Raw genomic sequence first — 53659 nt, forward strand, 5'->3', positions numbered from 1 at the left:
ATTCTCCAAGACCAGGACGGCATTGTGCGAGCCGACATTCCGTTCCGCCGCGCCGAAGCGAAGTACTCCTTCGAACAGACAGGCGTAACGGCGACCGTCTTTGGCGGCGCTCTAAACGGCCAAACCTTCACTGACCCCGCCGATGTGAAGCGTCTCGCCCGCAAGGCCCAGCTCGGCGAAGCCTTTGAATTCGACCGCGAGAAGTACCACTCCGATGGCACCTTCCGCAGCTCACCGCGCGGCTGGTTCACCTTCGGCCACGCAGTATTCGCCCTGCTCTTCTTCTTCGGCCACATTTGGCACGGTGCCCGCACCCTCTACCGCGATGTGTTCGCCGGCATCGATCCAGACCTGGGCGAACAGGTTGAATTCGGTCTGTTCCAGAAACTGGGCGACCGTTCCACCCGTCGCCTACCCGAGGGCTACGTGCCCCCGGCCGGTTCCACCCTCAGCTGAACCCAGGAGAAACAATGGAAAGCTTTGCCTACATCCTGATCCTGGCCCTGGCCATTTCAACCCTGTTTTTCGCCATCGCCTTCCGCGATCCCCCGAAAATCGGCAAGTGATCTAGCCGTTCCCTTTGCATCTATGACTCCGCCCCTGAGCAATCAGGGGCTTTTTTATGGCAAAAGAAGCTGCCAATTAGGGCAATTAAGGGCTGGTTAACCCCTTCCCAAATCCGAAAATGCTGTTTAACTTTAAAAACTTCACCCGGAACCTCGGGGATGCAATGCCCCTCTTGCCAACACACCGATAGCCGGGTGCTCGAATCACGGGCAGCCGATTGCGGCCGCAGTGTGCGCCGCCGTCGGGAGTGCCTCAACTGCGACTTTCGCTTCACCACCTATGAGCGGGTGGAAACGGTGCCGATCACCGTGGTGAAACGCAATTTCAACCGCGAAACCTTCAACCGCAGCAAGTTGCTGCACGGCGTGCTGCGGGCCTGCGAGAAAACCGGCCTGGCCCACTCCCGCCTAGAGGGTGTGGTGGATGAGATCGAACTGCAGCTGCAGCAACGCAGTGGCCGCGAGGTCAGCAGTGCCGAGATAGGCGAAATGGTGCTCCAACAGCTGGCCGAGATGAGCGAGGTGGCCTATGTGCGCTTCGCTTCGGTGTATGGCCAGTTCAAGGGCATCAGCGACTTTGTCTCCACCCTCGAACGGCTGAACAAGCGCGCCAAGAGCTCTGCCAAAGCCAAGCCCTCCTTGGCAGCCATTGGCTAACTGGACCCAGCCATTGGCTAACTGAGCCCAGCAGTTGCGTCAAGGGCTATTGGCTACAATGGGAGATTGCGTCTGAACTGCTGGCGGGCAGTCCGGGCGAATCCTTCGCACTGCCCCAGGGCAGACCGCCAATCCCCCCATGACCGTGACCCCTTCCGAAGCAAGCCCTGAGGCAAGCACCCAAGCCATCGAAAGCGAGATTGAAGCAGCGCTCGATGCCATTGACGAGCTCGACCTCAGCATTCCGGAAGACGTTCCCACGGCCGATGACCCCAGCAGTCGCGCCAGCCGCAATGACACCGATGGGGTGGGTTTCACCCTCGATGAATTCGCTTCGCTGCTGAGCAAGTACGACTACAACTTCAAGCCCGGCGACGTTGTCAACGGTACGGTTTTTGCCCTCGAATCGAAGGGCGCCATGATCGATATCGGCGCCAAAACCGCCGCCTTCATGCCCCTCCAGGAGGTCTCGATCAACCGGGTTGAGGGCCTGAGCGATGTGCTCCTGCCCGGCGAGATCCGTGAGTTCTTCATCATGAGTGAGGAGAACGAAGATGGTCAGCTCTCGCTCTCCATCCGCCGGATCGAATATCAGCGGGCCTGGGAGCGGGTTCGCCAGCTGCAGAAGGAAGACGCCACCATCTACAGCGAAGTGTTTGCCACCAACCGTGGTGGTGCCCTGGTGCGGGTAGAAGGCCTGCGGGGCTTCATCCCCGGCAGCCACATCAGCACCCGCAAGGCCAAGGAAGAACTGGTGGCAGATTTCCTGCCCCTCAAGTTTCTAGAGGTCGACGAGGAGCGCAACCGCCTGGTGCTCAGCCATCGCCGCGCCCTGGTGGAGCGGAAGATGAATCGCCTGGAAGTTGGCGAAGTGGTGATCGGCACGGTTCGTGGCATCAAGCCCTACGGCGCCTTTATCGATATCGGTGGGGTGAGCGGCCTGCTGCACATTTCCGAAATCAGCCACGAGCACATCGAGACACCCCACACGGTGCTCAATGTGAACGATCAAATGAAGGTGATGATCATCGACCTCGACGCCGAACGCGGTCGGATCTCGCTTTCCACCAAGGCCCTCGAACCGGAACCCGGCGACATGCTCACCGATCCGGCCAAGGTGTTTGAAAAGGCTGAGGAAATGGCCGCCCGTTACAAGCAGATGCTGCTGGAGCAAGCCGAAGATGGTGAATCGATCGATGTCAACGACGACTGAGCCCACCCCTAACCAACCCAGATAAACCAAATGGCCGAGATTCTGCTCCGAGGCACCAATCTCGGCCCCGTTAGTGGGGTCCTATTCGATAAGGATGGCACCCTCAGCCTCAGCGAAGCGAAGCTGATCACCCTGGCCAAGGCCAGGGTTTTTCTTTGTCTTCAGAGGGTCGATCCAGGCCAGCAACCCGAGCTGCAAAACCTCTTAGAGCGGGCCTATGGGCTCAGTGCCTGCGGCACCTTGCTCCACCCAGCTGGCACTACAGCCGTGGCCCATAGGGATCACAATCTGATTTCAACTGCCACCGCCCTGGCCCAGGTGGGGCTGGGCTGGCCCGAAGCCCTGGCCACCAGCGAGGCCGTATTTGCCGAAGCCGATGCCAATGCCGAAGCCGATGGCCAACGCCGTCCGCACGGCAGGCCCACCAGCGACACCACCGCCGGGCTGCTGCCCCTACTGGGCCAATTGCAGGCAGCCGGAGTGCTCTGCGCCGTAATCAGCAACGACGACGTTGCCGGAATCGAGCACTTCCTCGCAAGCCACCAGCTGAGGCCTTTTTTTGCTGGCATCTGGAGCGCCGAACACCGGCCCCGCAAACCGGATCCAGGGGCCATCCATGGCCTCTGCGCCGAATTGGGCCTGGCCGTGGAGCAGTGCCTGCTCATCGGGGACGCCAACAGCGACCTGCAAATGGCTGTGGCAGCAGGCATTCCCCAGCACAGATCCCTCGGTTACACCGCCGCCTGGAGTACGCCGCCGCCCTTGGCTGAATCCCACCCCCTGATTCACCACTGGAATGAATTGACGGTGCTGGCTGCGCCGGGCAAATAGGGGGTGACTCGGCCGAATAGAGTTGGTTGCTGTAGCTCAGCAACCAAGGCAGCAACCGGCATGGGTACAAGCACCAGGTACGTCTTCACCTCCGAATCGGTCACCGAGGGGCATCCCGACAAGATCTGCGACCAGGTGAGTGATGCCGTGCTCGATGCCCTCCTAGCCCAGGACCCCGCCTCAAGGGTGGCCTGCGAAACCGTAGTGAACACCGGTCTTTGCCTGATCACAGGCGAAGTGACCACCACCGCCCGGGTTGATTTCAACAGCCTGGTGCGGGGCGTGATCAAACAAATTGGCTATTCAGGGGCCCGGGCCGGCGGTTTTGACGCCAACAGTGCCGCCGTGCTGGTGGCCCTCGACCAGCAATCTCCCGACATCGCCCAGGGTGTCAATGAGGCCGACGACCACGACGGTGACCCCCTGGATCTGGTGGGTGCGGGCGACCAGGGAATCATGTTTGGCTACGCCTGCACGGAAACCCCTGAGCTGATGCCGCTGCCGATCAGCCTGGCCCACCGGCTGGCCAGGCGCCTGGCCGAAGTGCGCCACAACGGCACCCTGGGCTACCTGCTGCCCGATGGCAAAACCCAGGTAAGCGTTGTCTACGAAGACGACCTACCCGTGGCGATCGACACGATCCTGATCTCCACCCAGCACACCGCTGAAATCGAGGTGCCAGGCGCGGCACCGATCAGCGAGGAGAAGGCCATGCGCGAACAGATCGCCGCCGACCTCTGGCGCCATGTGGTGGAGCCCGCCACCGCCGACCTAAACCTCAAGCCAAACCAGGCCGACACCCGTTTTCTGGTCAATCCCACGGGCAAATTCGTGGTGGGCGGGCCCCAGGGCGATGCGGGCCTGACCGGCCGCAAAATCATTGTGGATACCTATGGCGGCTATGCCCGCCACGGCGGTGGCGCCTTCTCGGGCAAAGATCCCACCAAGGTCGATCGCTCCGCCGCCTACGCAGCCCGCTATGTGGCCAAGGCCCTGGTGGCAGCAGGCCTGGCCCGCAAAGTGGAGGTGCAGTTGAGCTACGCGATTGGCGTGGCAAAACCGGTGAGCATCCTGGTGGAGAGCTTTGGCACCGGCGCCATCGGCAATGGGGAGCTCACCGCCCTAGTGCAGGAGCACTTCGACCTGCGGCCAGGCGCGATCATCGAAACCTTTGGCCTGCGCAACCTGCCCCAACAGCGGGGCGGCCGCTTCTACCAAGACGTGGCTGCCTATGGCCACTTCGGCCGCAGCGACCTCGACCTCCCCTGGGAAAACGTCGACAGCATCGCCGCCACCCTGAAGCAGGCCACCGCCCACCACTAGCGAACGCAGCCAATGGCAATGGCCCTGGGCATAGACCTGGGCACGGGCGGGCTGCGGCTGGCGCTGGTGGATGGGGCAGGCGAAATTGCCGCCCAAATCAGCGGCCCTTACCCAAGCCCCTTCCCCGATCCCCAAGGCTGGCGCCAGGGCCTACGGGCCCTATCTGCCGAGCTGCCCAAGAAAATGATGGCCCAGGTGGTGGCTGTGGCAATCGATGGCACCTCCGGCACCCTGCTGCTCTGCCGCCCCGATGGCAGCCTGTTGGGCGGAGCCCTGGCGGAGGCCCTGCCCTACGGCCAAGCCTGCCCCGAGCACTCAGCAGCCCCGGGCGGCGCCAGCTCCAGCGCGGCCCGGGCCCTGGCCCTGCTGGCAAAAGCGGAAGCGGCGGCAGCACGGGGGCCCTTTTTGCTGCGCCATCAGGCCGACTGGCTAATGGGTTGGCTGCTGGGGGATTGGCGCTGGGGGGAAGCCGGCAACAACCTGCGCCTGGGCTGGGACCTAGGGCAGCAGCGCTGGATCGAGGCCATTGCCAGCCAAGCCTGGGCGAGCTATCTGCCCGAAATCAGACCCAGCGGCACCGCCCTGGGATCGATCTGCCCTGAGGCGGCCCGGCAGCTAGGGCTGGCCCGGGAAGTTGTGGTGGTGGCAGGAACCACCGATGGCAATGCCTCCGCCCTGGCAGCAGAACCCGGGCCAGGAGACGGGGTCGCCATCCTCGGCACCACAACGGTGCTCAAGCAATGGGCCGATGGGCCCCTAACCGGGCCTGGCATCAGCAACCACCAGATCGGCGGTCGCTGGCTTGTGGGTGGGGCAGCCAATGCCGGGGCGGGGGTTTTGCTGCAGTTTTTTAGCCCCGGCCAAATCGAAGAGCTCAGCAACCAAATTGATCCCCGGCAAAGCACGGGCCTGAAGCTCAGGCCCCAGCCGGGCAAGGGCGAGCGATTTCCGGTCGATGATCCAGAGCTGGAGCCGGTGCTCGGGCCCAGGCCCATCTCCGATGCCCACTTTCTCCAAGCCCTGCTGGAGGGCCTCACCGATCTGGAGCTGCGGGGTTGGCAAACCCTCGCAGACCTCGGCGCCCCCAGGGTGGATCGGGTGCTGAGCGTGGGGGGCGGAGCCCGCAATCGCCAATGGCGCCAGATGCGCAGCCTGGCCCTTGGCAAGCCCGTGCTGCTCAAGCCCCAGGCATCGGCAGCGGCGGCTATGGGGCGGCTGGCCCTGGCTTCATGGCAACAACCCTCTGGGGGAATGGAATCTCAATGCCCTCCCGCTCAAATGTCTTCCACACCTCAATCCCCACCTCACTAGCCACACTGATCCCATCCATCGGCCTCTCAATCCAATAGCGAATTGCGTAGGTAATACAGGATTCGTCGTAGCGCAAAAGCAGGCCCTTGGGCTTTGGCTTCGTCAGAACCCGCGGCACCTTTGCTGCCGTGGCCTCCAGTAGGGCAATAACCAGATCTGGTGGATGGTGATAGGCGGCCCCAACTAGCACCTGGCCGCGGCGGTGAGTATCACGAATGCCGCTGTAGGTCACCATCGACTGGGTGAAAAAATCCTGGTTAGGTACAACCAGCTCCACATTGTCGCGATCCCGCCAGAGGGTGGTGGCGCGCAAGCCAAGCTCCAATACCTCGCAGGGATCCTCACCACCGCCAACGGATTCGAGCAGCAACACATCACCGGGACGCACGGAACCCTCCAGCAACAGCCAAAGGCCACTGATGAAGTTGCTAAATATTTCCTTGAGACCAAATCCCAAACCCACCGACAAGCCACCCCCCACGGCCGCCAAAAAAGTGGAATTAACGCCCACATAGGCCAGGATTAATACCAGGCCCATGCCCACAATCAAGTAGCGAATCAGCAGGGCAGTTGCCCGATAGGTAGCGGTGTTGAGTTGAAACAGGCGACGGATTATCCAGGCCAGGGTCCATGCGGGAACGGCAGAGCCGGAGGCGAGGAAATAGGTGCCGAAAACCAGCAATACCAATGCACCAAATGAGAGGGAATTTCCCCCCCAGCTCAGCACTGGTAACTGCCAAAGATCGTCAATATCATTAAATTGGCTATAGAGTCCAAAAGCTCCCAGTACCACTAATAGGGGCCGCAGCACCCGCAGATCAAGGCGCTGGACAACTGCCGGAGGAAAGCGCCGGCGGGCGAACAGGATGACTACATGACTAATTACCCAGGCGGCCACATAACGATTAACAAATAATGCCAACCCCGCCACACCGGTCAGGGCATTTAGGGATCGGGCCGCAATTGCTAGAAGCAGCCAGAGCAAGATCTCGTCGGCCAGTGGCTTGAGGATGGTCAGAAAAGCAAATCGCCCCTGGAAAAACCAGGGTCTTTTCTCCAACCTGAGCCAAGACTTCAGTACCAGCCACAGGCTAATAGCCAAAAATAAGGCTAAAAACTGCTGCCAAACATCCTGCCTCTGCAGGTTAGAGAAGAGGTCGTCTAAGACAATCAGCAGATCATTCATGGCTTGAGCAACTCCTCGAATTGCGGGGCCACCTCAGCCGGCAAACTGTAACCACTAATAACCTGACCAAGCAACTTTTGCAGCTCGGGCGCCACCCGGGCCAATCTCTCTTGGCTGGCCATGCTCAAGGGCACTTCAGTTGTGGAAGACTGCTCAATAACCCGCAAGCCCGTATAGGCCTTAGATGGCAGAGATGCATAGGGATTTACGGGCAATATGGTTCCCATTTGCAAAGCCAAGTTGCGTTGCTGGATTGCATTTACGCCAAACAGGGCTAGATCCTTGGCCAGGTACTGCTGGCGAGCGCTCGACTGACTCCCAAAGGCCCAGATACTCAGATTCAGCCCAGGCGCCGGAGAAACATCTGGCCCAGTCGGCATAACCCCCACCCCAAGGCGGGATCCCAGGGCTTTTTTCAAGCTAGGCAAGGAGCGGCTTTGGCAAGGTATCCAGGCGAAATTGCCCTTAATTAGGCCATTGTGCAATATATTTTTATCTTCCACAAAACTAATGCCGGGCTGGGAGCTCGCAAGCCGAATCCACTCCAAAAATGCCCGAACAGAGCCGGGCCTACTGGTCCCTTTCCCCTCTACAAAAGCATGGTTACCGAATCCAGACAAAAGCCAGAGAAGTTGTCTAAAATCGGCATCCATTCCCATCGAAACATTGGAGCTGCCCAGCTTGATTAGCCCATCAAAGCTTCGGGGGGAGCGGGCCAGCTTATCGGTGTCAAAGCAGGCTAAATTTGGGTAGGCAAAAATTGGCAGTGCCAAGTATCCATTAGCAACCTCGAAGGGCTTTAGGAGCTTGGATCGCCATTCTCGGCGCTCATTGCTAGTGAGCGTTACGGCGCGAATATAATTTTTTTGCCTAAAAGTCAGGAGGCTGGTCCCGCCTGTGGATGTCTGCAAAATCATCAGATCTGGCAGCAAACCACGGGCATATAAATCCTGCAGCCTGTTATCTAGCTGGGCGCTACTTACCTTTGACAGCTTAACCTGCACATTGGGGTTAAAGCTGCGAAAGTCAGCGATTCCCTTGAGTAGCCCCTGGCGGGATATGGCCCTGTCCTGGGGATCCAGTTGGTCCCTCTGCTCCACCAGCACCGAAATGGTGTTGGCCCCTACTAATGAGCTGGGGGAACCACAGCCAGCCAGCAGCAGGCCCAATAGTGGGCATGCCGCCAAGGGCAGTCGAAATCTGGCTGCAGGCACCGACAACCATCGGCTTGGGAACCGTCAAGATAGGGCCCAGATTGAAATGAACCAACCATGGGTGAGCGGCTGCGAACGGTGATTTCCATGGGCCTTTTTCTGGTTCTGGCCGGCTATGTGGGTTTCAGTGGAATTCGGCTTGGCCTTTTGCTGTGGCAGCGCTTTAACTCCGGCTGACCCCAGAATCATCAAAACTCTTACTCCGCCTAAGGAAGCCAGCCATGGACACCGCCCCAAAGCAACCTGACCCGCTCACCCCAGCCGTAAGCGACCGGATCTGTCTGCACATGAATGACGATCACGCCGCTGCCGTACTCGCCTACGCCCGCCACTACGCCGGCATCGAAGGGGCACAAACGGCCCGGATGGTCGCCATCACCCCGGAGGCCATGGAACTGGAGGTGGATGGCAATTCCGTCGCTGTGGGCTTCGACCACCCGCTCAGCGATAGCGAAGACGCCCATCGCACCCTGGTGGCCATGCTCCGCTCCCTGCCCAAGTAGGTGGGAAGCCTGGGCTAGCAGCGCTCAAGCGCCAATGGCCGCGAACCTTTCAGCCCTGTTGGGCTGGATGCCCCTGGAGTGGCTAGCAACTCCAAACCCCAAACCCAGCGCCGCCCGAGCCCCCAGGCCCAACCTGGAACTACCGGAGGAGGCCCTCAAAGGCAGCACGCCCCTTACCTGGTGGGCTGCGGGCAGCTACGGCGGGGAGCTGAGGCGGCAGCTACTTTTCTGGCGCAAGCAAGCCAAATGCGAGCAGCGCCTCGACCTACTGGATCCCCTGCTGGAGGCGGCCCTGCCCCAGCTGGCTAGGGCCCTGGAGGATCACCTGCTGAGGCTGCATCGCCCGGGCAAAGGTGGCCTGCTGGTGCCGATTCCGAGCTGGAAACGCCACGCCAATCCCCTGCCTGGCCACCTGGCCCAGCGGCTGGGAGCAAGCCTGGGTTGGCGCCAGTCGGCCCTGCTCAAACGCAGCAGGCCGGTCCTGGGCCAGCACCACCTGGGCCGCCAGCAACGCTGGAGCAACCAGGCGGACGGCTTCTGTTGCCAGGAGCCACCCCAGCAGCGATTGGGCCCGCGGCCGCCAATCCTGCTAATCGACGACATCCTCACCACCGGGGCCACCCTCTGCGCCGCCGCCGCCTGCTTGGAGCAGAAGGGTTGGAGGGTGTTGGGGGCCGCCTGCCTGGCACGCACTCCGGCCCGGGGAGCTGCTGCAGGTGTAAGAGGTCGGTGATTTAAGATGATTAAGTCGCCCAGGCGACGGGCCGGGATAGCTCAGTTGGTAGAGCAGGCGACTGAAAATCGCCGTGTCCGCAGTTCAAATCTGCGTCCTGGCATTTGCTTAAGTTCCGGCCAATCCGATGCCCCTGCCCCTCCAGTAATGCGACAGCCACCTTCCCTCGGCAGTCAGCAGGCTCAGATTTTCAACAATGCCGACAGCTTCGCCCAGGCCTTTGATGAGGCCTGGCAGCGCCACGGGGAGAGGCAGCCCGGGCACGGCCTGGATCGGGAGACCAAATTGGCCCTAATCCTTGAACAGGTAAAGGAGCATCCTTTTCGGCTCAGTGAGCCGGAATTGTCATTGCAGGTAGCCACCTTTCGGTTACGGCTGCTCGGTCTCTGAGGATCCCCATGGCAAGCCAACTAGCCCGCTTTGTGCGGATGCTCAGTGGGGGCTTCAGCAACCAGGAGCAGGCCTTTGAGAATCCGCCGCTATACGCCCACATCTTGGTGAAATTCCGGCCCCTGCCCCAGCTGGAGCCCGGGTCGTTGTTGCTGGAGCAGAGCTACGCCATCAATCCCGCAGCCCCCTATCGAATTCGGGTACTTCGGGTGGAAAATTACTGCGGTGATCAGCCGGCCAGCCTGGTCATCCACAACCAAGCCCTCGTCGACGACCAACGCTTCTGGGGTGCCGTAGACGACCAGGACCTACGCGACCAAATCCGTACAGCAGATCTTAAAAACCTAGGGGGCTGTGCCTACCTGGTCAACGAAGAAGGGGATGGCTTTATGGGCGAGGTGGAACCTGGCTGCCGTTGCCTGGTGGAGCGCAAGGGAAGCGTTGCCTACCTGGTGAGCCGCCTGGAGCTCGATCCCCAGGGCATGCGCACCATCGACCGGGGCCACGATCCCCAAACCCACGAGCATCTCTGGGGCTCCTTACCTGGCCCGTTTGAATTCAGCCGCACGGCCGACTACGGCAGCGAGGTGCCGGATACCTGGCTGAGGGCCTGGAATTAGGCGAAACCAGGCCGATGCCTAGGCGCAGAGTTCGTCCATGAAGGGCTGCTCGGCCTCCTCCTGGAAATGGGACTGGAACTCCTGCTCAAATTCCCGGGCGGAGAACAGATCCTGCTCCAGCTGCTCCGGCTGGGCCACGGATTCAGGGGCGGTGAGCAGACCCTCGATTCGGGCCAGGCGTTCTTCGGTATCGCCCAGGCGTAGCTCGGTGTCGGCGGCCATGGCCCCAGAGACCTCGCTTTCACCAGCCTGCAGGGATTGGAGCTGCTGCTCCTGGGACTTGAAGCGCTCCTCCAACTCGAGCATCCGAAAGGTGAGCGCCTCGGCCACCTCGGAAAGGGTCTGCAGCTGGTCGGCCAGCCGCAGGGTGCAATCAGCCAGCTTCAACTCAGAAGCCATGGGCCAGGACGCGGGGATTGGCCGGATGGTATCGGCCTTGAATCAATGCGCTAGGGGGTTAGCCGAGGTGGAGGTCCACCAAAACTCATCCCTGGCGGGCGGTGCTCAACATTGCGATCGCAATCCAGAGCACTAGGCCAGTCAAGGCGAAGCCACCGGTAGCAACCGTGTATTGCCAAATCCGCTGCACGGCGGGAGTTGGCTGATTTGCAAGCCAGGCAGGGCGATCCCAGCCAGTGGGCTGACCAAACGAACCGCCGCCGGCGGGAGCCCTGCGGGCCATGGCATTGCGCCAGTAGGCCTCGTAACGGGGGGCCTGTTGGTTGAAGGGCATGGTGCCCACTGCCTGACCGGCCAACACCCGCGAACGCTGGTAAGGAACCATGTCTTCGCCGAAGTTTTCAAGATATTCCTGCGAATTGAGCAGGGCATCCACAAAACCAGCCATGCCCTGGCTAGCAATCACGATCGACCAGGCGATCTTCTCCTCCTGGCCGTGGACAGGACGACCCAAAACCCTGCCAACAACCTGCTCAACCACTCGATAATTGCTGTTGCAACGGTAGAAATCCCTCTGGAACTTCTCAGACAGCAGCAACTGGCGCACGAAGCCCCGGGTGGTGATCTGACCAGAGCAGAGTTGCGATTCGAGCTCCCGGTCCCGATCAACCTTGAAGGCGTGGAAATAGATCTGGCGATAGGCCTGCTCTACCAGTGCCTTGGCCGCTGCGCGGTCGCCCTGAAGCAGGGCCGTGGCGCTTTGGCGGGTCATCTCCTCGCCTGCGAGCTGGAAGCTGCTAACCCGAGCGTTATTGGTAAGCGGCTTGACTGCTAGTAGGGGGAGAGGCATCACTGGGAAAATGGAGTAGCACACCTTATCCGCTAATGCGAGCCAAGCTCCTTCTAGGCACAAAAGCCTACAAGGAATTACATGCAGCCCAGCCCTGGCCTGCCCAGCCGAAATCCAGTGACCCTTTGTAAAGCTGGCAGTACTAGCTGCTGGTCTTGCTGAAAAATGGCCTGGTGCTCAGCACTTGATGCCCACCTGTCTTGGTCAGCCACGACATTTGAGGTATCAGTCCCCCTTACCCACCCTTCCGACTCTTCGTCGAGACAAGGAGCTCCCAAAATGTTCGACGCCTTCACCAAGGTTGTTGCCCAGGCCGATGCCCGTGGCGAATTCATCAACGCCGGCCAAATAGACGCCCTGGCCGCCATGGTTGCCGAAAGCAACAAGCGCATGGACACGGTGAACCGCATCACCTCCAACGCATCCGCCATCGTCACCAACGCGGCCCGCAATCTCTTCGATTCGCAGCCCTCCCTGATCGCCCCCGGCGGCAACGCCTACACCAGTCGCCGCATGGCTGCATGCCTGCGCGACATGGAGATCATCCTCCGCTATGTCAGCTACGCAATCTTCACCGGCGACGCTTCCGTCCTGGAAGATCGCTGCCTGAATGGCCTGCGTGAGACCTACCTCGCCCTCGGCGTCCCCGGTGCATCCGTGGCAGAAGGAGTCCGCAAGATGAAGGACGCCGCCATCTCGATCGCCAACGATCGCAACGGCATCACCCCTGGCGATTGCACAGCCCTGATGTCCGAGGTAGGCACCTACTTCGATCGGGCCGCAGCAGCTGTCGGCTGATCGCCAACTGAATGGCAACCCAGCTGCCTATCAAGCCAGCACTTGGTTAAGAACATTAATCCTTCCCTTCAATGAAGACCCCCCTCACCGAAGCCGTAGCAGCCGCCGATTCACAAGGTCGCTTTCTCTCCAATACCGAGTTGAATGCAGCCTTTGGTCGCTATGAAAAGGCAGCCAATGCCCTCTCAGCAGCCAAGGCCCTAACAGCTAAGGCAGACCAACTTGTCAACGGCGCTGCCCAAGCTGTTTACAACAAGTATCCCTACACCACCCAGCAAACAGGCAGCAATTTTGCCTCCGATGCCCGTGGCAAGGCCAAGTGTGCCCGCGACATCGGCTATTACCTGCGCATGGTCACCTACTGCCTCGTGGCAGGCGGCACCGGCCCCATGGACGAGTACCTAATCGCCGGCCTGGATGAGATCAACCGTTCTTTTGAACTCTCCCCCTCCTGGTACGTGGAAGCCCTGAATTACATCAAGGCAAACCATGGCATTTCAGGCGAGCCTGGCACCACCGCCAACAACTACATCGATTACGCTATTAATTCCCTAATCTAAAAGCATTTAGCTTTTTGGTTAATTTGCACCAAAGAGCTCCTTAGGGAGCTCTTTTTCATGGACATTTTTGCAAAGCATACGCACACCTTACCCTGGCCCCATGAACGACCCATCCTCAGACCTGAGGTCATTACTAAGTACCTATCAAGGCCAGGAAGACATCCAAGTAGATGCATTGCAGCCAGATCTTCGCCTTAATCTCCTAGACACCAACATTAAACTTTGGGGCACAACATATCAACAAATAGCAGGCACAGGCGATAATCTACTGCTTGCATGCAATAACTCAACGGGACCAGTCGAGGAAGCAGTCCTGACATGGGTAGTGGGAGCAGCCATACGCAGCCTTAGGGTGGAAGGCAAGGACCAATTCACCGATCTGCTTAAGTGCCTTGGCATAAAGCCTGAATTAATATCGAGCCTTCTCTGCAATTGCCCGGGAATATCTGGTAAAGCAATATGGGCTATTTATTTAGAGCGCCACGGATACCTGGTGGCGACACCCATACTCTCCGCAGGCCTGGGGCTTGTGGTGGCAAATCAAGATCAGATCAAACAAGCAAACTGACATGTACAACTGGAAAATCCCTGAGCTGCAGGGGCCCTCAGAGATTGAGGGAACGGCAAATCCAGACTGCCGGGGTGCGGACTGGAGGGGATTAAAACTTGGCGCTGCAAATCTGGGCGGTGCCAAGCTATGCCGCGTGGACATGCGAGGTACGGACCTCGAGCACTGCAATCTTGAAGGAGCAGATTTACGACTGGTTCGATATGACAAGTTCACCAAATGGCCCCAAAATTTTGACTTCTGCAGCTCTGGAGCAGTAGGTCCAAGAGCAAAGCTCAGCGGCAGCTTTCTTAATAGTGCGGATCTCTCGGGCCTAGATCTGCAAGGCGCCAACCTGATGGGCTGCTATTTGAGTGGGGCTGACCTCAGTGGCAGCTGCCTAAGGGGCGCCCGTCTCGCCGGGGCAGATCTGCGACATGCCCTACTACGTGGCGCGTGCCTGGAGGGGGTCAGATTTTCGGGCTGTCAACTTGACTACACCGACTTCAGGTCAGCATCACTTGAGGATGCGGACCTAAGTGCGGCGGACTCGATTCGCGGGGCAGATTTCAGGGGATCCACAGGCCTGGAACCAGGTAGGGCCCAACTCCTAGGCAGATCAATCCAGGAACTTGACTGCTGGAACCCTCGCACCCAAACCACCACCCGCCAAAGCCTCGGCCGCTCTCACATTTGAGCTTTGTTAAGCCAACAAAAAAAACCCAAGGATACAGGCAAAATAGTCTGGTTTCCCTAGGCAAGAATTCTCATGTCATTTGGCCCAGCCTCACTCCTGGGAGTTGAGCAATTCGACAGCGAAGATCCCCTCGAGCTGCTCCCTGGTGATTCAAGCGATAAGCAGGAGCAAATCATTCGGGCCGTTTACCGCCAGGTGCTCGGAAATGCCTATGTAATGGAAAGCGAAAGGCAGATAGTAGCCGAATCACAGTTCAAACTTGGCGAGCTAAGTCTGCGTGAATTTGTGCGGAGCATTGCCAAGAGTGAGTTATACCGCTCACGCTTCTTTGACGCCTGCCCCAGATATCGCTATATCGAGTTGGCCTTCCGGCACCTAATGGGTCGTGCCCCCTCAGATTTTGAGGAGATGCGTGGCCATGCGGAGCGACTTGATAGCCATGGCTATGAAGCTGACATTGATAGCTTTATTGATTCGAGTGAGTATCAGGATACCTTTGGCGAGTGGACCGTTCCCTATCAACGGGGCTGGAAAACTGAGAGCTGCATGACCATGCAGGAGTTCACCTGGAGCCTCCAGCTACTTCGCGGCGCCAGCAGCAGCAGCCTGAAGGGAAATCTCTCCGGGAAGGCAGCAAGGCTAGGGGGCAATGCCTACCTGAATCGCCCCATTCCTGTCGTTCCCCCCTCATCCCAGGAAACCCAGGGCTGGGGCTTCAGGCCCTCCCCAAATTTCCAGGATCCCCAAACCCGCTTCGCTCCAGGAACAGGGGAAGAAGGGACGATGTACAAGGTCCAAGTTACTGGCTATCGGGCAAACACAATCCGCCCAATCTCACGCTACAAAAAGTCAAACCGGACCTACTTCGTTCCCTTCTCACAACTATCCCAAACCTACAAGCAAATTCACCGCGAAGGCGGAGTAATTGCAAGTATTACCCCAGCATAATCTCCCCCTTCAGAAATATTTTTAGTTTCCCTAAGCCTCTCCCTTGCCAACAAAGCCATGACCCTTAAATCAGCCGCCTACGGATTTGGTGCCACAACTCTGCTCGAATCGGCACCCAGCTACAAACTTGGGGATGACGAAACATCCCTAAATTTGGCAATTAATGCATGCTATCGCCATGTATTCGGCAACATCAGACCGATGGAAAGTGAGCGCCTCACCTCGGCTGAATCACAATTACGCAACGGCACGATAACCGTCAGAGAGTTTGTTCGCTGCCTAGCAAAATCCGACTTCTATCGCTCGCGCTTCTTTGAATCGGTGGCGCCCCATCGTTCAGTTGAACTGAGCGTGAAGCACCTACTCGGAAGGCCTCCCGTTGACGAGGCTGAAGTGAGCACCCATGTGGCCAAAATTGCCACCGAAGGATTCGATGCTGACATCGATTCCCTTATTAATTCCAAGGAGTATGAAGACTCCTTTGGGGAGAACACAGTTCCCCACATTCGCGCCTGGGGAAGCCCCACTGGAGCCCCCCAATCCTCCTTCAACCGCATCGCGGCCCTTGAGCAGAATTTTGCCGGCAGCGATAGCTCCGTTGGCACGAAAAGCCAGCTTCTCAGCAACCTGGCAAAAGGCCAGCCCATCAGCATCAGAATTCCAGCCCAGGTCTACCGAACCCAAAGCTCCGGTTCCTTCGGCGGCTCATCTTCCCTGAATGGGGCCTTCGCCCCAGTTAGGCGCTCGACAAGCGATGGCGGCGACTCCACCCCCCTGCGCGGCGACGTCTATGTCGGCTTCGGGGTGGGTCAGCGAACCCAGGAAGTTTTCCAGCGCTGCAATGGTGACACTGCAGATCAACTCCTGGGCCTAATTCGCTCCGCATATCGTCAAGTGATGGGCAACCCCCACATGATGGAAAGCGAGCGCGATTTGACAGCCGAAAGCAAGTTTGTAGAAGGCAATCTGAGCACCCGTGAATTCATCAGGGCGATTGCAAATTCAGCCGAATATAGCCGCCGCTTCTTTGAAAGCAACACTCCCTACCGCTTTGTAGAACTCAACTTCAAGCATCTGCTTGGCCGTTCGCCCCGCAACCAGCAGGAAGTTAGTGAGCACATTCAAAGAATGGCCAATGAGGGCTATGGGGCTGAAATCAACAGCTACATAGACAGTGCCGAATACCAGGATGTGTTTGGTGAGCAGACAATCCCCTATGCCCGCCTAGCAACCGAAAATGGCCGTGACCAGATCGGCTTCAACCGGAATCTGTCCCTATTCCAGGGCTATTCAAGTAGCGATACGGTTCAAACATCATCCAGCCTTGTGCTCTCACTGGGCGCAAACATGCTCCCCAATGGTTGGGGCACTACAACCGTTCGCAACAACCGCCGTAGCGCCTTCAGCGGCTCTGCTGACCCCACCACAAAGCGCTTCAGGATCGTCGTCCAAGCCCAGCCAGCTGGTGGCCGCCAACGCACTCCCAACGCCAGCTATTTGGTTTCCGGCAAAGACATGACCACCCAGTTGTCATACATTCATCGCCGCGGTGGCCGGATTGTCTCAATTACTGAAGTAGCCTAAGAAATCTAAAGGTTCAAATCAAGGCTACAACTAATTCAAAAAACGTGATCAACATGCAAACAATCACTAGACAGACCACCACATCAATTCAAGATTTCAGCCAAGCCCAGTCGATCCTGCGCTCCGCCTACAAACAGGTATTTGGCAATGCCCACCTGATGGAAGAAGAGCTGGTAACCACAGCAGAGAGTCTCTTTCTGCAGGGGGACCTCACCGTGCAGGGCCTGATCTCAGCCCTCGCAACATCCGATACCTACCGCAAGCTATTTTTAGATAAAAATGGCCCCTATCGCTTTGTAGAACTCAACTTCAAGCATCTGCTGGGCCGCGTCCCCCAGGATCAATCGGAGTTGAGCCACCACGTTCAGCTACTTGCCAACGAAGGCTATGAAGCTGAAATCGCAAGCTACGTTTCATCAGCCGAATACATCGAAAACTTCGGCTTCGACACAGTGCCCTACTGGCGCACAAACCAAACATCAACAGGCGCTGCCAACGTCACCTACGTGCGTAGCCTGAAAATGCAAGGCGGCCAGGCAACATTTGATGGCACCTCGGGATCCAAGCTCAAGGCAAGCCTGGCCACAGGTGATGCACCTAATATTGATATTCAGGGTAAGCGCGGTGAAAGCACTAGCCGCAACGACCGCCGCTATCGTATTTGCTGGACAACGGCATCACCTTCGGGCCTAAACAGAAGAGCTGTCCAGGTGTCGAATGTTCCCTATAGCAGCCTCTCCAAAACAGTGCAGGGTGTGCAAAGGCTTGGCGGTTCAATCCTATCCATTACTAACGGCTAGCCACCAATTACCAACCACCAATATAAGTGCTATGGAACAACGGATCGATCGGAGCAATGCCCCTGCCCAACGGCAAGTCCAAAGTCAGGGGTCAGCGATTGAGATGATGATACATAGCATGGTAAATATGGTGCAGTCCGGCAGGGAAAACAGCAGCCAAATTTCAGGCAAAAGACTTTCCCTGCATGATAATTGAGAAGTTCGTTAGTCGCTCAGAAGGCTGCTGGAAATCGATGCGATCGGCCCACTCCCTAGCCTTTCGCCAATTTGAAGATGTCCTGAGCGAAATTAAAATTGAATGCCTTGCCGTAAATGACGCCATTGTCACTGAATACCTTGAAAAGGTATCAATAGACTCCTCGTCAATAGTTTCTCCCTTCAAAATGAGTTGGGAGGCTGACTCGGATTGGGAGCCAGAAGACCCTAGCGAAGTTAGCAGCGGCTCATGCATATTAATACCCATTCCAGATACTGATACCACGGGTATTCTCCTAAGAAGTGTGGGATATGCCGAGGCAGAATCGGCCACATCTTCCTATCTTTTTCTAGAGGATGATACATTTATCCTCAACACAACCTATGGCCAATCCGTCGCAGAAGAACGGATTTGGTTCATTTCAGAGAACGTACGCTGCAGATCGTCTGTTCTGAGGACATCTTCAGGGGCTGGGGTCCTACAGACGTCATTCGCTTCGGAAATTAGGAGGATATCGTCAGATTGATGGAGATCGAGAAAATGCTCCACTTCCTGCACACAATCTCCGGACACTTCAGCAATCATGAACAGGCCCAAGCTGAGCCTGCAAAATTTTCGCACATTAATATCTTTTTTAGGCCCCTTCCCCAGGAGCTTCTGGGAGGGCCCTGGGTATATTCAGAGCAGAGCTATGATTACGATCCCTGGAGGCCATACCGACAGGGAGTACATAAAATCGTTGCAAAAACCGACTATATTTTAATGCTCAACTATGGCTTGCGTGAGCCGATGAGATGCGCGGGCGGGGGCACAACTCCCAAGCTCCTTAATTCAATTAAGCAAGAAGATCTTCTACCTCGGCCAGGTTGTGGGATGCATTTTCGCCCTAATAATTCTGGCGGCTACCTAGGCGAAGTGGAACCTGGCTGTAGCTGCCTGATACCAAGGGATGGTCAGCTTACCTATCTTGTAAGTGAGGTTGAATTCGATCAACACCGCTGGAGTAGTAGGGATCAGGGCTTCGATCCAACCTCTCACGAATATTGTTGGGGTTCTGAAAATGGAGCACTCCAATTTACACGTATGGACCGCTATGCGGATCATCTTGATGCTGAATGGTTTAAGGAAGAACAGAGGGAATCAACAGCCAGCTAATGCCAATAAAAAGCCCAGAGGAACTGCTGCGTTCATGGATTAAATCTCAACATCTAATCTGCAAAGGTACGGATTTTATTTTCGAAACAGTGGACCAAAATCTGATAGACCGCTTTGAAGATTGCCTGAAGTCACTTGGCGGCGAAATCCACAGTGTCAAACAGGTGGGCCTGTGGCCAATGGGTCACAACCGCAATTTCAAAATCCTTCGCGCTGTCGCCCGAGTGCCCCGGCCAAGCTGCAACGAAATTGTTAGCTTTTGGGCCTGCAATGGCAGCTTTACCACTCGTTATTCAGAGATCAACGAACAATGACTGCATAGATATTTTCTTAGCCTGTACAAACCTATGGGGGTCAGTTCCGGTAAGGCCAAGATCCCTACAGAGGCAATCGCTGGAGCCAGCATTTGCCTTAAGCATCATCTCCTGGGCGACCAATGCAGCATATCTACATTCCCAATTTGACTCCTTTTCCGCATCAATAAGATCAGGGATAAGACTAGCCAGCCGTTTTTGATTTAGCTGCACAAGAGCAAGGATGCCAGCGGGTCGGGATTTCTGAAACTGGGGGCGACGGTTATGTATGGCTGACTCACAAAGATCTTCCACCATTAGCTGTGCTTCTCCCCAGTATTGAATACTGCCAAAGAGTTTTAGGAAAAAATAGTTCGCACCATAGTCATTGTAGGCCTCCTCTCGCCATCGCTGATCCAGTAGGGGCCAAAGCTTGTCACTGGGGACAAATTTAAGATGGGATAGCGCCAAATAGCATCGACTAAAATCCGTGCCAAACAACTCATTAACCAGAAAAAGATTATCTGGAACCTCGTCGTAGCGATGCACAAGATCTAGGTTGGCAGGGGAATCCCACAACAAGGATTCCACACTTCCCACAAGCGACAATCCAGAATCTTCCAAATTATGGGCCTGCCAGAGTAAACCTAGGGCCCTCATCCGAAAAACTGGAGATACGGGAGACCTAAGTATTTGGGGAAGCAGTTCGGATGCGGAAGCATCAATTGCATCCTGGATAGCAGACTGCCGATCCATCTGATTGGGCAGGAAGAAATGGTCTGCTAGTTCACTAATTCTTTGACTCGAACCTGATAATTTAGCGACAGCCGCCAGGGCTGCTCCGCTTACTCCGGGGTTCTGATCATCCTGGAGTTGCTGGATCATCGGTAGAGCCTGGCTCACACCAAGGCCAGCCAGGCTCTGAATTAGCACCCTCCGATTCTGAGCTGGATCTGCCAATAGGGCAACCATCCGCTGGTGCAATGCGCCATCCCTGCACTCCAATTGCTGCAAGGCCCAAGCAGCATTTTCAACTAAATAGTGATCCTCACTGAGTAGGCAATCGCCAATAATTTCTTGGGCAGCACCACATCCCAGCCGTGCCAAAACCTCCACGGCCTTGCGCTTGGCAAGCCGTACCGCCTGGCGGCTATCGCTGTTGCCAAGCAGCTCAAGCAGTGCCCGCTCCGAAGGCTGGCCAGGGAAATTGATCAGATGGGAAGCAGCCATATAGAGATCACTGCTCGAATCGAGCTGCTCCACAGGCAAACTAAGAATGCGCAAAGCCTCCCCATGGCTGAGGCCAGGGTGGATATTTGCAAAGCGGCCCGAATCCGCCAGAACTACCACCTTTGGGACTGCTTCACTATTATCACATTCGCAGGTCCCAACTGGGTGTGAACGTATATTGCGAATACAGCACGAAGCAATCTTTTTAAGCAAAATGAAGCCTGTTAATCGAAAGAGAAAGTCATGGGACCCTATCTTGCGGATTCACTAGCTATCAGGGTAAATGATGCCAATGCATCTAAACTACCCACCAGCAGATTATTAAGGGTTCCATTTTCAAGCCTGAGCCTGATGATGGGCAATCTTCACAAGCGGGGATCGGCTGTTACCCATGTTGGATCAGTCGGCTCAAATGAGATCGTGGAGGCTCCCGAAAGTGCTGCCGAAGGCATGGGCACTGGGGATGGGGAGTCTCAGCCAGCCCCACGCAAGCGCACAACCACGAGAAGGGCCCGCAGCTAAATCAGCCAGAATCTGAGCCCTTGAATTTATAGTTAACCTTGGGCGGGCAGCCTCTCCACCTCGAAAACACCATCGGCTGGTCGAGCTGCCTTAAGGGCCTGCCAATTAATCGCCTCTAGGAAACCCTTCGGGTCCATTGTCTCAACGACATCGACTCCCCATGAGCCCAGATCCAGCGGCGATCCGCTAGAGGCTGGAGAATCTTTCCTGCCTCCAAGGGCCAGGATTGCATGGTCCACATCATGGCCCGCCCCTTCCCGCAGCGCAGCCCAGGCCCCAACTAGCTGACTGGCTAGCTCGTGGGGATCTTGCTTGCCTACGAGCCTGACTAGCCAATGGTGATGGCTAAGGGCTTCGGCAGTGATGACTCCATCGCAATGACTTTTTAGCCCCTCTGCCAATTCACTGGCAGTAAGGGATGGAATCGATCCATTCGGGAGTTGAAGATTATGGGATATGAGGAAAGTGGTCATGCAATCTCTAGTGCGGCTTCATATTACGGGCCATCCCGGCAAACAGGCTTGGGGATTGCTTGCTGAGACAATGGATCTTTCTGACCCGCAGCCTTGAGCATCGAGTCCAGCAACCTTGCTCCAGCAGTGCCGGCCGTCTCCTTAAGTGAGTCAGAGGCCACCTTGCTTGCCGCTGAATTAAAGCTCCAACTCCGTTCTGGTGAACGGCTTGACGGAGATCGCAATCAGATCGAGAAAATGGTGGCGGGGCTTGGTGATCCCCGCGGCCTGATGAGGCTCACCTTTGCCGAAAGTCTTGGTTCTGTCGGCACGGCAGCCGTTCCCTCCCTCTGCCGCGCCCTACGCAGGCACGAAAACGTGACAGTGCGTCGCGCGGCGGCCAAGACCCTCACTTTGATAGGCGATCCCAGCGCCATACCCGACCTCCTGGAAGCTCTTCTCAACGATGCGGATCCGGTTGTTCAGGGATCGGCCGTTGGGGCCATGGCTGCCACCGGAGAGTGCGCCGTTGAGGCACTGATCAATGTATTGGCCAGTCCAGAGAGCACCACCATGCACCTGGGCCTGGCCAGCTGGGGGCTTGCCTTTGTGGGAGCCCAAGCCCCTGATGCCCTGCGCCGGGCTGCCCGCTCAACCCACACGGAAGTGCGAACCGCCGCCATAGCTGCCCTGGGCGAGCAGATCCAATCCCTCAATGACCAAGAGGCTAGGGATCTTGTGGTCGAAGCCCTGGCGGATTCAGCTGAGCTGGTTCGGGCGGAGGCCGCGACCCTGCTGGGCAAGCTGCATGAGCCCCTGTGGGCCGCCCCCTTGCTCACACCCATGCTTGCGGACAGCTCCGCCCAGGTCCGCAAGAACACAGCTCTTGCCTTGATGAAGTTAGGGGCCGTTGAAGCGATTGCTGACCTGGAACAGGCCGCACCCCTAGAGACCTGCGAATCGGTAAAGCCAATTCTGCAACTTGCGATTCTGCAGCTCCGCCGCCATCAGGCCGAAGCTGATGGGGACGCCGCGGGCTGACGGGCCCGCAGGTCGTCCAAGCGGGCAACTGCTGAGTTAACGGTCTCCCTTACATAGGAATCCGTCGATTCGGCCCCCGCCAATTGGTACAGGCATGTGGCCACATCTGGATGGTCGATCCCGACCAGCGCGTTTACTGCCGCCACCGCCTGGGCCTCATTTTTTCCAAGGCAGACCTGAATTAGCAGGGGCACCGCCTGCTCCCCCACCTGGCCAAGGGCCATCACTGCAGCGATGGCCACCACTGGAGATTCGTCGGCAAGGGCAGCCTCAAGGGCAGCCATTGCCTCAGGTGGAAAGGGTATGCCTCGGAAGTTTGAGGCGACCTGGGCATAGGCCTTTACGCAGCTAGCCCGCACCGTGGCGTCGTGGCTGGCTTGAAACTTCTGCGCCAGGGGAACCATGGCCCGCTCCGCAAAGGCGCCAAGGGCCCGCACCGCTGCCCGGCGCCTCACCACATCTTCCTGATCCAGCAGCAGCAGCAGCCGGGGGAGTGCCGCATCCGCATGGTTGCGGACCATGGCCAAAAAAGCCTCTGTCTGCAAATAGGGATTGGGATGGCCGAGGTCCTCGAACAGCTGGTCAAGGTCGGTGGAACTCGCTGATTGCGCCATCGGATCTGGGTCTGCAAAAAAAAAAGGGAGGTCCTAGGACCTCCCCAACTCAGCTATCGAACAACCTCAGGAGAGGGAGTTGATGGCGTAGTCCAGGTAGCTCTTGAGCTCGTTCAGAGCCTGGGGGCTCATGTCGCGAGGTGAGCAAGCGCGATCGCGGGTGTAGGTGAGTGCTTCCACGTAGGCAGCGGTAGGCAGGTTGAGGGTGCGGTAAACCTCACGGGCGCCGGCAATACCCCACTCGTCGAGGGGGCCAGTGCCGCCCACAACCAGGCAGTAGTTGATGAGGCGCATGTAGTGGCCCAGGTCGCGGTAGCACTTGTCCACCTTGATCTGGTTGCTACCAGCTTCACCTGACTGCTTCAGGTAGGGGTACTTCTTGAAGCAGGCATCGCCGGCCTCACGAACCACTTTGTCCATGCCAGCGGCAAGCTTTTCAGCTGCTTCCAGACGGGCAGTGGCGCGTTGGATATTGCCCTGAACGGCTTCGAGGTCGTTCTGGCTGGGGAAGCGACCGGCTGCATCAGCAGCGGTCACAACGGTGGTGACAACGGATTTCATCGTGTTTTCCTTTTTTGGATTGGAAGAGGTGAGAAGTGGTCGTATTCAGTCGCTCAGGACAGAGCGCTGCTCACACGATCGAAGTAGGAAGCGGCTTCAGCAACCAAGGCGGAGCAATCACCTTGAACGGTTTCCATCTTGCGGAAACGGGTCTCATCCGGATTGGTGCCGGTGGTGTTGGTCTCGTTGATGTGGGCAGTGGAGGATGCCTTCATGATCGCCACAGCGCGGGCTGTGGACTGAAGGGGCACGCCCAGGGCGATGTAGGTCTCCTTCAGGCCGTTGAGGCAACGGTCGTCGAGCACGGAAGCATCACCGGCCAGAAGGGCGTAGCTGATGTAGCGCAGAACGATCTCGCCATCGCGCAGGCAAGCAGCCATGCGGCGGTTGGGGTAGCAGTTGCCACCTGCCTGGATCAGGCCGGTGTTCTCGCAAATCATGCCGGTCACAGCATCGGAAACGATGCAGGAAGCATTTGAGGTGATGGCATTAACTGCGTCGAGGCGCTTGTTGCCCTCGGCGACATAGTTACGAAGGGCGGCCAGTTCACCACTGCCAATGGCAGCGTTTTTGGCGTCAGCGCTTAAAACGGCGCGGGAAAAGGCGTCGAGCATTGGGGGGTATGCCGGGCTAGGGACTTTTATGGGGGCCTCGCACCTTCTCTTGGGCATCCTGATTGCAAATGCAAATTGCAGTTGCGATTAGCCAGGGGCTTGGGAGTGGGCCGTCCATGTGGACTGGAAGCTCAAGGAAGATAACGAAACTCTCGAGAAGAATCCCCTCCCAGAAGCGTCACGCAAGATTTCTTGACCAAAGCCGGCCGCCAGGGGCCAAAACCCTGTTGCCGCCAAGCAACTCCAGGAACGCGGACCCCGCAATTTCCAATTTTCTTTATATTCTGGCAAAAACCCAAGGCTTCGTATCTGTCTGCGGTTGACGTATTTGTAATCTCTAGCCCAGGCCTCTTACTGCCATGAGTGATCCCAGCCTCCAGGAGCTTCTTGAATCGATCGAAGCCCTCACCACCTACCGGGATCGGCTGACCTCGGACGTGAGGTCCATGGGGCAGCGGTTGAAGCTGCCGCAAAAGAAAGTGGACGACACCCTGGCTTCCCATGCTGAACTTCAGCGCATTGAGGAGGTGCTCGCCCAGCTGGTTAGCCAACGGGATGCCCCCCCAAGCCCCTAGGGATATGGACGGTGGGAGCCAGGGGCCATCGGGTTTTAAGGCCTGCGAACGGGAGGCCTGCTTCAGGGTTCGAGGCCAGTAAGTTCGAACTCTCCATCCCTGCCTTCGGCGCGAGCCCCCATGTCTGTCGCCCTTGCCTCCCAGCTGCGAGAAGGCACCAAAAAGGCCCACACGATGGCGGAGAACACCGGCTTCGTGAGCTGTTTCCTCAAGGGCGTGGTCGATAAGGCCAGCTATCGCACCCTGGTGGCCGACCTCTACTTCGTTTACTCCGCCATGGAGGAGGAGTTCGCCAAGCTCAAGGACCACCCGGTGGTGGGTCCGGTGGGGTTTGTTGAGCTCAACCGCCGCGACAGCCTCGAGCAAGACCTCGCCTTCTATTTCGGAGCCGACTGGCGCACTGCGATCACAGCCACCCCCGGTGCCCAAAAATACGTCGCTCGCCTGCACCAGGTGGCAAAAGAAAGCCCCGAGCTTTTGGTGGGTCACCACTACACCCGCTACATCGGTGATCTCTCCGGCGGCCAGATCCTCAAGAACATTGCCCAGAAGGCGATGAACCTGGGTGAGCACGACGGCCTGCGCTTCTACGAATTCGATTCGATCCCCGACGAAAAGGGCTTTAAGGCCAACTACCGCACCGTGCTGGATGGCCTGCCGATTGACCAGGCCATGGCCGATCGCATCGTGGAAGAGGCCAATGGCGCCTTCCACCTCAACATGGTGATGTTCCAAGAGCTTGAGGGCAACCTGATCGCCGCCATCGGCAAGGTGCTATTTGGCTTCCTCACCCGCCGTCAGCGCTCCGGCAGCACTGAGGCCGTGCCCGCCTGAATCGATGCTCAGCACACCACCCCTAACCATGGCGGCTTTCTTGGCCGCCAGCGCCGGCACCTGGCTAACCCGCCGCGCCGTTCACCACCTAGACCATCAAGACGATGAGGCAGGAGATTCAAACCTGACCATCGAGCCCTTCGACGCCTCTGATGCCGTGGTCCAGAGGGTCTGTGAAAGCCTGGACGTAGGTGCGGGTGAGGCGGCTGGGGGGGCGCGCTTTTGGTGGGAAAGCAACCTCAAGGAGGCAAGCCGCAGCGAAGACCAAGCTGCCGTGCTGGTTGATGTGGTGGATGCTCAGAACCCCCGCCGAGGCTTCCTATTGCGCGACAAGGGCTACATCGAAAAACAACCGGTCGTTAGCACCTATGTATTTGCCGAAGACGGCCTGCTCACGATCACGACCCGCTATGACACGAACATCGGCATTGAACGCTGTTGGTTCGTCACGAATGACGTGAGGATTCGGGTCAGCAGCGTGCAGTTTCTTAATGGCGTCAGCATGACCACCTATTGCACCGAGCTTCGCTGCCCCAGTGGCGGCGATCTGGAGGCGATCAGGGCAGAGGCCCAAAGCCGATTCCCCGCTGCCAGCCAGCAACCATCCACCCCAGGCTAAAAACCCCGAATGTTCGACGATTTTCTCAACGAACTCCACGCGGGGATCCAGGCAAGCGGCGGCCAACCCCTGGAAATCCCAGAAGGGCTAGGGGAATGCCATTCCGCCAAGGGCACCAGCGTGATCAAGAGCTGGCTCTGGCAGTTGCCGGGCATTAGGAGGTGGCGGGTCACCCGGTTGGATGCCGGTGAGAGCCTCCAGGTGCTCAACTCCGTGGCCTATCCCGACTACGACCGCGATCAACCGCTCATGGGTATCGATCTGCTCTGGTTCGGAGCCCGTCAAAAACTGGTGGCCGTACTCGACTTCCAGCCCCTATTGCAGACCCCGCAATATCTGGAGCAGCACCTGGAAGGTCTGCGCCAGCTGCAAGAGCAGTTCCCTGAGCTCAGTGGGGAGGAGGCCATGCGTTCCTACGACCCCCACCAGTATTTCTCCCCCTGGTTACTTTTCTGCAGAGGCGATAAGCAGCAGGCAGAAGGCTCCCTGCCTACGGCTTTCACTGCCTTCCTCAAGGCCTACTGGGCCCTGCACAATGCCCCCCAAAAGGCAGTGGGCCTGGAGCCCACGGAGGTGGCTCGCTTGCAGACCGTCTACGACCAATACAGCGCCGAAAGGGATCCCGCCCATGGTCTGTTCACTAGCCATTTCGGCAAGGCCTGGTCAGATCGATTCCTGCAAGAGTTCCTTTTCCCCGGGAGCCTTCTCGAACCCCTCCCAACCCACGATGTCTCCCCATGACCACCACCCCCATGGCCAGAAGCTCCAGCCTCGACCCTGTTGACCTGAAGGGTTGGCGCTGGGCTGTCTTTTTGGATCATGCGGTGGCATCCCTCAAGAACCTGGAACCCGTTGCCTACCCGGTCGACTCCCAATTCCTCAGCCGTGACGGGAGCACCGGCTCCAAGGCCCAGCCCATTGCTGTCAGCACCGCAACTTGGGCCTGCAGCACGGAGAAACTGCGCCAGGTGCGGGCGGCCTGCGTGCAGGCGGGTGCTGCGGCATCGGTGCTCAATTTCGTAATCAATCCTTCCTGCAACTTCGATCTGCCCTTCTTTGGAGCCGATCTGGTCACCCTGCCATCGGGTCATCTGATCGCCCTTGATCTCCAACCAGCGATCAAGACCGATGCTGTTCACACCGAGAAGGTTTGGGAGCGCCTGCTGCCGATCTGGGAGCAATGGCAACATCGCCTGCCCGATGGTGGGCCCATCCCCCCTGAGGCGGAGCCCTACTTCTCCCCTGGCTTTCTCTGGACCCGGATTCCCCATGGGGAGGAAGGCGATGGGCTGATCCAATCGGTGGTCTTTCCTGCCTTCAAGGCCTACCTGGAGCTCTATCTGCAGCTGGTGGCAGAGGCCAACCCGGTGGATGGGGAGCGCCGGCAACAACTTTTGGCCGGCCAGCACCGCTACACCGCGTACCGGGCAGAGAAGGATCCCGCCCGGGGCATGCTCAGTCGCTTCTACGGCTCGGAATGGACCGAGGCCTACATCCACGGAGTGCTGTTCGACCTTTAAATGGCATCACCAAATGGCCCGATGCTGCGAATTGCCATCGTCGGTGCGGGCACTTCAGGCCTGCTACTAACCCTGATGCTCCAACGCCAGGGCCATCGGGTAAGCCTGTTTGAGCGGAGCTCTGCGCCCCGCGCCGAGGGTTGCGGGATTTTGCTGGTGGCTGCCGGGGTGCAGGCGGTGCTGGAGGCGGGTGTGCCGGGCCTTGTCGAAAACCTGATAGCCGCGGGTCAAAAGGTACAGACCTTCCACATACGCAACCTGGTGGGGAGGTCAATCAACTCCTCTCCAGCCGAGCAGCGTCCAGGAGAGCCACCCGGCCTTTTGATTCATCGCAGCGCCATTTTGAAGACCCTCTGGCAAGAGGTCGACCCTGACCTCTTCCATGGAAATTGTGCCGTGGCCAATTGCCATCAGGATGAAACAGGTGTGAGCGTGGAATTCAGCGATGGCCGTAGCTGGCAGGGGGATTTGCTGATCGGCGCCGACGGCATTTTTTCGCAGGTGGCCATGGTGGTGGCACCGGAAAGGCACCTCAATTACCTGGGTGATCGGGTGTGGCGTGGTGTGGTCGCCGACGACCACTTCTGCACCAACGGCGATTTCTTTGTCTATGCAAGGGGCCGTGGCATCTACGCCAACTTTTTCGACCTGGGCCGCGATGAACAGGGCATAGCCCAAACCCATTGGGGTTTTTTCAACGAAGAAGACCTGCCAGCAGAGCGCAGTGAGCAACGCCGACTTCTGCAGGAACCAGTTCCCCCTGGGGCCCTGGCAAAACTTGCAGCCGATGCTGCTGACCTGATCGCCAGCACCCCGGCAACCCGGGTGATCGCCAATTGGTCGTTCGACCTCGACCCCCTGCCGCGCCTAGCCATTGGCAGGATTGGCCTGATCGGCGATGCCGCCCACGCAATGAGCTCCTCCCAGGCCCGGGGCATGACAGCGGGGCTTGAGGATGCCCTGGTGATGGCCAGGGCCCTGGCATCTTTTCCCACAGACCCCTGCGCCGCCTTAGGTGCGTACCAGACAGAGCGACTGCCAGTGGTTCACAAATACCAGAATCAAAGTAGAGAAGTGAGCAATCGGGTTGGCCGCAGCCGTAGGCCGCAAAGTCAGCATCAAGCTCCCAGCTCTGCACCATGAGAACCATGGCCGGCAATGCCTATCCTGATGCCGGGAACTCCACAGCAGGGGAACCGATCACGGAGGCCGAAGCCCTTAGGCGCCTGCTCCAAAGCGAAGACCATTCCCAGCAGTACTACGGAGCCTGGTGGCTGGGCCGGATGCGCAGCCAGCACCCGGAGGCCGTGCCCCTGCTTTGCCGAGCCCTAAACCAACGGCGTCCCAGGGATCCAGGTGCTGGGGTAGAGGAAAACGCCGTGGCCCGCAATGCGGCCCGGGCCCTGGGCAAGTTGGCGCCCGCCGCCCTGGCGGCCATTCCCGACCTACTGGCCAGCCTTGAAGACCCAGACGATGGCCTGCGCGAGGCCGCAGCCCGGGCCCTAGGGGAACTGAAGGCCACCGAGGCCGTAGCCCCGATTTGCGCCCGGCTCGCCAGTGGACCAGAGCTGGCTGGGGGGCAAAGGGCTGATGGGCCCAGGCTGCAAGAACCCTGCGAGGCCCTGCTGGAGGCCCTGGGCGACATCGGCCTAGCCACACCAGAGGTGCTGGCGGTGGTGGAGCCCTTCACGGGCCATGGGCGTCCCCTGATCCGCAGTGCCGCAGCCCGCACCCTGTTGCAGCTCGGCGGTGATGCCCAATGGAGCGAGCTCCTAATCGAGCTGCTGGAGCACCCCCAACTCCAGGTGCGGCGAGCTGCCCTGATGGACCTGGGGGCAACCGGCTGGAGGCCAGCCCTGGAGCCGATCTCGCGCACCCTGGCCGAAAACAGCTTGAAATTAATGGCCCTACGCGGCCTGGTGGAGAAGGGCCAGGGTGAACCCGGCGAAACCGCCCTACTGGCCTGCATGGATTCCCTGCTGTGAGCGCCAGTCGTCCCGTGGGCCCGGATTTAGATGCGCTGATCAGGGCAGTGCGGAAAGCTGCCAGCAGCGAGGCCCTACTGCTGGCAACCCAGGAGCTGGCCAGCTGCGGCCAACCGGGGGCTGCCCCCACCCTGGTGGAGGTGCTCGGCTTCAACAATCCCGGAGCCGCCGTGGCCGCGGTGGACGGCCTAATTGGCCTGGGGCCGACAGCGGTAGAAGCCCTACTGCTGCTGGATCAACAAAACTATGGGGCCCGGGCCTGGGCGGTGCGGGCCCTGGCCGGCATCGGCGACGTGCGCGGGCTGGAATTGCTGCTGGATGCCCTTGGCAGCGATGTGGCCGCCAGTGTGCGCCGGGCCGCCGCCAAGGGCTTGGGCCAGCTGCAACTGGCTGAATTAGAAGCACGGCGCCAGCAGGAGATCCGCTGCCTTTGCCTTGAAGCCCTGCTGGCAGCCTGTGGCGATGGGGAATGGGTGGTGCGCTACGCCGTGGTGGTGGGCCTCGAGGCCCTTGGAGCGGGCCTGGAGCTCGGCTCCGAGGGCCACGGCAAGTTGCTGGCGGGGCTGGGCGGGCTCCAACGGCCCAGCAATGAAAATCCCAAAGTGGTGCAGCTAAGGGCCAACCTGGCCCTCGAGCGCCTCCAATCCCCATGACAGCTTCAGCCAAACCATCACTGCTGTTTGTCTGCCTGGGCAACATCTGCCGCTCCCCAGCCGCCGAGGGGGTGTTTCTGCACCTGAGCGAAAACCAGGGAACCGGCGATTGCTTTGAGGTCGACTCGGCCGGCACCGGGGGCTGGCATGTGGGCAAACCGGCCGATGGGCGGATGCGGAGCGCGGCCCAGGCCCGGGGGATTGAGCTGCCCAGCCGGGCCCGTCAGATCGAAATTGCGGACCTAAACCGCTTCGATTGGATCCTGACGATGGATTCGGACAACCTGGCCCATGTGCAGGCCATGGCCAAGCACCACGGGCAAGCCACGGCCAAAATCCTGCCGATCACCAGCTTTTGCAGTGGTTTTAGCGTCAGGGATGTGCCCGATCCCTACTACGGCGGCCCCGAGGGTTTCGAGCAAGTGCTCGACCTACTCGATGACGCCTGCAGGGGCCTCCTGGAGCACCTGGCCTCCTAATGGGGGGCGGGCCAGGCCTCCTCGGGCACCCGATCACGGAACAGATCGACTAAGGCCTGGATCACCGCCCCGATCTCCATACCGTCGGTAACCAGCTCAATCGCATCTGCGGCCTGGCACAGGGGCGCCACGGCGCGAGTGGAGTCGAGGTGGTCGCGCTCGGCGATCTGCTGCTCCAACTCCTCGAGGGGAGGCACCGCAAAGCCCCGCTGCTGGAGATCCGCCGCCCGCCGCCGGGCCCGTTCGGTGGTGGTGGCCGTTAGGAACACCTTCAATTCAGCGTCTGGGAAAACGGCGGTGCCGATATCGCGCCCCTCCGCCACCAAGCCCCCCCGCTGGCCCATGGCCTGTTGCTGGCTGGTAAGGGCTGCGCGCACGCAGCCATGGGCCGCCACCAGGGACACCTGGGCCGTAACTCCGGGGCTACGAATCGCATCCGTGACCTCATGGCCATTAATGCGCACCTGCTGCTCTCCGCCGGCCGCCGTAGTAAGCCGCAAATCCAAGTCCACCAGCAGGGGCGCCACCGCCTGGCCATCGGCTGGATCAACGCCCTGCTGCTGCACCCACCAGGTGAGGGCCCGGTACATCGATCCCGTGTCGAGATAAATCAGGCCCAAACGCTTGGCAAAAGCCTTGGTAACAGTGCTTTTGCCCGCCCCAGCGGGGCCATCAATGGCAACGATCGGAGAGCGGCTCATCAGGAAGGTGTGGTCGATCAAACGGCTAGACCCACAGCGCACGGCGGCGGCCAAAAGGCCCACCCCCGCCAGGGCAGTCAGTGGCCTCAGGTTATGGGCCGACACCAACTCCACATACTCAACCGCCAGGCCCGCCGCCTCGAGCCGTTGGCGTACGCCGGCAATCAGGGATTTCGCAGACAGTGGGTCTTTGGCTTGGGTCTGGTCCTGGGCCTTGATCGCCCCAGCTGCAGCCGCCAGGGCCCCTGGCAAGGCCCATGCCTGCTCCATTTGCCCAGGCTCGAGGTAGCGGTTGCGGGAACTGCAGGCCAGCCCGTGGTCTTCCCGCACGGTGGCGCAGCCCTCAATCCAAGCCTGGAAACCCAAGTCGGAAGCCACCCGCCGCAGGATTATCAGCTGCTGCCAATCCTTTTCCCCCATCACCAACCGATCGGGCCGCACAAGCTGCAAAAGCCGAGTAACAACAGTGGCCACGCCGTTGAAGTGGCCGGGGCGACTGCGGCCACAAAGAACCTCCTGCAGGCTGGCCGCCGGCTGAATCGCCGTGAGCTCCTCCACGCCTTTGGGATAGATCTCAGCCACCGAGGGGGCAAAAACTGCAGCCACACACCCCTGCTCAGCCACCGCCAAATCGGCCGCCAGATCCCTGGGATAGCGGCTGAAATCCTCGCCAGGACCAAATTGGCTGGGATTTACAAAGATGCTGGCAAGCACCGCTGGCTGGCCAGCGCCCCGCAGCTCGGTGGCCCTGCAAAAGAGCCGTAGGTGGCCTTGGTGCAGCGCCCCCATCGTGGGCACGAAATGCACGGGCCCAGGCTGTTGCTGCCGCCAGAGGGCCAGGTCACTGCAACTTTGAAGAAGCTGGAGAGCCAAGGCGGATCAATCCAAACAAAAACCCACCCGCCAGATTGGCGGATGGGTCGCGGTGACTCGATTTACTGGATCACTTCGAGCTTGACGGGAGCCAGGCCGCTGGCGGTAAGGCCGAGCTGGTTGGCTGCCCCATGGGCAATGTCAATAACGCGGTTGCCATGGAAGGGTCCGCGGTCATTGATGCGAACCATCGCCGTTTTGCCGTTAGCCATGTTGGTGACACGCACCTTGGTGCCGAAGGGCAAGGAACGGTGGGCGGCGGTGAAGGTTCCGGGACGGAGCACTTCACCGCTGGAGGTGCGGTTGCCGTAGAGGCCAGGTCCATACCAGCTGGCTTGGCCTTGGAAGGCCCTGATGACCTTGGCGGTGGGAATGGCGAGGGGAGCAATCGGCAACTCAGGACCCAACTGGATTAGGGGATCTTCTGAACTGGCATTGCCACCGGCCTCGCGGATAGCGACCTCGGTGCTGGGACTTGCTGTCTGAAGCTCACCGAATTGGGTGGAAGCTCTGCTCGATTCGGCCAATGCGGGAACAAGGGCGCTACCAGAGAGAGACAGGGCAAGGGCCCCTAGGAAGAAGGTGCGACGCATAACAAACGAAACCCGCCGCCTTAAGGGGCAGCAACCACAAGCGAATTAGTGGTTCATCAGCGTTGGATTTGCTTGTCAGCCAAAACCAAGAATTGAAAAACCCAAATGGGAGTTCCTCAAAATCGTGGCGGGTTTGAGAAGCGAATTCGCCGGTGGAGTTCCTATCTCGAATTAACAACCCCGGAAACCTATCCGCCTTTCCGAAGGCTTTTGGTGCAGTTAGCCACCATCATCTTTGATCAGCAATCACTATCGAACCGCCCCAGCCCAGGCCCTACCTGGGCTTCCGGGCAGCCCGCAAGCCCCTGGCGATCAGCGAGGCAAATCACTGACATAAGTCCAGCTGATCGTCAATTGTGCCAATCGCCGGGTCGTCCACGGCCAGTGGCCGGAAACTGGCGTTGGCCAGCCCCGGCATTGGAGGATCTCCAAAGCAGTTACCAGAGCGCCTTCTCGATGGACTACCGCACAGCCGGGGTAGACGTGGCCGCAGGCAGGGCCTTCGTGGAGCGGATCAGGTCCAGTGTGGAATCAACCCGCCGGCCTGAGGTGGTGGGAGGCCTGGGGGGATTTGGGGGCTTCTGCCGCCTGCCAGCGGGCCTCAAGGAACCCCTACTGGTCGCCGGCAGCGATGGGGTGGGCACCAAGCTCGAATTGGCCCAGGCCCACGGCCAGCACCACAACGTGGGCATCGACCTGGTGGCGATGTGCGTAAACGATGTGATCACAAGTGGCGCTGAGCCGCTTTTCTTCCTCGACTACATCGCCACCGGCAAGCTCAGCCCGGAGGCAATGGCTGCCGTGGTGGAGGGCATTGCCGATGGCTGCCGCCAGAGCGGTTGCGCCTTGCTAGGTGGCGAAACCGCCGAGATGCCTGGCTTCTACGGACCAGGGCGCTACGACCTTGCCGGCTTCTGTGTGGCCGTGGTGGAGGCGGCCGAGGTGATCGACGGCCATCTGGTGCAAGCCGGTGATCGAATTCTGGCCGTGGCCAGCAGCGGGGCCCACAGCAATGGCTTCAGCCTGGTGCGACGCATCCTCGAAGACCAGGGCGTCAGCGATGCAACCCTGCTGCCGGGCAAAGAAGAAGGCCTAATAAACGCACTGCTGGCCCCCACCCGCCTCTATGGAGAACTGACAAAAGCCCTAAAGGCGGCGGCCACCCCATTGCACGGCATGGCCCACATCACCGGTGGCGGGCTGCCGGAAAACCTGCCCCGCTGCATACCCGCCGGCCTCCACGGCCGCATTGATCCAGGCAGCTGGCCCAGGCCAGCCATCTACCAATGGCTGCAGAACGCGGGGGAGGTGCCAGAAGCAGATATGTGGAACACCTTCAACCTGGGGGTGGGCTTTTGCCTGGTGGTGCCGCCCAACGCAGTGGCAGCGGCCCTGGCCACCTGCGCAGCCCAGGGCTACGAAGCCTGGGAGTTGGGAGAGGTGGTCCCAGGGCCTGCCCCAGCAGTGGGATTGGCGGGCTTGCCGGGGATCCAGCCTGGGCCACTAGGCTGCCTGTAGCGGATTCCGGGCACCTAGGCCCCGGGGATCTTGTCGGTTGGGATCGCGATCGCAACGGAATCAAGCAATAGGCCCTTAATAAGGATCGGATGTCATGACCTTTAATTCCAGCGAAATTGCGATTGGCAACAGCAGCAGCCAGGCCAGCGCGCCTTCCCCTATCCCGGCACCGATAGCCACCGGCCAACGCCTGACCCGGCGCCGCAGCTCAGCCGGCCCCCTGGCGCCGGTGCGCCCCCAACGGCCGAAGGATGGCTATGGAGCCCCCCAGCGGCCTGCCTATCCCATGGGTGGTGGCGGGGGCATGCGTCCCACCTTCCTCACCCTGCGCGACCACGGCAAGGTTTTTGTGGCCGATCTGCCCCGGCTCTCCGATGGCCAATTGGCCCACGTGGCCAAGGAGGTGCATGAGGTTCTCGACAGCCTCACCCGTCGATTGGCGGAACTTGAAACCCAAAGCTTTCTCTCCCAACCAGAGCAGGACACCCGCATTCGCGCTGCCACCAAGCGTGATGTGACCGAAAGGTTTATCCGGGCCATCGCCGAAGAGCAGGACCTGCGCCGCAACAATCCAGCCCTGCGGGCCGCCGCGGGCGAATCCCTGGCCCGGGCCTTCCTCGAGCTGGCCCGCCACCGCTTACCCGGATCCACCTTTGATTCGCTGCTGCAGGAAGCCTTGGAAGCCTGTGGACCAAATGCCGAAGGGGCTGAAGAGGCCCACGCAGCCAACCCCGTGGTGCCGATGGTGCGTCCCCAGGCGCTGCCGGTGGTGCTCACTCCAGACGTGAACGAGCAAATCGAAGCCAGCTAGAGCGGTGCAAAATCTGTCATCCAGCCCCGAGAAGCCCAGCGAAGAAGGGCAGCAGGAAACTGCCCCAGCCCCTGATCCCGTGCTCTGCAAGCACTGTGGACGCACCGCCAGCAACGGCATTAGCTGCGAAGGCATTTGCGTAGCTGATTCGGGCTATTGAAATGAACAGGCTGGGCCTGGCCTTGGCTCTCAACTTCAGTGCCGTGTTAACAGCAGCAGCCCAGGCCGGGGGATTTGGCCGCTGGGAAACCCAGCTGGGTAGTTGCCAAATCGAGCACCGCATCGCCAGGCTCGGGCAGCAAACAGTGGCCAATAACTGCCGCAGGATGCGGCTAGAGCAAAATATCGAGGGCCTGCTGAGCGCCAGATTCATTGCCCCCGGCCGGGAGCTGATTTTCGTGGGCTCCCTTGGGAAAGGTCAAAAGCCGATGCTTTGCAATGGCGATGGAGGCTGCAAGCCGGAAATGCCGATCAAGCTTTTGGTCAGCACGGTGGCAGAAGCAGCTTTTGATAACGGTGGCCTGGCAAGAGGCATCCCCCATGCCCAGCTGGCGCGGGGCGAATGTGAAGTGACGAACAGAAGCGTCAATTGCCAGGCTTCTAACGGGGAAGGGGAGAGCTGGCATGCCAGCGCCAGCCTTTAGGACCTATTTCTTGGCGGCCTCTGCGTTGCTGTCGGAGCTGTTTTGATGGCCATCTAGGTGCTTTTCGCAGGCCTGGGCTGGGGCTGGGGACCAGGTCGAGGCCGCACCTACGAAAACCGCGGCAAAAAGCAGGGTGGTGGCGACCAGGCGTTTCATCGGGATAGGGGAGCTGTCTAGGTCTGTCAAGATTAAGCCGCAGCTGCGCTGCCAGCTGGGTTGACTTGGGATCCAGCACCAGCCGACTTCTTACCATTACTGAGTTGTTGAGTTCCTCACTTGGAGCCCTCACCACCCCATTACCTGGATGCGCTGGACCACCTCTGCCACCAGGTGGACGGTGACCCTGAATTTGGGCAGCAGTTTTACGAAGCCTCCACACCAGAGCAGATGGTGGAGCTAGCGATGGAAAGCGGGATTTTGATTGATGCCGACGACTTCCGGGCCCTACTGAGAAGCGGCAGCACTGAATTTTGGGAGGTTCGCGGAGACGAGGAGCACAACCCGATTACCCATCTGCAGAGGGTCTTTCGGATTTCATGCTGAACAGGGGCACCCTGGGCGTTTTCTAGACCCGAAGGCACCCGGATCGGCCAAAAGTGCCTGTCGATACCCATTCCCCCATCGCAGCCGATTAAGATTTGTAAAGAAATTTTCAAATCCATGGATTGGTCCGCGGCCTTTTCGGCTCTACCTTCTTCTGAACTAGACAAACTAGCGATTTTGAGGGTGATCGAATGCACAAATGGCGTCATTCAAAATCTGTATAGGGAGGGCAGCCCTGATGCCCTATCCGTGGATGAAACCCGCCAAGCGATGAAATTCTCCATGTCATGCATCAAAAGCATGGCAATCCCAATGGGTGATCAGCAAGTCACATTTTGTGAGCCCACGGCTGGTCTATTTACTGAAATAAGGCGTCTTTATATCAGCGGAGCCAAAAACAACAATACAGCGGATTGGGCTGAGTTTCTGCGCGCCTCAGAAGCAAACCTAAGGGCCATAGGTCTTGAGAGGATAGAAGCTGCCAAGCGGGAAATTTTCTACCACATCTATGACCTCCCACCCCACACCCTGGATTGGGGCGTGGACTACATCAAAGGATTCATAGGGGCCAGGATCTAGCTGCCAATACAAATCGCCACTGCAATCATTCAATGCTGATGGCGGTGATGGTCATCACTGGCATGGGGATGCGCGTGTGTGATGGGTTCGTGTTTATGGGTATGGGAATGCCATAAAGGTTGATCCTGTTTTGTATCATCTGTTTCCCCATTTGGATGCTCATGGGCATGGTGGGGGTCCTGATCAATTGGGGAGTGACAGTGCTTGTGCTCATGCCACTCTTCGCTGTGGCGATGCCAATGGGCATGGTCTTCTAGAAGCAACAGGGCAATGCCCCCAACCATCAAGGCACCAGCGGCAAGCAGATTGCTGCCCATTGTTTCCTTTAAGACGACAACTGAAAAACCAGCACCAACGAAAGGTGCCGTCGCAAAAATTACCGATTCCCTGGCAGCACCCAATTCCCTTAATGCCAGCAAATCCAACCAGATAGAAAGTCCATATCCGATGCCACCAATTACAAGGAAGAGTGCCGTCTCGATAGGCGTGGGGAACCTTGCTCCTGCCATACCAGCAACAATCAGCATCGGTACTGCAGCACCAACTGATTTCAGCAAGGCAACTTGGATTGGATCCCTGATGCTCAGGCGCTGACTGATGTTGTTGTCAATGCCCCATCCCAGACACGCCAGGGCAATAAGAACTGCTCCGTAAAGGGTGGGACCAGTGGTTGTTCCACCACCAATGATCACTGCGCCAGCAAGGATCAGTACCGCTGCGGTGATTCCTTTGCTGCTGAGGTGCTCTCTACCCACCACGATGGCGATTCCCATCGTGAAGATCGCCTCTAGGTTCAGCAGCAGGGATGCGGACCCCGCCGAAAGAAGCGCCAGGCTACTTACTAAACAGATGGGCGCTGCGATGCCACCGATCAAGGTCAGCATTGCCAGCATCCCAAGATCTTGGCGTTTAACCGAACTCTCCTGGTTGCTTTTGCCCAGCACACTCCTTGCTGCTAGCAACACAAGCGCAGACCCGCCATAGAGCAGACCCGCAATCGAAAGTGGCGACCCTGAGGCGGTGAGGGTGCTGATGAGTGGGGCGCTCAATCCGAAGGTCACTGCAGCAAGCAGACCCCTGAGCAAACCCTGGTGCTGGCGGTTCATCAAACCAGCGTAAATCGCGTATCCCACTGCTTTCAAGCGCCTGTTACCCCCGACACCTGACCTCGGTAGGGGTAGGGGTGTCCGCTTGAACACCTACGGCAATCCCCCTATGACGTAAGTGTAAATGCCTAATAGCGTTGACGAGTCGCAATGAGCGACGGGAGACCCATCCTTGGCGGAGTCGAACACGCCAGGGATTTTTTTGTAAACAGACATTGCGCCTGCTCACGTTTAACACCAGTGCCTGACTGGAATAATTTGCCTATGGCGGTGTTCGACCCGTCCATAGGTTGAGGAAGTGGGCGGAGGTTCCGGTTATGCGGGATTTGGTTACTGCAAAACTTTCTGAATCATTGCCCTCGTACCGATTTGTTTGTCAGATCACAAAGGTGTGATGCTTCTGGCGCGAATATTCATTTGGCATATTTAAGGCCGTCGCCGATACATCTTGAAGTCGCCTGCGTCACTTTCGCACTCTTTTTCAGTGAAACAATAAGTTATTGGTCAAATCATTCTTTTCTCTCATGCGGATCATCCGTTCTGAGGATCAGTACTGCCTACTGTTGACAAAGGCAGAGGCGGAGTGCCTTTCGGACGTCTGTGCCATGGTGTTCTTGGCGGGTCAAACCGATCCACGGGCAACGCTTCCGCCACAGATGAATGTCCTGCTGAGCACCCTGTTTGACGTACTCCGCAAATGTGCCTCACAAGATGGCGTGGAACCCTTTGCCCCGTCAGCGAACCCGTAAAGAGTGATTGAGGCAACCTTCGCACCGTAAATCCACGCTTTCTACAGGGTCTTGGGTGCTGTGGTGCTTCAGAACCTACCCTTCACCAGACAGTGCCCCCAGTGTGACCAGTGACTTCCTGTTCGACCTGTAGGCACTTCAGCGGGCGCGTTGCTCCTCAGGGGATTTGCCTGGTTTGGCAGAAGGTGATGACCTCAGCGCAGGCAGCGGTCCATGTTTGTTCGATGTGGGAGGCGGTCAAGCGACCCTGAAGTGGGAGGTGGTGGGCGCTGCGTTGAACCTCTATGGGTTGCTGTTCACTCACATAGGTATGTATCGCTACGGCACACAGAAACGGTGCTGGGTAAAAAGGGGCACCCCTGGGTGAAGCCGTCGTGGTCTTATCTGGTCTGCCATCTCTGTTGGCGATAACAGGCGTTGCGGGTTTTCTGGTCTTACAGGTTGCTTTGGGTGCTTTTTAGTATGAAGCGCTAAGTACCTTGCTCCTTTTGAGGGTATTGCCTCTTAAAGCACCTGAGGTATGGTGCTCCTTATGGCAAAACAAGTGCGTTTCACCCTCGCTAAGGCAATCGCCAAGGCAAATCTGCGTCGTGCTGAGACAGGTGAAAAGGCAATCACGATGAACTCGCTGGCAACTCAGGCAGGAGTGGCAGCAACGACCATCACAAGGTTGGGGCGTATTGCTGACGACCCAAAAGCGGCATCGGCACTTTCTTTGGAGTTGGCGGGAAAAATTGTGACGGTGCTGGATTGTGAGATTGGGGATTTGTTGGAGGTTTTTGAGGGGTAGTGCTCGTTCAGAACTGCTTTTCCAGAGCATCTGCCACAACTGACTCAATCTTCTTTCCAAGATCCTCCCTCGACCACTCCTCAGAAATCATTTCGGCTTGCTAGAGCACCAAATCAATCGCCGCCGGGTCCTATCGCCCAGCGGACAATCCAGTAGTGCTCCTGACTGATCAACCAATCGATGGCGCTTTTTTGTTGATTCAGCACGACGCTGAGCAGCCCGATAAGCATCCGCCTGGTTTTGCTTGGTTTGGGAGTGCTTCCAGTTGCCGTTTTGATCTTGGTATTCGATGTTGATGGTCATACCTTGGATTTGATCGAAGATTCAGTGATGACGTGATAAAATCCTGACAGTATCTGTAATGGACACAGGTTAAATGAAGACTACAGCGGTTGTAATTGGTTTTCTCCTTTCTACGGCAATCGCTTCGCCATCCATTGCTCAACAACCTATTGATACTCCAAGTAGTGCAGTTCCTGCACCTGGAGAACCCCCCTTCACCAAGGAACTACCCAATGACATTGATTGGAAGTCTCCCCAAGAGACACCGCCTTACTCAACAATATTAAAAATCAAAAGCGCATTTGATGGATCTGCTGAGTATGTAGTTTTTGATAAGGATTGGCGCAACAATATGAATGGAACGGAGACAGGGATAAGAACTAGGTGGTCAAGCGATAAATTAGAGGGTCAAATTTATCTCAAAGCAGGATGCGGAATTCTCGCCTGTCCATTTGGCAGCATTATTGATATAAGAGGCCTTCCTAGTCCTATTGTCATTAGTTCAGGCGGACAAGAATTCAGAATTTATGGTGAGGATGGCGAGTTCATATTACCAACTGCTTTTGGCAAGTCTCTCGCAGAGATTGCTACTTCTGTCACTGTCAAGATTGGAGAATCAGGAAAGACTTTCACTCTGGGCAAAGGAAGTGTAGATGCACTAAAGAAACTTTTTTTGGCAATTTCTACTAAGGAAGAACCTCCAAAATTTATCCTCTCAGCAGAACCTCTTCAGCAGAAGTCGACATCATTCCAAAAGCAAGTTGCATCTGCTCTTACTAGAGTTGTGGGTATAAAAAGTCCAAAGGGTAGTGGGACAGCATTTGTGGCAGAAAGCACAGGAATTCTTCTGACTAATCGGCACGTCGTCGGTTCATCTAAAAAAATTGAAGTCACATATTCTGACGGAACTAAAAAGGATGGTGATGTAATATTCAAGGATAGGGAAATTGACCTAGCAGTAATCAAAGTTGTTTCGCCTCCTAAAATCTCGCCTCTTCCGCTGTGTTACGCAACCTATCCAAAACCCGCCGAAGACGTAATTGTTCTGGGTAATCCTTTGGGTCTCGCTAACACTGTTACAAAGGGGATAGTCAGCGCACTAAGGAGATCTGATGGCGACCTGAAGAGCGTTACTCCAGAAGGAACTACCTTGATACAAACTGATGCCGCCATAAATCCTGGAAATAGTGGCGGACCAATGCTGAATCAGGATGGTGAGGTCATTGGAATCGTTTCATTTAAGAAATCCTCTGGAGAAGGCACAGGATTTGCCATCTCGATAGTTGATGCACTTCAAGCAATGAAGGTCAAGAAACCTGGAATTGCAAAAAATCTCGCAATCAGCGAATGTGGCAACCTAATACCTTCCGTGTCCAATAAGGTAAAGAAATAAACTACTTCAGCGTTTCACACGCCTCCCCGTCGCCATCACGATCCAGGTAGGTATGCCCTTGCTTAAGCAGTTCCTGTGCCTTGCTCCAGGACCCGATTTCCTTACAGCGATACCTGCCGCCTCCTGACGCTCCAGAGGTGGAGGCCCTATTGCCACGCCTTGAGCGCCTGTAATCCCAGGGACGCTGGATTCCACCAGTCACAGACCAGACGCCAATTCCCTGGGCACGGGCATCTGTCTCCAATTGGGAGTAGGTCTCACGGTCACACCCACTGATGTATTGCCAGTAGACGAAGGCATCTCCAGATCCCACCAGGGTTTGGTTGATGTTTGTTCCTACCTTGAATACCTCAGCGACACTTCTGCCGTAGCGATCGGTTGCCTTGGTCTTCAGGGTGACCTGTGAACCAATGGGAAGCAGACCCTGGAGTTTTTGCCTTGCTGCTAATCCATAGGGTGCCTGGGAGGTTTCTGGAGCATCAATACAGGCAAAGCGAACCTTGATCCGTTGGGATCCTTCGCTAACCGTGATTGTGTCTCCATCACCAATTGAGAGGACATTTGCCGCTTTTGCAGTAGGCGCTAACAGCGCAAGCAGTAATGGCAGATGAAAACCAATAATTAATCTAAACTTGCATCTCTTTAGTCGGGCAATTCTTGCTATTTCACGATAAACTATAATTTAACCATAATTCTGGTAGTATTGTAGTTGTGCTGACGTTTACCCATGGTTGAATCTCCTGCTGAATCAACGAAAAAATCCAATGGTTGTGCTGGTTGTTTATCTGTTGTCGGAATTTTGTTCTTAATACTTGTTGGCGTCGGTTTATTCCAATCAAGTACGCAAACGCCTGAACAAAAATTGGAAGAGTGGTATGCCGAGGTTTCCCATGTCTCCTGTGAGAGAATATTGAAAGAACGGTTGAAGGATCCTGATAGTTATCGGCAAATAAGTGATTTTGCTGTAGCGAAAGATACTGGTACGGAAAAAAATGTTGTTTGGAGATTTAGGGCAAAAAATGGGTTTGGAGGTTATGGTGTTTCCGCTGCTATTTGCAAGGTTAGCAAAAAAGATGGCGGTAGTGTTAACCCATCCATTGTGGGCGAATAAAATTAAGATTTTGTTGTCATCTTTTTGACTCACTGCAGTTATGTCCTTGCGGTGTGTTACGGATGCTGAGAAGCGCAATAAAACTTCTTGCCTGGATTTACTTTCACTAGTTCATTCGCCTCTTGCCAGTACCTCCATCTTCCTTCTACTGAAAGCATCCAAGTCGTTGTTTCTTGTCTAGTTCCTCAGCAACTGTAATGGCATTGTCCCAGTTCACCGCACTTGATTCTCCATATTTCTCGGAATATTGCTGCTGGGCAAATTCCATAATTTGCCCTCTTGATATTTTACCCATTTGATACCAGGTGCAGGAGGCAATAATGGCAATAGCAGCATTACCTTGAATCTGGGGTCTCTTGTCTCCCGCTGTTTTCCCATCAATTTCATGCCTGTTGCCTATTTCTTGCAGTGGATTGTCTATACCGGCAATCCTGCACTTTTTAGGGTTAATTTTTTGTGCTTCTTTTGCTATTGATTCATACTGTTGAAATGCATATTGCAGACTAGTGTTGTCCCTGACCAGGAGATTCCTGAACGTCAATGTCTTGTCGCAGGATGCCTTTATCAGAATCTTCGCAATTCTTTTGTTTTCAGCGACTTCCTTCGTATCTTTTGTTTCCCATTTCCAGTCATCGTTGCTACTATCATCAAGCATGACGAAAAGGAATGCAGTCCCAAGTGCCAAGAATAGAAAATATACGTAGTATTTTTTACACCAGGAAACAATACGGATAGGGTTAGGGTGCTGTTTAATCACTTATGCCTTTGCAGTTTTGCTTGCATTATTGGATATTTTAGTTCATTTATTCCCCCACAACTCCAACCCCAGACCCGCCAACGCTGCTGCCCTCCTCAGGCACGAGGACGCAGCAACCTCAGCAGCAGGTGCTTTGGACGCTGACTCCAACGGTTCTGATGCCACTGCTGGGTAGTGAAGCAGGTCTCCATCAGAGGTAGGGATGGTCAAACGCCCAATTACCACCACAGCGCCACCAACCTCTTGAACGCTCTGAACCTCCCAGCACCAACCAGGGGCACGGTGATGAAGGTGACGGGCAATGGTGTTCCAGGGGCAGCAGGTGAGGGTGGTGTTTCCCTGCTTCCTGGTCTTGATGTGCCTTGGATCTATGGGGCGCGACAGATCCGAAAGGGCTTCGGCAGTAGGGCGTAATGAAAACTTGGTGGTAGTGGCGGCGGTTGCCTGGGTGCCGTTGGTGAAACGCCAAGCCAATGGCGACCTGCTGATTGCTAGCAGACCTACTAGTTGAGTCTGTACAGGTTCTTAATCATTTGCGTGCACATCCCAGTTGCTTACGACATGGTGTCTCTCAACGCGAGTGATGCCAGTGCGCAGTTGCAATATTATTTAGCTTGTCAGAAGGTGTGTATGCGCCGCCTGAGGCTTGAACGTAAGAGCCCACATAGGAATTAACGCAATCATTTAATTCGCTCCCTGATGCATTGTTGGCTCCCACAACTGCTATGCCGAGTGTCACTGTAAATAGTACTACTTTGTTGCTTGTCATAGTGGCAGAGTTTCTATACTTTGGCACAATGCATGCGTTGGCTTGTTTTACTGTCAGATTGTATTTCTTGCCAATAGTCTATGCCCATACCCAATGCCGCTCCCTTAGCCACCACCCTCTCCCACCGCATTCCTCACTCCTTCTTGTGCCGCCCAGCTCTGGCGCCTTCTATATGTCCTGCCAGCACTTCCGTTACGAGGTCGGCAACCGTTGCGAAACCCTGCTCACCTGCCCGATCCATCAGCGCCTGATACCTCAGGGAGATCACCTCACCAGTCGCTGCTCCCAATGGGTTGCTCGACGGGAGGTGGTGCTTGGGTGGTGTTCTGAGGGGTGACGTGGGAGCGACTTCGTCGGTAGGGGAATTGAAGGGCGAGAGCTCTGGTCCAATCCCGAAAGGGATTCCCCTACCGACTGGAACGCCGCCGAGGCGACGCCTGTGGTTAGCGCTTAACGCTAAAAACATCGTGTTTGGCACAACTTAAGCGGCAACCTGCACGCGTAAATCAGCGCCTCGTCTCACGCATTAAACAAAGGCGGCACCCAGATTCGAACTGGGGGTAAAGGATTTGCAATCCTCTGCCTTACCACTTGGCCATGCCGCCGGCCAGGGAGCAAAATCCCTTAATCGGATCGTATCAGCCATGGCATGTCCTCCCGCCTGCTGGTCTTAAGCAACGGCCACGGGGAGGATTTAATTGCCCTCCGGGTGATCGAAGCCCTGGTCAAGCGCGGTGGCTGTCCGCCCATCGCGGTACTGCCCCTGGTGGGGGAGGGCGAAGTCTTTGGCCCCGCCAGTCGCAATGGCAGCCTCGAACTGGTCGGAGCCAGGCAAAAACTGCCCAGCGGTGGCTTCAGCAACCAAAGCCTGGGCGGCCTGGGCCGGGATCTAGCCGCCGGACTGCCCCTATTGAGCTGGCTCCAGTGGCAGCTGGTGCGGCGCTGGGGGAAAACGGGCAATCCCGTGCTTGCCGTTGGCGACCTTTGGCCCCTGCTGTTGGCCTCCTTGAGCGGAGCGCCCTTTGGCTTCATCGGCACCCCCAAGAGCGATTACACCTGGGCCTCCGCCCCCCCCCAGGGCTGGGGGCGATCTACCTGGGCCGATGCCTACCACCGCTGCAAAGGCAGCGAATGGGACCCCTGGGAATGGGCCTTGATGGGCCAGCGGCGCTGCCGGCTGGTGGCCGTAAGGGATGGCCTCACCGCCCGGGGCCTCAGGCGCCATGGGCTGAACGCACTGGCGCCGGGAAATCCAATGATGGATGGCTTTGCTGCCATACCCCTGCCCGATTGGCTTAGGGGCCAGCGACGCATTTTGATGCTGCCGGGTAGCCGGATGCCCGAGGCCCTGGGCAACGCCAGCCGACTGCTGGCTGCCCTCAAGCTGCTGCCCGAACTACCAGCTCCCACCACCGTGCTAGTGGCCTGCGGCAGCCAACCCGACGCCCCCGCCTGGGCCTCCCTGTTGCAGCAGGCTGGCTGGCGGCAGGGGGCCAACGACTCCCAGGGAAGCGACAGCCTGCTGCCGCAATCGATTTGGGAGCTGCCGCGGCCCAGGGCACCCCTGCAGCTGGTGCTCGGCCCCGGCTGCTTTAACCACTGGGCCCCCTGGGCAGAGCTGGGCTTGGCCACGGCAGGCACGGCCACCGAACAATTGGTGGGCCTGGGGGTGCCGGTGCTCTCCCTGCCCGGGCCAGGCCCCCAATTCAAGGCCCCCTTTGCCCGCCGCCAGAGTCGTCTGCTGGGCGGAGCGGTGCTGCCCTGCCACGGAAGCCGGGAATTAGCCGAAAGGCTGGCCCTGCTCATGGCTGAACCGGCCCTCTGCCAGCAACTGGGACACCGCGGACGCCAACGGATGGGGGGCCCTGGCGGCAGCGCCCAGCTGGCCGGGTTAGTGGCCGAGCGGTTGTTGGCATCAGACCGGCTGGGATGATGCTGATCTCTTAGGGGCTCCTCAAGCCATGGCTGGCATTCCCGATCGGGCCTACAACGGAGCCTGCGGCAAATTGGCGAGCCAACTGGGCATCAGCCTGGCCTCGGCCCGTCGCAAGGTGGAGGTCAGGGCCGCCCAGCAAGACATCCGCGATAGCCAGGCCAAGTTGGCCCTGGCCGAGCAGCTCCTGGCCGAGGCCCTGGCCGGTGGCGAAAACAACCATGAATTACTTACCTCCTTGCTAGAAGCCGTCGGCAACGACGACAAGTTCATGGTTGAAGACTGAACTCAACCAACCAACCAGCCCCAGGCTCAGGCTCAGGCTCAGGCTCAGCGGTTGCCGCCGGTGGAGTGCTCAAAGAGCAGGTGAAAGCGGTTGCGATCCAGCTCCGCAAACACCGGGATGCAGCCAAAGCAGCGCTCGGCCAAATCCCAACGCTCCTCCCGCTTGAGCATCGTTTCCAGCCGGTCGCGGGCGGCCAGTAGGTAGCGCACATCCCCTGCCGCATAGGCCAGCTGGGCGTCGCTGAGGTCTTCCACCTGGCCCCAGTCAGAGCTTTGGGCCTGCTTGTCGAGCTCCACACCCACCAGCTCCTGCACCACCTCCTTGAGGCCATGGCGAGGGCTGTAGGTGCGGCCCAAACGGCTGGCCACCTTGGTGCAAAAGATTGGATTCACCGTGATGGCCAGGTTTTCGGCCAAGGCCGCCACATCAAAGCGGGCGAAGTGAAAAACCTTCTCGATCGCTGGGTTTTCCATGAGGGCCTTGAGCAGGGGGGCGCCGTCCTGGCCCCTGGAAAGCCTGATGCAGCAAACGTTGTCGTGGTCATCACAGATCTGCACCAGACAGAGCCGATCACGGCCATGGATCAGGCCCATCGCTTCGGTATCCACCGCCAGGGCCCGGGCTCCGGCATAGAGGGCCGCCCACTCGCCATCGAGGTCCCCATCAAAAACAGCGAAACGGGCGGGGGCTGGCAGGTTGCTGGCGGGGGAAGGCGCGGCCATCGGCAAAGGGGCGGGGATCACCCCATGCTTGCAAGCCAAAGGCAGAATGGGGTCCATGGCCAACACCGGCTCCACCCTGCTGCTCACCCTGCTACTGGCCATCGGGCTGGTCTTTTTCCTGCGGGCCGCCAGCAAGGACCGCACCACGGTCGTTGAAGTGCATTCGGGCAAGCCCGCCCTCGAGGTGCTCGAGGGCCTGAGCCTTTGGCTCACCGCCCGGGGCTGGCAGGCCAACGGCGGCGATCCCGAGCAACAGCTACTGCGCTTCCGCGGCCAGGTGAGCTCCAGCGCGACCCTGGCCCTGCTGCTTTCACTGCTGGGCGCCGTGGGCGCCGCCTGCCTCGGCCTGGTGATCCGCCAACTGCTACCCCAGCTGGGCTGGTGGCCCCTGCTGCTGGCCCTGGCCGGGCCCCTGGCCGGATTTCTATATCGCCGCCGGGCCGAGCGCGATGAAAGCCTGGATCTGCGCCTGGTCAAGGAAATCGAAGGCCAGGGCTGCAGTTTGCGGCTAAGGGCACACCGCGATGAACTGATCGCCCTGGAATTGGAGTTGGCAGAGCCGCTACAACTGGCCAGCGATGGGGCCCTTCTGAGTTCTCCTATCTAGCTGGAATCAAGCCAAACCATGAAGCGTCTGCCCTTGCAAACCAAACTCAGCCGCTTCGCTTTGATCGCCGCATGCCTGGCCCTGGCAACTGGCGCCCAGGCCCAAAACCTGGCTGCCAGCGCCGATCCCCTGCTGGGCACGCGGGCGCCATACAGCAAAAACTGGTTGGGGATTAATTCAGCCCATCCGAGCACCGAAATCCTGGTGATGGCTGGCCACTCCGATTCCCAGGGTGTGGGCGGCTCGGGCACCGGAGGAGCTGCCGTCTCCCTCTATGGCGCCCGGCCGATGCAGAGCGGCATGACCGATGAGCTCTATTGGAATCTCCAGGTTGCCCAGGCAGTGGTGGCCCTGGGCCAAAGCCGCGGCCTAAGCATGCGCTTTTACGACCCCCCTAGCCGATCAATTGCCAGTGGCAGCGATCCACGCACCACCTGGAGCATCGGTAAGGCCCATGTAAATCAAGGCGGCTACGCCATGGAAATCCACTTCGATGCATACGGCAGAGATGGGGTGGGATCGGGCCTAATTCCACCAATCAACAAGCCCCTCAGCAATATCGACGAAAGCCTGGCGGCGGCCTTTGGGGCCTATCCCAGGAACTTTCGCGATGGCCTGGGCGCCCCAAAGAGGGGGATCGCCATTCTGGAGGTGGGCAAGTTGGAGGGTTCCCTTGAGCAGTCGCTGCGCAATCCCCAGACCCGCGAAGCAACCGTGGCGGCCATTGCCGAGCGGATCGTCAATGCCCTGCACATCGGCCTAAAACAGCCGCCTACTGACACAAACCTCGCCATTGACATCAATGGCTTTGGGCCAATCAGTCCACCGCCTGATGTGGTGAGCAACGCTCCCTAAGGGCCCCATCCGCCAACCAATCCTGGGGCCTGGTGAAGAGCTCGGTGAGGAGCGCCTCACGGCTGCCAGCTTCTGGCCTGTAGCCGTACTCCCAGCGCACCAGGGGGGGCAGCGACATCAAAATTGATTCAGTGCGGCCATTGGTTTGCAGGCCAAAGATCGTGCCGCGGTCAAACACCAGGTTGAACTCCACATAGCGACCGCGGCGATAGAGCTGGAACTGGCGCTCCCGCTCGCCATAGGCAAGGGCATGGCGCTTTTCCACGATCGGCACGTAGCTGGGCAAGAAGGCATTGCCGCAGGCCGAAGCCAGGGAGAAAAGCTGCTCCCAACCCTGGGCTAACGCCCCATTGGCATTGCTCACCTGGGCTGCGGGCCCGTCGGGGTCTTGGCCCTTGTAAAGCACCCCGCGGGGGTCCTGGTAGTCGTAGAAAATTCCGCCCACCCCGCGGGTTTCATCGCGGTGCTTCAAATAGAAATACTCGTCGCACCAGGGCTTGAAAACCTTGTAATAGGCGGGGTTTACAGAGTCGCAGGCTCCCTTGAGGGTGCGGTGAAAGTGCTTGGCATCCTCAAGGAAGGGGTAGTAGGGGGTTAGGTCTGCCCCACCGCCAAACCACCAAACCGGGCCAGCCTCGAAGTAGCGGTAGTTGAGGTGCACCGTGGGCACATAGGGATTGCGGGGGTGCAACACCATCGAGGTGCCCGTGGCAAACCAGCGCTGCCCCTTGGCTTCCGGCCTTTGGCTGAGGATCGAGGGGGGCAGTTGATCGCCCTCTACCTCTGAGAAATTGACGCCGCCCTGCTCAAAGATGCGGCCAGCCTTCATCACCCGCGAGCGGCCGCCGCCCCCCTCGGGCCTTTCCCAACTTTCTTCCTGAAAACGCCCCTCAACGTCGAGTTGCTCGAGGCCGGCGCACATCGAATCCTGTAGGCCCATCAACAGGGCCTTGGCCCTGGCGCGGGAGTCTGGGGGTGGGATCTCCAGGGGCGAGGCTTTTTTGCGGTTTAGCCAGGCCTTAAGCATTGAGCGCGTGCCCATGGGGGCAAGGGGAGTTCCACCCACATTTTCAGGCCAGCCAGCCCCGAGACAAGGGATCGAGAAGCTCTGTCACGGCTCCTAGGATCACGGGCCCTAGAAGCCCCACATCCGTGCCGCCTACTGCGCCCAGCTCTGAGCCAACTTCTGGGGCTAGTTCTGGAGCAAATGCCGCGGCCACTCTCGAGCAGGCCCAGGGCGCCCTGGAGGGGGTCAAGGATGCGGGCAGCGGCCGCAGCGTGGTCGAATTGGGCTGGATTGGCCCAGCCAAGCTCCAGGGCGAGCGGGCCGTAATTCGCCTGGCGCTGCCGGGCTTTGCCCAGGGCCAACAGGGTCGCATTGCCGAAGAAGCGCGTTCAGCCCTGCTGGCCCTTGAGGGCATCAAGGAAGTGCAAATCGAAGTGGGCCAGCCGGCGGGGGCAGCCCCAATCGGCGCAGCGGGGCATGGAGCAGCGGGGCATGGAGCAGCGGGGCACGGCCAGGTGCCGGAGCGCCAGCCGATCCCCGGGGTCAAGAAGGTGATTGCCGTGAGCAGCGGCAAAGGCGGTGTGGGCAAAAGCACGGTGGCCGTAAATCTGGCCTGTGCCCTGGCTGGCCGCGGCCTCAAGGTGGGCCTGCTCGATGCCGACATCTACGGCCCCAACGCCCCCACCATGCTCGGGGTGGCCGATCGCACCCCGGAGGTGCAGGGCGAGGGCCCATCCCAGGTGCTCACCCCGATCGAGACCTGCGGCATCGCCATGGTTTCGATGGGGCTCCTAATTGCCGAAAACCAACCGGTGATTTGGCGGGGCCCGATGTTGAACGGGATCATTCGCCAGTTTCTGTACCAGGTGAATTGGGGCGAGCGGGATGTGCTGGTGGTCGACCTGCCCCCTGGCACCGGTGATGCCCAATTGAGCCTGGCCCAAGCCGTGCCCATGGCGGGGGTGATCGTTGTCACCACGCCCCAGCAGGTGTCGCTGCAGGATGCCCGCCGCGGCCTGGCGATGTTTTTGCAAATGGGCGTAAATGTGCTCGGGGTGGTGGAAAACATGAGTGCCTTCATTCCGCCCGACGCGCCGCAAAAGCGGTATCCGATCTTTGGCAGTGGCGGCGGCGCCACCTTGGCCCAGGAGGCCGGGGTGCCCCTACTGGCCGAACTACCCCTGGAAATGCCTGTGCGCGAGGGCGGCGACGACGGCAGGCCCGTGGTGTTGAGTGCACCCGAATCGGTAACGGCCCAGGCCTTTGATGCACTCGCCAAGCTGCTCCAAGTCGAGCAGTTGGCCCCTAGCTAAAGGCCATGGCGAGCCTGCTGGGCCGGCGTCAGAAATTCTTTGGCGGGGGCGACCAAAAACGCCGCCGTTGGTACGACGATGTCGACAAAATTCTCTGGGGCGTGCCCCTCGGCCTCACGGCCCTAGCCGGCGGCCTGATCGCCAGCACCCAAAGGCAGGCCTCCTACGCCGATTGGTACGACCACTGGATTACGGCGGCCGTGGGCATGGCCCTGGCCCTGATCCTCGCCAGGCTGCCCCTTGAGCGGATCAACTCCCTACTCGCGCCGCTCTATGGGCTCACGGTGGTCAGCCTGCTGGCGGTGCGATTTGTCGGCACCTCGGCCTTAGGGGCCCAGCGCTGGATCAGCATTGCCGGCTTCCATGTGCAGCCCTCGGAATTCGCCAAAATGGCGGCCATCCTGCTGCTGGCAGGGGTTTTGGCGCGCTACCCAATCGAGCGACCGGTGGATTTGATCCGGCCCAGCGCCCTGATTGGCCTGCCCTGGATTTTGGTGTTTATCCAGCCCGATCTGGGCACCTCCTTGGTTTTTGGGGCGGTGCTGCTGGTGATGTTGTTTTGGGCGGGCATGCCCACGCCCTGGCTGGTGCTGCTGCTTTCACCGCTGGTCGCGGCAATTTTGGCGGGCAGCTGGCCCTGGGCCTTGGCCGGCTGGATACCCCTCATGACCTACCTGGCCTGGAGCTCCCTGCCCTGGCAACGGGTAGCAATGGCGGTAGTAGTGGCGATCCAGGGCCTATTTGCCCTGATTACCCCCTACCTCTGGCTGCACGGCCTCAAGGATTACCAGCGCGATCGGTTGCTGGTTTTTCTTGATCCCGCCAAGGACCCCCTCGGGGCCGGCTATCACTTGATGCAGAGCAAAATCGGCATTGGCTCTGGCGAGTGGTTTGGCACCGGTCTGCTCCAGGGCCATCTCACAAAATTGCGCTTTATCCCTGAGCAGCACACCGATTTCATCTTCAGCGCCCTGGGGGAAGAAATGGGCTTTCTGGGTTGCCTGCTGGTGATCTGCGCCTATGGCCTGCTGATGTGGCGCCTGCTAGTGATCGCTAGACAAGCCCGGAGCGATTTCGAATCGCTGGTGGTGGTGGGGGTGGGTGCAATGTTGATGTTCCAAATACTGGTCAACATCTTCATGACGATTGGCCTGGGCCCCGTAACTGGCATTCCCCTGCCCTGGATGAGCTACGGGCGCTCGGCCATGCTAGTGAACTTCGCCGCCCTGGGCTTTTGCTCCTCCGTGGCCCGGCGCGGCAAGGCCAACACAGAGCCATGGTGAACCCAAACGGGTCAAACCCAAGCAAGGTAAACACCGAGCTCAGCCTGGCCGCCCTGCGCCGCAGCCTGGCCGATGGGGTGCCCGCCGGAACGGGTGATGAAGACAGCGTCAGGCGCCAGTGGTGGGCAGCCCTGGCCACCCTGCAGGACGACCTCCTCCAGCAGGAGGGCCTACAGGGGGTGTGGCTCGCCGCTCCCCTGCCAGCCCTCTATGAACCGGGCCTGCTGCAGCAGCTCCAGGGCTGGGTATGGGCCCCTTCCGAACTGGAGGATCTACTACCGGCAGCCTCCAGCCTGCTGCCCATCGGCCGCGGCCCAGCAACTGGCATGCCCTCAGGGGGCGGCTTCCAAAGGCTGCCCCTCGGCGATGACGACGGCACCGATCCCCTGCTGCTGGTCATTACCCCCAAGGTGCAAGTGGCCCTCTGCCTGGATGGCCCTGCCAAGGCCCGCCGACTGGTGGTGCGCTTTGACCCCCAGGTGCTCTCCTCCGCCCTGGGCCTGATCAACCGTCGTCTGCAGGCCAGCGATCCAGCGGCCGCGGAGATCCTGCGCAGCAACCTCCAAAAACTCGGCTCCCTGCAGAGCGATGAACAGTTGGTGCTGCGCTTCTGGCCCCGCCTAGCCGAACGCCTAGCCGCCATCGCCCCCAGTGTCACCCTCCAACCCCTGGTCCATGGCGGCGGCGACCCGGGCAAAGCAGCCAGCAGTGAACTGGCCCTGCTCGAGGCGCTCACCCATGAGGTGCGCACGCCGCTTGCCACGATTCGCACCCTGATTCGCTCCCTGCTCAAGCGCGGCGACATGCCCCCGATCGTTCGTCAACGGCTTGAGCAAATCGATGGGGAATGCAGTGAACAAATCGACCGCTTTGGCCTGATCTTCCTGGCCGCCGAGCTGCAGCGGCAGCCCAGCAGCGAAGTGCCCCTAGGCCCCGATGCCCTAGCCCGCACCGATCTCAGCGCCCTGCTGGGCCAACTCGAGGAGATTTGGCAAAAGCAACTAGCCCGTCGCGACCTCCAACTGGAGCTGGAGATTGCCGTGGACCTACCGCCCGTACTCAGTGATCCCACCCGCCTGGAAACGATGCTGGGCGGCCTGATCGATCGATTCAGCCGCAGCCTTCCCTCCGGCAGCACGGTAAAGGTGGCGCTTCAACCGGCCGGGGCAAAGTTGAAATTGCACTTGAGCAGCACCGATTCCCCCAGCGGCGGCAAACCTCCTGGCGGCAGCCCCACCAGCGGCACCTCCAGGGAGCTGGTGGGGCCCGTTCTGAGCTGGAACCCGGCCACCGGCAGCTTGCAACTGAGCCGTCAGGCCACCCAACGGCTCTTCGAGCGCCTGGGCGGCCGTCTCACCGAGC

Annotated in this window: 64 protein-coding genes and 2 tRNA genes (2 of these 66 running past the window's edge); 47 read left to right on the plus strand and 19 right to left on the minus strand. The window is 58.6% G+C overall.

Going from position 1 to position 53659, the window contains the following annotated elements:
- From psbB to KBY49_RS10250, 7 genes are all read left to right on the plus strand, one after another.
- Positions 1-456 carry the 3' end of a photosystem II chlorophyll-binding protein CP47 gene (psbB, locus tag KBY49_RS10220; protein ID WP_254934866.1) on the plus strand. It extends 1104 nt beyond the left edge of the window, so only the last 456 of its 1560 coding nucleotides appear in the window; its start codon lies beyond the left edge, outside the window; the stop codon is at positions 454-456.
- Between the two features lie 14 nt (positions 457-470).
- Positions 471-566, plus strand: coding sequence for a photosystem II reaction center protein T (locus KBY49_RS10225; RefSeq protein WP_010314684.1), 96 nt, complete (start codon positions 471-473; stop codon positions 564-566).
- Positions 567-725: 159 nt separating this feature from the next.
- On the plus strand, positions 726-1223 hold the full coding sequence (nrdR, locus tag KBY49_RS10230) for a transcriptional regulator NrdR (RefSeq protein ID WP_254934726.1): 498 nt from the start codon (positions 726-728) through the stop codon (positions 1221-1223).
- Positions 1224-1362: 139 nt separating this feature from the next.
- Entirely contained in the window at positions 1363-2436 is a 1074-nt protein-coding gene (locus KBY49_RS10235) for a 30S ribosomal protein S1 (protein WP_254934727.1), read from the plus strand.
- A gap of 30 nt (positions 2437-2466) precedes the next feature.
- On the plus strand, positions 2467-3267 hold the full coding sequence (locus KBY49_RS10240; RefSeq protein WP_254934728.1) for an HAD family hydrolase: 801 nt from the start codon (positions 2467-2469) through the stop codon (positions 3265-3267).
- A gap of 60 nt (positions 3268-3327) precedes the next feature.
- The gene (metK, locus tag KBY49_RS10245) at positions 3328-4590 is read left to right on the plus strand and encodes a methionine adenosyltransferase (protein WP_254934729.1); all 1263 of its coding nucleotides are present in this window, start codon (positions 3328-3330) and stop codon (positions 4588-4590) included.
- A gap of 18 nt (positions 4591-4608) precedes the next feature.
- Positions 4609-5901, plus strand: a complete 1293-nt coding sequence (locus KBY49_RS10250; protein WP_254934730.1) for an FGGY-family carbohydrate kinase — start codon at positions 4609-4611, stop codon at positions 5899-5901.
- Here KBY49_RS10250 and KBY49_RS10255 read toward each other — a convergent pair.
- On the minus strand, positions 5795-7003 hold the full coding sequence (locus KBY49_RS10255) for a mechanosensitive ion channel family protein (protein ID WP_254934731.1): 1209 nt from the start codon (positions 7001-7003) through the stop codon (positions 5795-5797). The two genes, KBY49_RS10250 and KBY49_RS10255, sit on opposite strands and share 107 nt — an antisense overlap.
- Positions 7004-7083: 80 nt before the next feature.
- Complete coding sequence (locus KBY49_RS10260) at positions 7084-8301, minus strand: extracellular solute-binding protein (RefSeq protein ID WP_315857025.1); 1218 nt, start codon at positions 8299-8301, stop codon at positions 7084-7086.
- Positions 8302-8522: 221 nt separating this feature from the next.
- On the opposite strand from KBY49_RS10260, the gene KBY49_RS10265 reads away from it, so the two are divergent.
- The 5 genes from KBY49_RS10265 to KBY49_RS10285 all read left to right on the plus strand — a co-directional run bounded on the left by KBY49_RS10265 (position 8523) and on the right by KBY49_RS10285 (position 10547).
- A complete protein-coding gene (locus tag KBY49_RS10265) occupies positions 8523-8804 on the plus strand; it encodes a DUF2470 domain-containing protein (RefSeq protein ID WP_254934732.1) in 282 nt (93 codons plus the stop codon).
- A 34-nt stretch (positions 8805-8838) separates the two neighbouring features.
- Entirely contained in the window at positions 8839-9537 is a 699-nt protein-coding gene (locus KBY49_RS10270; protein WP_254934733.1) for a ComF family protein, read from the plus strand.
- 30 nt (positions 9538-9567) lie between these two features.
- Positions 9568-9640 (plus strand) — tRNA-Phe (locus KBY49_RS10275).
- A gap of 44 nt (positions 9641-9684) precedes the next feature.
- Positions 9685-9927 (plus strand): hypothetical protein, encoded by a 243-nt coding sequence (locus tag KBY49_RS10280; RefSeq protein ID WP_254934734.1) that lies wholly within the window; start codon positions 9685-9687, stop codon positions 9925-9927.
- An 8-nt stretch (positions 9928-9935) separates the two neighbouring features.
- The gene (locus tag KBY49_RS10285) at positions 9936-10547 is read left to right on the plus strand and encodes a chromophore lyase CpcT/CpeT (RefSeq protein ID WP_254934735.1); all 612 of its coding nucleotides are present in this window, start codon (positions 9936-9938) and stop codon (positions 10545-10547) included.
- Between the two features lie 18 nt (positions 10548-10565).
- Here KBY49_RS10285 and KBY49_RS10290 read toward each other — a convergent pair whose 3' ends face one another.
- Together KBY49_RS10290 and KBY49_RS10295 are read right to left on the minus strand one after the other, a co-directional pair.
- Positions 10566-10946 (minus strand): hypothetical protein, encoded by a 381-nt coding sequence (locus KBY49_RS10290; RefSeq protein WP_254934736.1) that lies wholly within the window; start codon positions 10944-10946, stop codon positions 10566-10568.
- Between the two features lie 85 nt (positions 10947-11031).
- Entirely contained in the window at positions 11032-11718 is a 687-nt protein-coding gene (locus KBY49_RS10295; protein WP_315857024.1) for a phycobilisome rod-core linker polypeptide, read from the minus strand.
- A gap of 357 nt (positions 11719-12075) precedes the next feature.
- Between KBY49_RS10295 and KBY49_RS10300 the strand changes: the two genes are divergently transcribed.
- The 9 genes from KBY49_RS10300 (at position 12076) to KBY49_RS10340 (ending at position 19081) form a co-directional block, all read left to right on the plus strand.
- Positions 12076-12594 (plus strand): phycocyanin subunit beta, encoded by a 519-nt coding sequence (locus tag KBY49_RS10300; RefSeq protein WP_254934738.1) that lies wholly within the window; start codon positions 12076-12078, stop codon positions 12592-12594.
- A gap of 71 nt (positions 12595-12665) precedes the next feature.
- Positions 12666-13154: a phycocyanin subunit alpha gene (gene cpcA / locus KBY49_RS10305; RefSeq protein WP_254934739.1), complete on the plus strand. Its 489-nt coding sequence runs from the start codon at positions 12666-12668 to the stop codon at positions 13152-13154.
- 100 nt (positions 13155-13254) lie between these two features.
- A complete protein-coding gene (locus tag KBY49_RS10310) occupies positions 13255-13722 on the plus strand; it encodes a hypothetical protein (protein ID WP_254934740.1) in 468 nt (155 codons plus the stop codon).
- Between the two features lies 1 nt (position 13723).
- Complete coding sequence (locus KBY49_RS10315) at positions 13724-14398, plus strand: pentapeptide repeat-containing protein (RefSeq protein ID WP_254934741.1); 675 nt, start codon at positions 13724-13726, stop codon at positions 14396-14398.
- Between the two features lie 72 nt (positions 14399-14470).
- Positions 14471-15346 (plus strand): phycobilisome linker polypeptide, encoded by an 876-nt coding sequence (locus KBY49_RS10320; RefSeq protein ID WP_254934742.1) that lies wholly within the window; start codon positions 14471-14473, stop codon positions 15344-15346.
- Between the two features lie 57 nt (positions 15347-15403).
- Positions 15404-16930, plus strand: coding sequence for a phycobilisome rod-core linker polypeptide (locus tag KBY49_RS10325; protein ID WP_254934743.1), 1527 nt, complete (start codon positions 15404-15406; stop codon positions 16928-16930).
- 53 nt (positions 16931-16983) lie between these two features.
- Positions 16984-17730, plus strand: coding sequence for a phycobilisome rod-core linker polypeptide (locus tag KBY49_RS10330; protein ID WP_254934868.1), 747 nt, complete (start codon positions 16984-16986; stop codon positions 17728-17730).
- A 185-nt stretch (positions 17731-17915) separates the two neighbouring features.
- A complete protein-coding gene (locus KBY49_RS10335) occupies positions 17916-18452 on the plus strand; it encodes a phycobiliprotein lyase (protein WP_254934744.1) in 537 nt (178 codons plus the stop codon).
- Positions 18452-19081: a chromophore lyase CpcT/CpeT gene (locus KBY49_RS10340; protein ID WP_254934745.1), complete on the plus strand. Its 630-nt coding sequence runs from the start codon at positions 18452-18454 to the stop codon at positions 19079-19081. The genes KBY49_RS10335 and KBY49_RS10340 overlap by 1 nt, the downstream gene beginning before the upstream one ends.
- Before the next feature lie 293 nt (positions 19082-19374).
- On the opposite strand, the gene KBY49_RS10350 is transcribed toward KBY49_RS10340, so the two are convergent.
- Positions 19375-20817: a HEAT repeat domain-containing protein gene (locus KBY49_RS10350; protein WP_254934747.1), complete on the minus strand. Its 1443-nt coding sequence runs from the start codon at positions 20815-20817 to the stop codon at positions 19375-19377.
- Between the two features lie 341 nt (positions 20818-21158).
- Complete coding sequence (locus tag KBY49_RS10355) at positions 21159-21599, minus strand: DUF2656 family protein (protein ID WP_254934748.1); 441 nt, start codon at positions 21597-21599, stop codon at positions 21159-21161.
- A 93-nt stretch (positions 21600-21692) separates the two neighbouring features.
- Between KBY49_RS10355 and KBY49_RS10360 the strand changes: the two genes are divergently transcribed.
- Positions 21693-22619, plus strand: a complete 927-nt coding sequence (locus KBY49_RS10360) for a HEAT repeat domain-containing protein (RefSeq protein WP_254934749.1) — start codon at positions 21693-21695, stop codon at positions 22617-22619.
- Here the strand turns inward: KBY49_RS10360 and KBY49_RS10365 are convergent.
- The 3 genes from KBY49_RS10365 to cpeB form a co-directional block, all read right to left on the minus strand.
- Positions 22586-23233: a HEAT repeat domain-containing protein gene (locus KBY49_RS10365; protein WP_254934750.1), complete on the minus strand. Its 648-nt coding sequence runs from the start codon at positions 23231-23233 to the stop codon at positions 22586-22588. The genes KBY49_RS10360 and KBY49_RS10365 overlap by 34 nt on opposite strands.
- A gap of 66 nt (positions 23234-23299) precedes the next feature.
- Positions 23300-23794: a class 1 C-phycoerythrin subunit alpha gene (cpeA, locus tag KBY49_RS10370; RefSeq protein WP_254934751.1), complete on the minus strand. Its 495-nt coding sequence runs from the start codon at positions 23792-23794 to the stop codon at positions 23300-23302.
- A gap of 53 nt (positions 23795-23847) precedes the next feature.
- Positions 23848-24408, minus strand: a complete 561-nt coding sequence (gene cpeB, locus KBY49_RS10375; protein ID WP_254934752.1) for a class 1 C-phycoerythrin subunit beta — start codon at positions 24406-24408, stop codon at positions 23848-23850.
- A gap of 359 nt (positions 24409-24767) precedes the next feature.
- Between cpeB and KBY49_RS10380 the strand changes: the two genes are divergently transcribed.
- The 9 genes from KBY49_RS10380 to KBY49_RS10420 all read left to right on the plus strand — a co-directional run bounded on the left by KBY49_RS10380 (position 24768) and on the right by KBY49_RS10420 (position 31073).
- On the plus strand, positions 24768-24983 hold the full coding sequence (locus KBY49_RS10380; protein ID WP_254934753.1) for a hypothetical protein: 216 nt from the start codon (positions 24768-24770) through the stop codon (positions 24981-24983).
- Between the two features lie 120 nt (positions 24984-25103).
- A complete protein-coding gene (locus KBY49_RS10385) occupies positions 25104-25817 on the plus strand; it encodes a heme oxygenase (biliverdin-producing) (protein WP_254934494.1) in 714 nt (237 codons plus the stop codon).
- A 28-nt stretch (positions 25818-25845) separates the two neighbouring features.
- Complete coding sequence (locus tag KBY49_RS10390; RefSeq protein WP_254934754.1) at positions 25846-26436, plus strand: phycobiliprotein lyase; 591 nt, start codon at positions 25846-25848, stop codon at positions 26434-26436.
- A 9-nt stretch (positions 26437-26445) separates the two neighbouring features.
- Positions 26446-27177 (plus strand): 15,16-dihydrobiliverdin:ferredoxin oxidoreductase, encoded by a 732-nt coding sequence (locus KBY49_RS10395; protein ID WP_254934755.1) that lies wholly within the window; start codon positions 26446-26448, stop codon positions 27175-27177.
- A complete protein-coding gene (locus KBY49_RS10400) occupies positions 27174-27956 on the plus strand; it encodes a phycoerythrobilin:ferredoxin oxidoreductase (protein ID WP_254934756.1) in 783 nt (260 codons plus the stop codon). Before KBY49_RS10395 ends, KBY49_RS10400 begins: the two co-directional genes overlap by 4 nt.
- Positions 27957-29099: an NAD(P)/FAD-dependent oxidoreductase gene (locus tag KBY49_RS10405; protein WP_254934757.1), complete on the plus strand. Its 1143-nt coding sequence runs from the start codon at positions 27957-27959 to the stop codon at positions 29097-29099.
- Positions 29100-29104: 5 nt separating this feature from the next.
- Positions 29105-29941 (plus strand): HEAT repeat domain-containing protein, encoded by an 837-nt coding sequence (locus tag KBY49_RS10410; protein WP_396099883.1) that lies wholly within the window; start codon positions 29105-29107, stop codon positions 29939-29941.
- Positions 29938-30594: a HEAT repeat domain-containing protein gene (locus KBY49_RS10415; RefSeq protein WP_254934759.1), complete on the plus strand. Its 657-nt coding sequence runs from the start codon at positions 29938-29940 to the stop codon at positions 30592-30594. Before KBY49_RS10410 ends, KBY49_RS10415 begins: the two co-directional genes overlap by 4 nt.
- Positions 30591-31073, plus strand: a complete 483-nt coding sequence (locus KBY49_RS10420) for a low molecular weight protein-tyrosine-phosphatase (RefSeq protein WP_254934760.1) — start codon at positions 30591-30593, stop codon at positions 31071-31073. The genes KBY49_RS10415 and KBY49_RS10420 overlap by 4 nt, the downstream gene beginning before the upstream one ends.
- On the opposite strand, the gene KBY49_RS10425 is transcribed toward KBY49_RS10420, so the two are convergent.
- Positions 31070-32647, minus strand: coding sequence for a bifunctional pantoate--beta-alanine ligase/(d)CMP kinase (locus KBY49_RS10425; protein WP_254934761.1), 1578 nt, complete (start codon positions 32645-32647; stop codon positions 31070-31072). The two genes, KBY49_RS10420 and KBY49_RS10425, sit on opposite strands and share 4 nt — an antisense overlap.
- Positions 32648-32709: 62 nt before the next feature.
- On the minus strand, positions 32710-33240 hold the full coding sequence (locus KBY49_RS10430; RefSeq protein WP_254934762.1) for a septal ring lytic transglycosylase RlpA family protein: 531 nt from the start codon (positions 33238-33240) through the stop codon (positions 32710-32712).
- A gap of 456 nt (positions 33241-33696) precedes the next feature.
- On the opposite strand from KBY49_RS10430, the gene purM reads away from it, so the two are divergent.
- The 4 genes from purM to KBY49_RS10450 all read left to right on the plus strand — a co-directional run bounded on the left by purM (position 33697) and on the right by KBY49_RS10450 (position 36213).
- Entirely contained in the window at positions 33697-34758 is a 1062-nt protein-coding gene (purM, locus tag KBY49_RS10435) for a phosphoribosylformylglycinamidine cyclo-ligase (RefSeq protein ID WP_254934869.1), read from the plus strand.
- Between the two features lie 94 nt (positions 34759-34852).
- Positions 34853-35569, plus strand: coding sequence for a hypothetical protein (locus KBY49_RS10440; protein ID WP_254934763.1), 717 nt, complete (start codon positions 34853-34855; stop codon positions 35567-35569).
- Between the two features lie 4 nt (positions 35570-35573).
- Positions 35574-35729, plus strand: coding sequence for a hypothetical protein (locus tag KBY49_RS10445; protein WP_254934880.1), 156 nt, complete (start codon positions 35574-35576; stop codon positions 35727-35729).
- 1 nt (position 35730) lies between these two features.
- On the plus strand, positions 35731-36213 hold the full coding sequence (locus tag KBY49_RS10450; RefSeq protein ID WP_254934764.1) for a hypothetical protein: 483 nt from the start codon (positions 35731-35733) through the stop codon (positions 36211-36213).
- A 3-nt stretch (positions 36214-36216) separates the two neighbouring features.
- Here the strand turns inward: KBY49_RS10450 and KBY49_RS10455 are convergent, their stop codons facing one another.
- A complete protein-coding gene (locus KBY49_RS10455) occupies positions 36217-36369 on the minus strand; it encodes a hypothetical protein (RefSeq protein ID WP_254934765.1) in 153 nt (50 codons plus the stop codon).
- A 120-nt stretch (positions 36370-36489) separates the two neighbouring features.
- Between KBY49_RS10455 and KBY49_RS10460 the strand changes: the two genes are divergently transcribed.
- The gene (locus KBY49_RS10460; protein ID WP_254934766.1) at positions 36490-36756 is read left to right on the plus strand and encodes a Nif11-like leader peptide family natural product precursor; all 267 of its coding nucleotides are present in this window, start codon (positions 36490-36492) and stop codon (positions 36754-36756) included.
- 117 nt (positions 36757-36873) lie between these two features.
- Entirely contained in the window at positions 36874-37335 is a 462-nt protein-coding gene (locus KBY49_RS10465) for a hypothetical protein (protein ID WP_254934767.1), read from the plus strand.
- A gap of 29 nt (positions 37336-37364) precedes the next feature.
- Here the strand turns inward: KBY49_RS10465 and KBY49_RS10470 are convergent, their stop codons facing one another.
- Positions 37365-38441: a DMT family transporter gene (locus KBY49_RS10470; protein ID WP_254934768.1), complete on the minus strand. Its 1077-nt coding sequence runs from the start codon at positions 38439-38441 to the stop codon at positions 37365-37367.
- Positions 38442-39722: 1281 nt separating this feature from the next.
- On the opposite strand from KBY49_RS10470, the gene KBY49_RS10475 reads away from it, so the two are divergent.
- Positions 39723-39980: a helix-turn-helix transcriptional regulator gene (locus tag KBY49_RS10475; RefSeq protein WP_254934769.1), complete on the plus strand. Its 258-nt coding sequence runs from the start codon at positions 39723-39725 to the stop codon at positions 39978-39980.
- 87 nt (positions 39981-40067) lie between these two features.
- On the opposite strand, the gene KBY49_RS10480 is transcribed toward KBY49_RS10475, so the two are convergent.
- Positions 40068-40283: a hypothetical protein gene (locus tag KBY49_RS10480; protein ID WP_254934770.1), complete on the minus strand. Its 216-nt coding sequence runs from the start codon at positions 40281-40283 to the stop codon at positions 40068-40070.
- Positions 40284-40356: 73 nt separating this feature from the next.
- Here KBY49_RS10480 and KBY49_RS10485 point away from each other — a divergent pair, with 73 nt between their 5' ends.
- A complete protein-coding gene (locus tag KBY49_RS10485) occupies positions 40357-41655 on the plus strand; it encodes a S1C family serine protease (protein ID WP_254934771.1) in 1299 nt (432 codons plus the stop codon).
- A 1-nt stretch (position 41656) separates the two neighbouring features.
- On the opposite strand, the gene KBY49_RS10490 is transcribed toward KBY49_RS10485, so the two are convergent.
- The gene (locus KBY49_RS10490; protein ID WP_315857026.1) at positions 41657-42337 is read right to left on the minus strand and encodes a thermonuclease family protein; all 681 of its coding nucleotides are present in this window, start codon (positions 42335-42337) and stop codon (positions 41657-41659) included.
- Between the two features lie 45 nt (positions 42338-42382).
- Here KBY49_RS10490 and KBY49_RS10495 point away from each other — a divergent pair, with 45 nt between their 5' ends.
- Positions 42383-42766: a hypothetical protein gene (locus KBY49_RS10495; RefSeq protein WP_254934772.1), complete on the plus strand. Its 384-nt coding sequence runs from the start codon at positions 42383-42385 to the stop codon at positions 42764-42766.
- Between the two features lie 145 nt (positions 42767-42911).
- On the opposite strand, the gene KBY49_RS10500 is transcribed toward KBY49_RS10495, so the two are convergent.
- Both KBY49_RS10500 and KBY49_RS10505 read right to left on the minus strand, forming a co-directional pair.
- Positions 42912-43523, minus strand: coding sequence for a hypothetical protein (locus KBY49_RS10500; RefSeq protein ID WP_254934773.1), 612 nt, complete (start codon positions 43521-43523; stop codon positions 42912-42914).
- Between the two features lie 1303 nt (positions 43524-44826).
- Positions 44827-44897: transfer RNA gene (locus tag KBY49_RS10505), tRNA-Cys, on the minus strand.
- 44 nt (positions 44898-44941) lie between these two features.
- Between KBY49_RS10505 and KBY49_RS10510 the strand changes: the two genes are divergently transcribed.
- Positions 44942-46225 (plus strand): lipid-A-disaccharide synthase-related protein, encoded by a 1284-nt coding sequence (locus KBY49_RS10510; protein ID WP_254934774.1) that lies wholly within the window; start codon positions 44942-44944, stop codon positions 46223-46225.
- Positions 46226-46253: 28 nt separating this feature from the next.
- Positions 46254-46511, plus strand: a complete 258-nt coding sequence (locus KBY49_RS10515; protein WP_254934775.1) for a hypothetical protein — start codon at positions 46254-46256, stop codon at positions 46509-46511.
- Positions 46512-46555: 44 nt separating this feature from the next.
- Here KBY49_RS10515 and KBY49_RS10520 read toward each other — a convergent pair whose 3' ends face one another.
- On the minus strand, positions 46556-47233 hold the full coding sequence (locus KBY49_RS10520) for a ribonuclease D (protein ID WP_254934776.1): 678 nt from the start codon (positions 47231-47233) through the stop codon (positions 46556-46558).
- Positions 47234-47288: 55 nt separating this feature from the next.
- Here KBY49_RS10520 and KBY49_RS10525 point away from each other — a divergent pair, with 55 nt between their 5' ends.
- Positions 47289-47840, plus strand: coding sequence for a cofactor assembly of complex C subunit B (locus KBY49_RS10525; RefSeq protein ID WP_254934777.1), 552 nt, complete (start codon positions 47289-47291; stop codon positions 47838-47840).
- Between the two features lie 18 nt (positions 47841-47858).
- Positions 47859-48695, plus strand: coding sequence for a dehydrogenase (locus KBY49_RS10530; protein WP_254934778.1), 837 nt, complete (start codon positions 47859-47861; stop codon positions 48693-48695).
- On the opposite strand, the gene hemF is transcribed toward KBY49_RS10530, so the two are convergent.
- A complete protein-coding gene (hemF, locus tag KBY49_RS10535; protein WP_254934779.1) occupies positions 48658-49737 on the minus strand; it encodes an oxygen-dependent coproporphyrinogen oxidase in 1080 nt (359 codons plus the stop codon). The two genes, KBY49_RS10530 and hemF, sit on opposite strands and share 38 nt — an antisense overlap.
- A gap of 110 nt (positions 49738-49847) precedes the next feature.
- Between hemF and KBY49_RS10540 the strand changes: the two genes are divergently transcribed.
- The 3 genes in view from KBY49_RS10540 to KBY49_RS10550 are tightly spaced (at most 5 nt apart) and all read left to right on the plus strand, a layout consistent with a single transcriptional unit that may run on beyond the window.
- Positions 49848-51014 (plus strand): Mrp/NBP35 family ATP-binding protein, encoded by a 1167-nt coding sequence (locus KBY49_RS10540; protein WP_254934780.1) that lies wholly within the window; start codon positions 49848-49850, stop codon positions 51012-51014.
- Positions 51015-51019: 5 nt separating this feature from the next.
- A complete protein-coding gene (gene rodA, locus KBY49_RS10545) occupies positions 51020-52297 on the plus strand; it encodes a rod shape-determining protein RodA (RefSeq protein WP_254934781.1) in 1278 nt (425 codons plus the stop codon).
- A protein-coding gene (locus tag KBY49_RS10550) for a sensor histidine kinase (protein WP_254934782.1) crosses the window boundary here: on the plus strand, positions 52291-53659 show its 5' portion. Its footprint extends 41 nt past the window's final position; only the first 1369 of its 1410 coding nucleotides appear in the window; it begins with the start codon at positions 52291-52293; its stop codon lies off the right edge, out of view. Before rodA ends, KBY49_RS10550 begins: the two co-directional genes overlap by 7 nt.

The sequence above is a fragment of the Cyanobium sp. WAJ14-Wanaka genome (assembly GCF_024345375.1).
In the GTDB taxonomy this organism is placed as follows: domain Bacteria; phylum Cyanobacteriota; class Cyanobacteriia; order PCC-6307; family Cyanobiaceae; genus Cyanobium_A.

Bases quoted from the DNA above. Each gene is read 5' to 3' on its own strand.
- KBY49_RS10520 (WP_254934776.1), bottom strand. From the start codon at position 47,233: ATGGCCGCGCCTTCCCCCGCCAGCAACCTGCCAGCCCCCGCCCGTTTC.
- KBY49_RS10285 (WP_254934735.1), top strand. From the start codon at position 9,936: ATGGCAAGCCAACTAGCCCGCTTTGTGCGGATGCTCAGTGGGGGCTTC.
- KBY49_RS10385 (WP_254934494.1), top strand. From the start codon at position 25,104: ATGTCTGTCGCCCTTGCCTCCCAGCTGCGAGAAGGCACCAAAAAGGCC.
- metK (WP_254934729.1), top strand. From the start codon at position 3,328: ATGGGTACAAGCACCAGGTACGTCTTCACCTCCGAATCGGTCACCGAG.
- purM (WP_254934869.1), top strand. From the start codon at position 33,697: ATGGACTACCGCACAGCCGGGGTAGACGTGGCCGCAGGCAGGGCCTTC.
- KBY49_RS10455 (WP_254934765.1), bottom strand. From the start codon at position 36,369: ATGAAACGCCTGGTCGCCACCACCCTGCTTTTTGCCGCGGTTTTCGTA.
- KBY49_RS10265 (WP_254934732.1), top strand. From the start codon at position 8,523: ATGGACACCGCCCCAAAGCAACCTGACCCGCTCACCCCAGCCGTAAGC.
- KBY49_RS10400 (WP_254934756.1), top strand. From the start codon at position 27,174: ATGACCACCACCCCCATGGCCAGAAGCTCCAGCCTCGACCCTGTTGAC.
- KBY49_RS10515 (WP_254934775.1), top strand. From the start codon at position 46,254: ATGGCTGGCATTCCCGATCGGGCCTACAACGGAGCCTGCGGCAAATTG.
- KBY49_RS10480 (WP_254934770.1), bottom strand. From the start codon at position 40,283: ATGACCATCAACATCGAATACCAAGATCAAAACGGCAACTGGAAGCAC.
- KBY49_RS10280 (WP_254934734.1), top strand. From the start codon at position 9,685: ATGCGACAGCCACCTTCCCTCGGCAGTCAGCAGGCTCAGATTTTCAAC.
- KBY49_RS10320 (WP_254934742.1), top strand. From the start codon at position 14,471: ATGTCATTTGGCCCAGCCTCACTCCTGGGAGTTGAGCAATTCGACAGC.
- cpeB (WP_254934752.1), bottom strand. From the start codon at position 24,408: ATGCTCGACGCCTTTTCCCGCGCCGTTTTAAGCGCTGACGCCAAAAAC.
- KBY49_RS10495 (WP_254934772.1), top strand. From the start codon at position 42,383: ATGGTTGAATCTCCTGCTGAATCAACGAAAAAATCCAATGGTTGTGCT.
- KBY49_RS10330 (WP_254934868.1), top strand. From the start codon at position 16,984: ATGCAAACAATCACTAGACAGACCACCACATCAATTCAAGATTTCAGC.
- KBY49_RS10440 (WP_254934763.1), top strand. From the start codon at position 34,853: ATGACCTTTAATTCCAGCGAAATTGCGATTGGCAACAGCAGCAGCCAG.
- KBY49_RS10420 (WP_254934760.1), top strand. From the start codon at position 30,591: ATGACAGCTTCAGCCAAACCATCACTGCTGTTTGTCTGCCTGGGCAAC.
- KBY49_RS10485 (WP_254934771.1), top strand. From the start codon at position 40,357: ATGAAGACTACAGCGGTTGTAATTGGTTTTCTCCTTTCTACGGCAATC.
- KBY49_RS10250 (WP_254934730.1), top strand. From the start codon at position 4,609: ATGGCCCTGGGCATAGACCTGGGCACGGGCGGGCTGCGGCTGGCGCTG.
- KBY49_RS10475 (WP_254934769.1), top strand. From the start codon at position 39,723: ATGGCAAAACAAGTGCGTTTCACCCTCGCTAAGGCAATCGCCAAGGCA.
- cpcA (WP_254934739.1), top strand. From the start codon at position 12,666: ATGAAGACCCCCCTCACCGAAGCCGTAGCAGCCGCCGATTCACAAGGT.
- KBY49_RS10365 (WP_254934750.1), bottom strand. From the start codon at position 23,233: ATGGCGCAATCAGCGAGTTCCACCGACCTTGACCAGCTGTTCGAGGAC.
- KBY49_RS10525 (WP_254934777.1), top strand. From the start codon at position 47,289: ATGGCCAACACCGGCTCCACCCTGCTGCTCACCCTGCTACTGGCCATC.
- KBY49_RS10295 (WP_315857024.1), bottom strand. From the start codon at position 11,718: ATGACCCGCCAAAGCGCCACGGCCCTGCTTCAGGGCGACCGCGCAGCG.
- KBY49_RS10405 (WP_254934757.1), top strand. From the start codon at position 27,957: ATGGCATCACCAAATGGCCCGATGCTGCGAATTGCCATCGTCGGTGCG.
- cpeA (WP_254934751.1), bottom strand. From the start codon at position 23,794: ATGAAATCCGTTGTCACCACCGTTGTGACCGCTGCTGATGCAGCCGGT.
- nrdR (WP_254934726.1), top strand. From the start codon at position 726: ATGCAATGCCCCTCTTGCCAACACACCGATAGCCGGGTGCTCGAATCA.
- rodA (WP_254934781.1), top strand. From the start codon at position 51,020: ATGGCGAGCCTGCTGGGCCGGCGTCAGAAATTCTTTGGCGGGGGCGAC.
- KBY49_RS10395 (WP_254934755.1), top strand. From the start codon at position 26,446: ATGTTCGACGATTTTCTCAACGAACTCCACGCGGGGATCCAGGCAAGC.
- KBY49_RS10390 (WP_254934754.1), top strand. From the start codon at position 25,846: ATGGCGGCTTTCTTGGCCGCCAGCGCCGGCACCTGGCTAACCCGCCGC.
- KBY49_RS10225 (WP_010314684.1), top strand. From the start codon at position 471: ATGGAAAGCTTTGCCTACATCCTGATCCTGGCCCTGGCCATTTCAACC.
- KBY49_RS10530 (WP_254934778.1), top strand. From the start codon at position 47,859: ATGAAGCGTCTGCCCTTGCAAACCAAACTCAGCCGCTTCGCTTTGATC.
- KBY49_RS10430 (WP_254934762.1), bottom strand. From the start codon at position 33,240: ATGCGTCGCACCTTCTTCCTAGGGGCCCTTGCCCTGTCTCTCTCTGGT.
- KBY49_RS10270 (WP_254934733.1), top strand. From the start codon at position 8,839: ATGGCCGCGAACCTTTCAGCCCTGTTGGGCTGGATGCCCCTGGAGTGG.
- KBY49_RS10240 (WP_254934728.1), top strand. From the start codon at position 2,467: ATGGCCGAGATTCTGCTCCGAGGCACCAATCTCGGCCCCGTTAGTGGG.
- KBY49_RS10315 (WP_254934741.1), top strand. From the start codon at position 13,724: ATGTACAACTGGAAAATCCCTGAGCTGCAGGGGCCCTCAGAGATTGAG.
- KBY49_RS10290 (WP_254934736.1), bottom strand. From the start codon at position 10,946: ATGGCTTCTGAGTTGAAGCTGGCTGATTGCACCCTGCGGCTGGCCGAC.
- KBY49_RS10450 (WP_254934764.1), top strand. From the start codon at position 35,731: ATGAACAGGCTGGGCCTGGCCTTGGCTCTCAACTTCAGTGCCGTGTTA.
- KBY49_RS10380 (WP_254934753.1), top strand. From the start codon at position 24,768: ATGAGTGATCCCAGCCTCCAGGAGCTTCTTGAATCGATCGAAGCCCTC.
- KBY49_RS10310 (WP_254934740.1), top strand. From the start codon at position 13,255: ATGAACGACCCATCCTCAGACCTGAGGTCATTACTAAGTACCTATCAA.
- KBY49_RS10410 (WP_396099883.1), top strand. From the start codon at position 29,105: ATGGCCGGCAATGCCTATCCTGATGCCGGGAACTCCACAGCAGGGGAA.
- KBY49_RS10340 (WP_254934745.1), top strand. From the start codon at position 18,452: ATGGAGATCGAGAAAATGCTCCACTTCCTGCACACAATCTCCGGACAC.
- KBY49_RS10335 (WP_254934744.1), top strand. From the start codon at position 17,916: ATGATAATTGAGAAGTTCGTTAGTCGCTCAGAAGGCTGCTGGAAATCG.
- KBY49_RS10300 (WP_254934738.1), top strand. From the start codon at position 12,076: ATGTTCGACGCCTTCACCAAGGTTGTTGCCCAGGCCGATGCCCGTGGC.
- KBY49_RS10235 (WP_254934727.1), top strand. From the start codon at position 1,363: ATGACCGTGACCCCTTCCGAAGCAAGCCCTGAGGCAAGCACCCAAGCC.
- KBY49_RS10465 (WP_254934767.1), top strand. From the start codon at position 36,874: ATGGATTGGTCCGCGGCCTTTTCGGCTCTACCTTCTTCTGAACTAGAC.
- KBY49_RS10355 (WP_254934748.1), bottom strand. From the start codon at position 21,599: ATGACCACTTTCCTCATATCCCATAATCTTCAACTCCCGAATGGATCG.
- KBY49_RS10470 (WP_254934768.1), bottom strand. From the start codon at position 38,441: ATGAACCGCCAGCACCAGGGTTTGCTCAGGGGTCTGCTTGCTGCAGTG.
- hemF (WP_254934779.1), bottom strand. From the start codon at position 49,737: ATGGGCACGCGCTCAATGCTTAAGGCCTGGCTAAACCGCAAAAAAGCC.
- KBY49_RS10510 (WP_254934774.1), top strand. From the start codon at position 44,942: ATGTCCTCCCGCCTGCTGGTCTTAAGCAACGGCCACGGGGAGGATTTA.
- KBY49_RS10325 (WP_254934743.1), top strand. From the start codon at position 15,404: ATGACCCTTAAATCAGCCGCCTACGGATTTGGTGCCACAACTCTGCTC.